This window comes from Streptomyces sp. NPDC040622, assembly GCF_055593965.1.
The window spans coordinates 333929-380805 of record NZ_JBVIXD010000002.1 but is presented as its reverse complement, the minus strand read 5'-3'; the positions used below and the strand labels follow the sequence as shown (position 1 = coordinate 380805).

At 72.0% G+C, this 46877-nt stretch carries 36 protein-coding genes and 1 riboswitch; of the genes, 12 read left to right on the top strand and 24 right to left on the bottom strand.

The window, feature by feature from the left end; translation table 11 throughout:
• Window positions 1–71: 71 nt before the first annotated feature.
• Window positions 72–1523 carry a MocR-like pyridoxine biosynthesis transcription factor PdxR gene (gene pdxR, locus ACZ592_RS06135; protein ID WP_471580296.1) on the bottom strand — a complete coding sequence of 484 codons (1452 nt, stop codon included), beginning with the start codon at window positions 1521–1523 and terminating at the stop codon, window positions 72–74.
• 47 nt (window positions 1524–1570) lie between these two features.
• On the opposite strand from pdxR, the gene ACZ592_RS06130 reads away from it, so the two are divergent.
• From ACZ592_RS06130 to ACZ592_RS06120, 3 genes are read left to right on the top strand one after another with little or no spacing between them, the layout of a single operon-like run.
• Window positions 1571–2101, top strand: coding sequence for a carboxymuconolactone decarboxylase family protein (locus ACZ592_RS06130; RefSeq protein WP_471580295.1), 531 nt, complete (start codon window positions 1571–1573; stop codon window positions 2099–2101).
• A gap of 41 nt (window positions 2102–2142) precedes the next feature.
• The gene (locus ACZ592_RS06125; protein WP_471580723.1) at window positions 2143–2544 is read left to right on the top strand and encodes a carboxymuconolactone decarboxylase family protein; all 402 of its coding nucleotides are present in this window, start codon (window positions 2143–2145) and stop codon (window positions 2542–2544) included.
• Window positions 2538–3305, top strand: coding sequence for an isocitrate lyase/PEP mutase family protein (locus ACZ592_RS06120; RefSeq protein WP_471580294.1), 768 nt, complete (start codon window positions 2538–2540; stop codon window positions 3303–3305). The genes ACZ592_RS06125 and ACZ592_RS06120 overlap by 7 nt, the downstream gene beginning before the upstream one ends.
• A gap of 109 nt (window positions 3306–3414) precedes the next feature.
• Here ACZ592_RS06120 and ACZ592_RS06115 read toward each other — a convergent pair whose 3' ends face one another.
• From ACZ592_RS06115 to ACZ592_RS06075, 9 genes are all read right to left on the bottom strand, one after another.
• Window positions 3415–4380: an ABC transporter substrate-binding protein gene (locus tag ACZ592_RS06115; RefSeq protein ID WP_471580293.1), complete on the bottom strand. Its 966-nt coding sequence runs from the start codon at window positions 4378–4380 to the stop codon at window positions 3415–3417.
• A gap of 1 nt (window position 4381) precedes the next feature.
• On the bottom strand, window positions 4382–6370 hold the full coding sequence (locus ACZ592_RS06110) for an ABC transporter permease (protein ID WP_471580292.1): 1989 nt from the start codon (window positions 6368–6370) through the stop codon (window positions 4382–4384).
• A complete protein-coding gene (locus ACZ592_RS06105; protein ID WP_471580291.1) occupies window positions 6370–7485 on the bottom strand; it encodes a quaternary amine ABC transporter ATP-binding protein in 1116 nt (371 codons plus the stop codon). Before ACZ592_RS06105 ends, ACZ592_RS06110 begins: the two co-directional genes overlap by 1 nt.
• Window positions 7482–9017, bottom strand: a complete 1536-nt coding sequence (locus tag ACZ592_RS06100) for a GMC family oxidoreductase (RefSeq protein ID WP_471580290.1) — start codon at window positions 9015–9017, stop codon at window positions 7482–7484. The genes ACZ592_RS06105 and ACZ592_RS06100 overlap by 4 nt, the downstream gene beginning before the upstream one ends.
• Window positions 9018–9141: 124 nt before the next feature.
• Window positions 9142–10671, bottom strand: coding sequence for an aldehyde dehydrogenase family protein (locus ACZ592_RS06095; RefSeq protein WP_471580289.1), 1530 nt, complete (start codon window positions 10669–10671; stop codon window positions 9142–9144).
• A gap of 233 nt (window positions 10672–10904) precedes the next feature.
• Complete coding sequence (locus ACZ592_RS06090) at window positions 10905–11492, bottom strand: hypothetical protein (protein ID WP_471580288.1); 588 nt, start codon at window positions 11490–11492, stop codon at window positions 10905–10907.
• Window positions 11492–11737, bottom strand: a complete 246-nt coding sequence (locus ACZ592_RS06085; RefSeq protein WP_423596892.1) for a helix-turn-helix transcriptional regulator — start codon at window positions 11735–11737, stop codon at window positions 11492–11494. Before ACZ592_RS06085 ends, ACZ592_RS06090 begins: the two co-directional genes overlap by 1 nt.
• A gap of 152 nt (window positions 11738–11889) precedes the next feature.
• Complete coding sequence (locus ACZ592_RS06080) at window positions 11890–12879, bottom strand: malate dehydrogenase (protein WP_471580287.1); 990 nt, start codon at window positions 12877–12879, stop codon at window positions 11890–11892.
• A gap of 1235 nt (window positions 12880–14114) precedes the next feature.
• Window positions 14115–15455, bottom strand: coding sequence for a helix-turn-helix domain-containing protein (locus ACZ592_RS06075; protein ID WP_471580286.1), 1341 nt, complete (start codon window positions 15453–15455; stop codon window positions 14115–14117).
• A gap of 600 nt (window positions 15456–16055) precedes the next feature.
• Here ACZ592_RS06075 and ACZ592_RS06070 point away from each other — a divergent pair.
• The gene (locus tag ACZ592_RS06070; protein ID WP_471580285.1) at window positions 16056–16466 is read left to right on the top strand and encodes a hypothetical protein; all 411 of its coding nucleotides are present in this window, start codon (window positions 16056–16058) and stop codon (window positions 16464–16466) included.
• A gap of 102 nt (window positions 16467–16568) precedes the next feature.
• Here the strand turns inward: ACZ592_RS06070 and ACZ592_RS06065 are convergent, their stop codons facing one another.
• The 4 genes from ACZ592_RS06065 to ACZ592_RS06050 form a co-directional block, all read right to left on the bottom strand.
• Window positions 16569–17258, bottom strand: a complete 690-nt coding sequence (locus ACZ592_RS06065) for a response regulator (RefSeq protein ID WP_471580284.1) — start codon at window positions 17256–17258, stop codon at window positions 16569–16571.
• A 4-nt stretch (window positions 17259–17262) separates the two neighbouring features.
• Window positions 17263–18432 carry a sensor histidine kinase gene (locus ACZ592_RS06060; protein WP_471580283.1) on the bottom strand — a complete coding sequence of 390 codons (1170 nt, stop codon included), beginning with the start codon at window positions 18430–18432 and terminating at the stop codon, window positions 17263–17265.
• A gap of 323 nt (window positions 18433–18755) precedes the next feature.
• Window positions 18756–19229, bottom strand: a complete 474-nt coding sequence (locus tag ACZ592_RS06055) for a DUF3017 domain-containing protein (protein ID WP_471580282.1) — start codon at window positions 19227–19229, stop codon at window positions 18756–18758.
• Window positions 19230–19260: 31 nt separating this feature from the next.
• On the bottom strand, window positions 19261–20115 hold the full coding sequence (locus ACZ592_RS06050) for a bifunctional methylenetetrahydrofolate dehydrogenase/methenyltetrahydrofolate cyclohydrolase (RefSeq protein WP_471580281.1): 855 nt from the start codon (window positions 20113–20115) through the stop codon (window positions 19261–19263).
• A 257-nt stretch (window positions 20116–20372) separates the two neighbouring features.
• Between ACZ592_RS06050 and ACZ592_RS06045 the strand changes: the two genes are divergently transcribed.
• A complete protein-coding gene (locus ACZ592_RS06045; protein ID WP_471580280.1) occupies window positions 20373–20996 on the top strand; it encodes a hypothetical protein in 624 nt (207 codons plus the stop codon).
• Between the two features lie 92 nt (window positions 20997–21088).
• Here ACZ592_RS06045 and purH read toward each other — a convergent pair whose 3' ends face one another.
• Together purH and purN are read right to left on the bottom strand one after the other, a co-directional pair.
• Window positions 21089–22666, bottom strand: coding sequence for a bifunctional phosphoribosylaminoimidazolecarboxamide formyltransferase/IMP cyclohydrolase (gene purH / locus ACZ592_RS06040; protein ID WP_471580279.1), 1578 nt, complete (start codon window positions 22664–22666; stop codon window positions 21089–21091).
• Window positions 22663–23301 (bottom strand): phosphoribosylglycinamide formyltransferase, encoded by a 639-nt coding sequence (purN, locus tag ACZ592_RS06035; RefSeq protein WP_471580278.1) that lies wholly within the window; start codon window positions 23299–23301, stop codon window positions 22663–22665. Before purN ends, purH begins: the two co-directional genes overlap by 4 nt.
• A 252-nt stretch (window positions 23302–23553) precedes the next feature.
• Between purN and ACZ592_RS06030 the strand changes: the two genes are divergently transcribed.
• The gene (locus ACZ592_RS06030) at window positions 23554–24384 is read left to right on the top strand and encodes a hypothetical protein (protein ID WP_471580277.1); all 831 of its coding nucleotides are present in this window, start codon (window positions 23554–23556) and stop codon (window positions 24382–24384) included.
• On the opposite strand, the gene ACZ592_RS06025 is transcribed toward ACZ592_RS06030, so the two are convergent.
• On the bottom strand, window positions 24381–26327 hold the full coding sequence (locus tag ACZ592_RS06025; protein ID WP_471580276.1) for a cell division protein PerM: 1947 nt from the start codon (window positions 26325–26327) through the stop codon (window positions 24381–24383). The genes ACZ592_RS06030 and ACZ592_RS06025 overlap by 4 nt on opposite strands.
• Window positions 26328–26478: 151 nt before the next feature.
• Here ACZ592_RS06025 and ACZ592_RS06020 point away from each other — a divergent pair, with 151 nt between their 5' ends.
• Window positions 26479–27843, top strand: coding sequence for a helix-turn-helix domain-containing protein (locus tag ACZ592_RS06020; protein WP_471580275.1), 1365 nt, complete (start codon window positions 26479–26481; stop codon window positions 27841–27843).
• A gap of 136 nt (window positions 27844–27979) precedes the next feature.
• On the opposite strand, the gene sucD is transcribed toward ACZ592_RS06020, so the two are convergent.
• The 5 genes from sucD to ACZ592_RS05995 all read right to left on the bottom strand — a co-directional run bounded on the left by sucD (window position 27980) and on the right by ACZ592_RS05995 (window position 35386).
• Window positions 27980–28864 (bottom strand): succinate--CoA ligase subunit alpha, encoded by an 885-nt coding sequence (gene sucD / locus ACZ592_RS06015; protein WP_471580274.1) that lies wholly within the window; start codon window positions 28862–28864, stop codon window positions 27980–27982.
• Window positions 28865–28885: 21 nt separating this feature from the next.
• A complete protein-coding gene (sucC, locus tag ACZ592_RS06010) occupies window positions 28886–30064 on the bottom strand; it encodes an ADP-forming succinate--CoA ligase subunit beta (protein ID WP_471580273.1) in 1179 nt (392 codons plus the stop codon).
• Between the two features lie 350 nt (window positions 30065–30414).
• The gene (locus tag ACZ592_RS06005; RefSeq protein ID WP_471580722.1) at window positions 30415–31560 is read right to left on the bottom strand and encodes a vWA domain-containing protein; all 1146 of its coding nucleotides are present in this window, start codon (window positions 31558–31560) and stop codon (window positions 30415–30417) included.
• Between the two features lie 101 nt (window positions 31561–31661).
• Complete coding sequence (locus ACZ592_RS06000) at window positions 31662–34187, bottom strand: DUF5682 family protein (protein ID WP_471580272.1); 2526 nt, start codon at window positions 34185–34187, stop codon at window positions 31662–31664.
• Window positions 34184–35386 carry an ATP-binding protein gene (locus ACZ592_RS05995; protein ID WP_471580271.1) on the bottom strand — a complete coding sequence of 401 codons (1203 nt, stop codon included), beginning with the start codon at window positions 35384–35386 and terminating at the stop codon, window positions 34184–34186. The genes ACZ592_RS06000 and ACZ592_RS05995 overlap by 4 nt, the downstream gene beginning before the upstream one ends.
• 153 nt (window positions 35387–35539) lie before the next feature.
• Here ACZ592_RS05995 and ACZ592_RS05990 point away from each other — a divergent pair, with 153 nt between their 5' ends.
• On the top strand, window positions 35540–36892 hold the full coding sequence (locus tag ACZ592_RS05990; protein WP_471580270.1) for an SWIM zinc finger family protein: 1353 nt from the start codon (window positions 35540–35542) through the stop codon (window positions 36890–36892).
• A 23-nt stretch (window positions 36893–36915) separates the two neighbouring features.
• Window positions 36916–38544: a DUF5691 domain-containing protein gene (locus tag ACZ592_RS05985; RefSeq protein ID WP_471580269.1), complete on the top strand. Its 1629-nt coding sequence runs from the start codon at window positions 36916–36918 to the stop codon at window positions 38542–38544.
• 381 nt (window positions 38545–38925) lie between these two features.
• Here the strand turns inward: ACZ592_RS05985 and ACZ592_RS05980 are convergent, their stop codons facing one another.
• Window positions 38926–39336: a cobalamin B12-binding domain-containing protein gene (locus tag ACZ592_RS05980; RefSeq protein WP_471580268.1), complete on the bottom strand. Its 411-nt coding sequence runs from the start codon at window positions 39334–39336 to the stop codon at window positions 38926–38928.
• A gap of 434 nt (window positions 39337–39770) precedes the next feature.
• On the opposite strand from ACZ592_RS05980, the gene ACZ592_RS05975 reads away from it, so the two are divergent.
• Both ACZ592_RS05975 and ACZ592_RS05970 read left to right on the top strand, forming a co-directional pair.
• Entirely contained in the window at window positions 39771–40697 is a 927-nt protein-coding gene (locus tag ACZ592_RS05975; RefSeq protein WP_471580267.1) for an esterase/lipase family protein, read from the top strand.
• A 250-nt stretch (window positions 40698–40947) separates the two neighbouring features.
• Window positions 40948–42462, top strand: coding sequence for a M23 family metallopeptidase (locus ACZ592_RS05970; RefSeq protein ID WP_471580266.1), 1515 nt, complete (start codon window positions 40948–40950; stop codon window positions 42460–42462).
• 50 nt (window positions 42463–42512) lie between these two features.
• Here ACZ592_RS05970 and pcrA read toward each other — a convergent pair whose 3' ends face one another.
• Complete coding sequence (gene pcrA, locus ACZ592_RS05965) at window positions 42513–45011, bottom strand: DNA helicase PcrA (protein ID WP_471580265.1); 2499 nt, start codon at window positions 45009–45011, stop codon at window positions 42513–42515.
• A gap of 299 nt (window positions 45012–45310) precedes the next feature.
• Window positions 45311–45466: riboswitch (cyclic di-AMP (ydaO/yuaA leader) on the top strand.
• An 8-nt stretch (window positions 45467–45474) separates the two neighbouring features.
• Here pcrA and ACZ592_RS05960 point away from each other — a divergent pair.
• A complete protein-coding gene (locus tag ACZ592_RS05960; RefSeq protein ID WP_471580264.1) occupies window positions 45475–46671 on the top strand; it encodes a C40 family peptidase in 1197 nt (398 codons plus the stop codon).
• Window positions 46672–46877: the final 206 nt, after the last annotated feature.

Sequence of the window (46877 nt, the reverse complement as noted above, 5' to 3'; positions counted from 1 at the left end):
CTCGGGGCTCCTCCCCGGACCCCGCCCCTCAATCGCCGGAGAGGCTGATATTTCCGTGGCCCCGCCGGCCCTCACGGCAACACCCCGCACAACGCCTCCAGCGCCCCCGCCCACGCGTGCTCCGCCGGTGTGCCGTAGCCGACCACCAACGCGTCTCCGATCGGGGCCGTGTCGGGGGGCGTTCGGGGGTGGCGGTAGGTGGAGAGGCCGTGGATCGCCAGGTGTCGCCAGTTGGCGGCCTGGGCGACGGACCGCTCGGTGCCTTCGGGGAGTTCGAGGACCGCGTGCAGGCCGGCCGCGATACCGGTGGCGCCGACCTCGGGGGCGCGGGCCGCCAGCGCCGCCACGAGCTGGTCGCGGCGGCGCCGGTAGCGCAGGCGTGCGGCGCGGACATGGCGGTCGTACGCCCCCGACGTGATGAACTCCGCGAGCGTCAGCTGGTCGAGCGCGCCGCAGGACGCGCCCGCTGCCTCCTTCTCGCCGAGCACCTCGTCGCGCAGCCCGGACGGGAGCACCATCCAGCCCAGGCGCAGGCCGGGGGCGAGGGCCTTGCTGGCCGTGCCGAGGTACACGACGTGTTCGGGGTCCAGGCCCTGGAGCGCGCCGACGGGCTGGCGGTCGTAGCGGAACTCGCCGTCGTAGTCGTCCTCCAGGATCAGCCCACCCTCCCGTCGCGCCCAGTCGACGACTGCCGCGCGCCGGTCGGGGTGCAGCGGCAGGCCCAGCGGGAACTGGTGCGCGGGGGTGAGCAGCACCGCCTTGGAGGAGGACGAGGATGGGGACGAGGACGGGGACGGGGAGGAGGGCGAGGTGAGGCTCGTGACGTCCGTGCCGAGTGCGTCGAAAGCGAGCGGCACCGTGTGCAGGCCCGCGCGGTGCAGCAGGTTCCAGTGCAGGTCGAGGCCGTGGGACTCCACGGTGATCTCCCGCTGTCCGCGCGCCCGCAGCACGCGGCCCAGGATCGACAGGGCGTGCACGAAGCCCGCCGTGACGACGATGCGGTCGGGGTCGGCGTGCACGCCGCGGGCCCGCGCGAGGTAGCCGGCCAGGGCGGTGCGCAGTTCGACGCGGCCGAGCGGGTCGGCGAACCCGAGGGCGTCGTTGGGGGCGGCGGCCAGCGCGCGCCGGGCCGCCTTGAGCCACTCCGCGCGCGGGAAGGCCGACAGGTCGGGCGTGCCGGGGGTGAGGTCGTAGGTGGGCGCTCCGCCCTTCCTGCGGGGCTGCGCGGGCCGTACCGGCGGGGTCACCACCCGTTCCGCCACCCGGGTTCCCGAGCCCTGGCGGGCGGTGAGCCAGCCCTCGGCGACCAGGTCGGCGTACGCGTCGGCGACCGTGTTCCGGGCGATGCCGAGGTCGACGGCGAGGGCGCGGGACGACGGCAGGCGGGTGCCGGGGGCGAGCCTGCCGCCGCGCACGGCCTCGCGCAGCGCGTCCGTCAGGCCCTTGCGGACGCCGTGGCGGGACGCGTCGCCGCCGGTCTCCAGGTGGAGGTCGACGCCCAGAGTGGCCCACGTTTCTTCCATGGAAATGGACCATACCCGTGGGCTACCTCGACCGTAGTGTCGATGGCATGACGACGAACGCGACCAGCACCGACACCACGGCCACCGGCGAGGGCGGCGAGGGATACGTCCACGAGCACACCCCGCGCCTGGCCTGGTCCCAGCACGCACCCGAGGTCTTCAAGGCCATGATCAAGCTCGACGCCGCCGCCCGTAAGGGCCTCGACCCGGTGATCTACGAGCTCGTCAAGATCCGCGCCTCGCAGATCAACCACTGCGCGCTCTGCCTCGACATGCACTCCAAGGACGCCCTCGCGGCGGGCGAGAGCGTCGAGCGGATCATCCAGCTCAGCGCCTGGGAGGAGTCGCGGCACTTCTACACGGCCAAGGAGATCGCCGCGATCGAGCTCACCGAGGCGGTCACCGTGCTGACCGACGGGTTCGTGCCGGACGACGTGTACGAGCGGGCCGCCAAGCACTTCGACGAGGCGGAGCTGACCCAGCTCATCGCCGCGATCACGGTCATCAACGCGTGGAACCGCTTCGGCGTCAGCACCCGCCAGGTGCCGGGCCACTACAAGGCGGAGGGCGCCAAGTGAGCCCGCGCACCACCCACTTGGATCAAGGCGTGGCGCGCGCGATGGGCGCGCTCGGCGCCGCCGCCAAGAAGGGCCTCGGCGACCCCGTGCTGGCCGAGCTGGTGATGATGCGGGCCTCGCAGATCAACGCCTGCGCCTTCTGCCTCGACATGCACGTGGACGAGGCCGTGAAGAACGGCGAGAGCACCAAGCGCATCGCCCTCCTCAACGCCTGGGAGGAGGCCGGGGAGCTCTTCACCGGGCGCGAGCGCGCCGCCCTCGCGCTGACCGAGGCCGTCACGCTGCTGACCGACGGCTTCGTGCCGGACGAGACGTACGAGCGGGCCGCCAAGCACTTCGACGAGGGTGAACTCGCCCATCTCATCGGCGTGATCACCGTCATCAACAGCTGGAACCGGCTGATGGTCAGCCGCCGCATCGACCCGGGCGGCCCGGCATGGTGAGCGCGGCGGACACCCGGCGCGCCGCGGACACCCCGCACGCCGCGGCCGCCCTGCGCGCCCTGCACCACGACCGCGCGCCGGGCGACCCGCTGGTGCTGCCGGGGCCGTGGGACGCCGCGAGCGCGCGGGTCTTCGAGGAGGCCGGGTACGCGGCGCTCGCCACGCCCAGCGCCGGCGTCGCGCTCTGCCTCGGCTACGAGGACGGAGAAGTGCCGCCGCCGGAGATGTTCGCGGCGGTCGGGCGGATCGTGCGGTCCGTCTCCGTGCCCGTGACCGCCGACGTCGAGGACGGCTACGGCCTCGCCCCGAAGGAGCTGGTGGAGCGGCTCCTGGAGACGGGTGCGGTCGGCTGCAACCTGGAGGACTCCTCCGCGGGCGCGGACGGGACCGGCAGGCTCCGGGACCCCGCCGAGCAGGCCGACTTCCTCGCGGAGGTGCGCGAGGCCGCGGGCGACCGGCTCTTCGTCAACGCCCGTGTAGACACGTTCGTCAGGGGCGAGAGGGACCCGGAGGCGGCGATCGCGCGGGCCCGCCTGTACCGGGCCGCGGGCGCCGACTGCGTATACCCGATCCTGGCACCGCCCGAGGCGATTCCCGTACTGCGGGCGGGCATCGAGGGACCGCTCAACGTGCTGGCCAAGCCGGACGGCCCCACCCTGCGGGAGCTGGGCGAGCTCGGCGCCACCCGGATCACGTTCGGCCCCGGGCTGCTGCACCGGAGCCTGGCGGCGCTGCGGACGACCGCCGGGGAGCTGGCGTAACGCCGCCAGGCCGTCACCCCGTCAGGCCGTCACGCCGCAGGCCCCGGACACGGCGGTGCCGGGCCCCCGACCAGCGGGAGCCCGGCACCGTGCACCGTGACAGCGGCGGCTACTTGGGCAGCCACCCCTTCCACTTCTTCTCGTTCTTGTCGATCCAGACCTTCGCCGCGTCCTGCGGCGACATCTTCTTGTCGGCGATCAGCAGGGAGACCTCGTTCTGGTCCTCCTCGGACCAGTTGAACTTCTTGAGGAACTGCGCGGCCTCGCCACCGTTCTTCGCGAAGTCCGCGTTGAAGTACTTCTGCAACGGCGTGTGCGGGTAGGCGCACTTGATCTTCGCCGGGTCGGCGTCGCAGCCCTCCTTGTACTCGGGCAGCTTCACCTCCGTCATCGGCACCTTCTCGAAGAGCCACTGCGGCTTGTACCAGTACGACAGGAACGGCTTCTTCTGCTTGGCGAACTGCTCGATCTGGGTGATCTGCGCCGCCTCGGAGCCCGCGAAGACGACCTTGTAGTCCAGGCCGAGGTTCTTCACGAGCGCCTTGTCGTTCGTGACGTACGACGGGGAGCCGTCCATGAGCTGGCCCTGGCCGCCGCTCTCCGCCGTACGGAACTGGTCCGCGTACTTGTTGAGGTTCTTCCAGTTCGTGACGTCCGGGTGCTTCTTGGCGAAGTACGTGGGGACGTACCAGCCGATGTGCCCGGTCACGCCGACGTCTCCGCCGGGGACGATCGTCTTCTTGTCCTTGATGTAGCGCTGTTCCTGCTCCGGGTGTCCCCAGTCCTCCATGATCGCGTCGACGCGGCCCTGGCTGAGCGCGTCCCAGGCCGGGACCTCGTCGATCTGGACCTTGTCCACCCGGTAGCCCAGCTCGTGGTCGAGCAGGTACTCGGCGACGGCGACGTCCGCCTGGGCTCCCACCCAGGACTGCACGGAGAGCGTCACGGTCTTGGCACCCGCCGCGTTCGCGTACGGGGATGCCTGCTTGGTCATGTCGGCCTTGCCGCACCCGCTCAGCGCGAGCAGGACCCCTCCGGCGGCCACGGCGCTCAGTACACGCGGACGAACTCGCATGTCACGCCCCCTTCTTCGCGCGGCGTTCGGTGGGCTGCGTCACCCGGTCCAGCATCAGACCGAGGCAGACGATGGCGGCGCCGCCGACCAGGCCGGAGGCCAGGTCGCCCTGCGCGATGCCGTACAGCACGTCGTAACCGAGCGCGCCACCGCCGACCAGACCGCCGATGACGACGACGGCGAGGACGAGGACGACCGCCTGGTTGACGGCGAGCATCAGCGCCGGGCGGGCCAGCGGGAGCTGGACCTGGCGCAGCTGCTGCCAGCCGGTCGCGCCGAGGGACTTGGAGGACTCCATCGCGGCGGGGCTGACCTGCCGCAGGCCCTGGGTGGTGATGCGGATGACGGCGGGCAGCGCGTACACGATGGCCGCCGCGACCGCGGGGGCACGGCCGATGCCGAAGAGCGCCACGACCGGGATCAGGTACACGAACTGCGGCATCGTCTGGAAGATGTCAAGGACGGGCCTGAGCAGCCGTTCGAGCCGAGTGCTGCGGGCGGTCGCGATGCCGATCGCGAAGCCGATGACCATCGTGACGGCGACGGCGGCGAGGACCTGCGAGAGCGTGTCGAGGGACTTGTCCCACACACCGAGCACGCCGATCCCGGCCATCGCGAGGACCGCGGTGAGCGCGGTCTGCCAGGTGCCGATCAGCCAGGCGAGGGCCGCGACGAGGAGCAGCAGGGACCACCAGGGCATCCACTGCAGCCCGTCGCGGACCGGGTCGAGGATCCACGTGGTGAAGTGCGCGGCCCAGTCGGCGGTGCCGCCGACGACGGGCACGCCGGTGTAGATGTGGTCGACCATCCAGTCCTTGGCGGTGTTGACCGGCTCGACGATGTTCACCGTCCAGGTCTCCGGCCAGTCCAGCCGGTCGGCGAGGCGGAAGGCGACGGCGACGACGGCGGTGACCAGGGCGGCCAGCGCCGAGCCGCGTCCGCCGGTCGCCCACCGGTAGGCGGCTCCCTGCGTCTGGCGGTCCACCGGCTGTGCGCCCATGCGCTCACCGGCCGCGCTCGTGACGCGGTCGAGGACCACGGCGAGCAGCACGATCGGGATTCCCGCGGCGAGGGCCGCGCCGACGTCGACGGAGCCGAGGGCCTGGTAGACGCGGTCACCGAGACCGGCGCCGCCGATCATCGAGGCGATCACGGCCATCGAGAGCGCCATCATGATCGTCTGGTTGAGGCCGAGCAGCAGTTCCTTGCGGGCCAGCGGGAGGCGCGCGGAGAACAGCCGCTGGCGTGCGGTGGTGCCCAGCGAGGTCACGGCCTCCATCACACCGCCGTCGGCGCCGCGCAGGCCGAGCGCCGTGAGGCGGGCCATGGGCGGGGCGGCGTAGATGACCGTCGCGAGGACGGCGGCGGGCACACCGACGCCGAAGATCAGGACGGCGGGCAGCAGGTACGAGAAGGCGGGGAGCACCTGCATGGTGTCGAGGACGGGCCGCAGCAGCCGGAAGATCCGCTCGCTCAGTCCGGCCGCGAGCCCCATGAGCGCGCCGAGCACGACGGAGGCGAGGACGGCGACGACCATCAGGGCCAGGGTCTGCATCGTCGGCACCCACATGCCGAGCAGCCCGCACAGGCCGAACGAGGCGGCCGTCAGGACCGCGATCCGCACGCCCGCGACCCGCCAGGCGATCAGGGCGGCACCGGCGACGACACCGGCCCAGCCGCCCGCGAGGAGCACCAGGTAGATGCCGCGCACCGACAGGACGATGGCGTTGCTGATGTGCCCGAAGAAGTAGGTGAACAGCCAGTGGCTGTCCCGGTTGTCGATGATCCAGTCGGTGGTCTTCCCGAGCGGTTCGGTCAGGTCGACGGTGAGCGCGTCCGGCCAGGCGCCGGAGGCCCACTTGGCGTTCGCGATCGGCACGAGGATCGCCGCGGCGAGGGCGAGCAGCAGGAGCTTGCCGACGACGCGGTGACGCAGGAGCGCACCGATTCCCGTATCTCGTACGGGGCTGGAGGCGGTGGCGGTGGCCATCAGGCGACCGCCTCGCCCCGGCCGGCGGTCGCGGGCGCCGGGGTGCCCGCGACGACGGCGAGCAGCCCGGCGTGGTCCACGACGCCCAGGCAGCGCTTGCCGTCCATCACGCGCACCGGGAAGCCGGAGCGGGCGACGGCCTCGATGGCCTCGGCGACCTTGGCGTCGGGGGAGATCGCGGTGCCGCGGGTCTCCTCGTCCTCGTCGGCGGGGCGCATGGCGCTGCGCACGCTCATCACGTCGGCGCGCACCACGTCGCGCACGAAGTCGCGGACGTAGTCGTCGGCCGGGGAGCCGACGATCTCCTCGGGCGTGCCGATCTGGACGACGCGGCCGTCGCGCATCAGGGCGATGCGGTCGCCGACGCGCAGGGCCTCGCTGAGGTCGTGGGTGATGAAGACCATCGTGCGGCCCTCTTCGTCGTGCAGGCGGCAGATCTCTTCCTGCATGTCGCGGCGGATCAGCGGGTCGAGGGCGCTGAACGGCTCGTCGAAGAGGAGGACTTCGGGGTCCACGGCGAGGGCGCGCGCCAGGCCCACGCGCTGCTGCTGGCCGCCGGAGAGCTGGCCGGGCTTGCGCTGTTCGAGGCCTTCGAGGCCGACCTTCTTGACGACGTCGAGGGCCTTGGCGCGGCGCTCGGCCTTGCCGACGCCCTGGATCTCCAGGCCGTACGCCACGTTGTCGAGGACGGAGCGGTGCGGCAGCAGGCCGAAGTGCTGGAAGACCATGGCGGCGCGGTGGCGGCGCAGTTCGCGCAGGCGGGCCTGGTCCATGGCGAGGACGTCCTCGCCGTCGATGGCCAGGGCGCCGGAGGTGGGCTCGATGAGCCGGGTCAGGCAGCGTACGAGGGTGGACTTGCCGGAGCCCGACAGGCCCATGACGACGAAGACCTCACCCTTCTTGACCTCGAAGGACACATCGCGCACGGCGGCGGTGCAGCCGGTCCGCTCGCGCAGTTCGGCGGGGCTCAGGCCGTGCAGCCCGGTGTCGCCGGGTATTCGCTCGGCCTTGGGTCCGAAGACCTTCCAGAGGTTCTTGACGGCGAAGACGGGGCGCTCGCCCGGTGCGTTCACGTCGTTCGTCGTGTCCGTGGTGTCCACGGTGGCCTCGCTCATCGGCCCTCACCACCAAGGATCTCGGCACATTTCTCCCCGACCATGAGTACTCCGATCATCGGGTTCACGGCGGGCATCGTCGGGAAGACGGATGCGTCCGCGATACGGATTCCGGCCAGACCGCGGATCTTCAGCTCCGGGTCGACCACTGCGAGTTCATCAGTGGAAGCACCCATTCGGCAGGTGCCCGCAGGGTGGTAGACGGTGTGCGCGGCCTTGCGCACGAGCTCGCTGATCTCGGCGTCCTCGGTGACCTCCGGGCCGGGGAAGACCTCGCGCTTGAGCCACTTCTTGAACGGCTCTGCCTCGGCGACCTTGCGCGCGAGCTTGATGCCGTCGACGAGCGTGCGGCCGTCGTAGTCCTCCGCGTCCTCGAAGTACTTGAAGTCGAGGGCCGGCTTGACCTCGGGGTCGGCCGACGTCAGGTAGAGGCGGCCGCGGGAGCGGGACTTGGGGATGTTCGGCGTCATCGACACGCCGTGCTCGGGGCGTTCGTAGCCGAGGCGCTCCGGGTTGTCCGTGAACGGGATCTGGTAGAAGTGGAACATCAGGTCCGGGCCCTTGTGGGCCGGGTCCCGCCGCACGAACAGACCGGCGTCCGAGTCCATCGCGGAGTTGCCGGGGATCGGCCCGTTCGTCTCCCAGACGATGACCGACTCGGGGTGGTCGATGAGGTTCTCGCCGACGCCGGGCAGGTCGTGCACGACCGGGATGCCGAGGGCTTCGAGGTCCTTCTTCGGACCGATGCCGGAGTGCATGAGCAGCCGGGGCGTGTCGACGGCACCGGCGCAGACCAGCACCTCGCGGCGGGCGGTGAACAGCTTCTCCACCCCGTCCTTGGTGCGGATGTGCACACCGCGGGCGGTCTTCCCTGCCAGCTCCAGCCTGGTGGCCCAGGTCTCCAGGAAGAGGTGGAGGTTCGGGCGGTCACCGGCCTCCATGTGGGGGTGCAGGTAGGCGACCGACGCGGAGGAGCGCTTGTTGTTCTCCGGGTGGTACGAGAGGTCGAAGAAGCCGACGCCCTCGTCGAAGGGCTTGTCGTTGAAGCCGACGACCTCGGGGACGCCGAGCGCGGTCTTCGTCGCCTCGACCCAGTCGGTGGCGATCTGGTTCTGGTCCTTCTTGGCGACGCGCACGATGTTGTTGCGCAGCTTGCCGAAGTAGGGGTCCATGGCTTTGGCGCCCCAGCCGGCCGCGCCCGCCTCTTCCCACTCGTCCCAGTCGGAGGGCAGCGGCTTGAAGGAGATCAGGGTGTTGTGCGACGAGCAGCCGCCGAGCACCTTGGCGCGGCTGTGCAGGATGTGCGAGTTGCCGCGCGGCTGCTCGGTGGTCGTGTACTCGTAGTCCAGCTCACCACCGAGCAGTCCGAGCCACTTGCGCAGCGTGAGGACGTCTTCGCGGCCGATGTCGCTGGGCCCGCCCTCGATGACGGCGACGGTGACGTCCGGGTTCTCGGTGAGACGGGACGCGATCACCGATCCTGCGGTGCCGCCACCGACGATGACGTAGTCGAACTCGGTCTGGTCAGACATGCGTACGTGCTCCTCTTCCTGCGAGGTCGTGCCAAGGTGCTTGCGCGTAATGAGCGGGGGGTGCTTGAACGTGTTGCGCGCGGGGCGGACCTCCCGCCCCGCGCGTACCTCTTCGCGCCTGCCGTCAGCCGGCGAACCAGCGGACCGGCTGCGGTGCCAGGTTCTGGTAGATGTGCTTGGACTCGCGGTACTCGGCGAGGCCCGCGGGACCGAGCTCGCGCCCGACGCCGCTCTTGCCGAAGCCGCCCCACTCCGCCTGCGGCAGGTAGGGGTGGAAGTCGTTGATCCAGATGGTGCCGTGGCGCATCCGGCGGGCCATGCGGCGCGCGCGTCCGGAGTCGCTGGTCCACACGGCGCCCGCGAGACCGTACTCGGTGTCGTTGGCGAGGGCGACGGCCTCGTCCTCGGTACGGAAGGTCTCCACCGACAGGACGGGTCCGAAGACCTCTTCCCGTACGACCTTCATCTCGCGGTGGCACTGGTCGAGCACGGTCGGCTCGTAGAAGTACCCCTCGGCGGGCCGCACCTCGCTCGGCTCGGGCCGCTTGCCGCCCGACCGCAGCACCGCGCCCTCCTCCAGGGCGGAGGCGACGTACATCTCGGTCTTCTCGCGCTGCTGCCGCGACACGAGCGGACCGCACTCGACGCCGTCCTCGGTGCCGCGTCCGAGCTTGATCTTCTGGGCCCTGCGGGCGAGTTCGGCGACGAAGCGCTCGCGCACCGACTCCTCGATGATGAGGCGGCCACCGGCGGAGCAGACCTGCCCGCTGTGGATGAAGGCCGCGTTCAGCGCCTGGTCGACGGCGGTGTCGAAGCCCTCTTCGGTGGCGCAGGCGTCGGCGAACACCACGTTGGGGTTCTTGCCGCCGAGCTCCAGGGCGACCTTCTTCACGCCGAGCGCGGCGGCCTGGGCGACCTTGGTGCCGGAGACCAGGCCGCCGGTGAAGGAGACCAGGTCGACGTCGGGGTGGTCGGACAGGCGGGCGCCGACGGTGTGGCCGGGGCCGGTCACGATGTTCGCGACGCCGGCGGGCAGGCCCGCCTCGACGAGCAGCTCGATCAGCGCGACCGTGGTCAGCGGGGTGACCTCGCTCGGCTTGATGACGAAGGTGTTGCCGGCGGCGAGCGCGGGCGCGATCTTCCAGCTGGCCTGGAGCAGCGGGTAGTTCCAGGGCGTGATCATCGTGCAGACGCCGATCGGCTCGTGCACGACGACGCTGTGGATGTCGTCGGAGCCCGCGTCGACGACGCGCCCTGCGCCCTCGCCGATCACGAGGTCGGCGAAGTAGCGGAAGGCGTCGGCGACGCAGTCCACGTCGACGCGGCCCTCTTCGAGGGTCTTGCCGGCGTCGCGGCTCTCGAGGAGACCGATCTCCTCGCGGTCGCGCACGAGGAGGTCGGCGACGCGGCGCAGCAGCGCGGCGCGCTCGGCGACCGGCGTGCCCGGCCAGGGGCCCTCGTCGAAGGCCTTGCGGGCGGCGTCGATGGCGGCGTCCGCGTCTTCCGTGGAGCCCTCGGCGATCACGGCGAACGGCTTGGCATCCGCCGGGTCGAGGATCTCGCGGGTGGCGCCGGAGGCGGCAGCACGCCACTCTCCGCCCACATGGATGGTCTGTTGTGCGGACACGTCCCGTTTGCCTTCCGTTCCTGTCATATGCCCCGCCTGTCACTCGCGGTAGCCGGGTGCACCTGCCCTCCAAGGGGGAAAGCATGCGCATCCGGTGGCCGAAAGTGCGCTGTGTCACTGCGCGTGGGGGCACTCGGAGTCAAACGTACGCTCGGTTCACAGCGTGTCACCGGAGGTGACGTCCTGAACGGAATGTTCGCGCCGGGAACGAAGTCCCCGAGGAAGGCGGGAGCCGACGACGCCGGACGTGAGCCCCAGGGCTACACGCCCCGACCGACGCGGCCGATCTCGCCAAGCTCGCCCATCTCGCCGATCTCACCCGTCTCACCGATCTCGTCGTCCGCCGGCTCGTCGACGGCCGTCAGGCCCGCCATCCACAGCGGCATCAGCCAGTGCACGACGAACACGCTGAACAGCACGGGGAAGACGAGCCCCTCGATCTCCACACCGGCGAGGCCCGCGACGCCGACGGCGACGGTCACGGAGAACAGGAGCCACATCATCACGTACTGGGCGCGGGCCCCCACCCGGTTCCTCTCGGCGCGCTGGCGCTCGTCCAGGGCGCGGACCCGCAGTTCGAGGAGGCCGCGGGTCGCGCCGTTGATGACACCGGTCGCCACGCACCACGGCAACAGGATCCCGAGGAGGCCGAACGTCGCCCAGCGCTCGTCGCCGAACACGGAGTACAGCCAGCACGCGATGCCCACCGCGGTCAGCACGACGTGCGCGAGGACCGCGGCGCGGCGGCGGGCCGCGGTGGCGTGGAACAGGGCACCCTCACGCCGGTTCATGAGCGCGTACATCCGCCGGTCGTAGCCGGTCAGGGGGCGCTGCTCGTCGGTCTTCATCACTGGTTCCTCCCGTAGACCTGATCCGTGAGCGGGCGAAAAGGCTCGAGGGAGAACAGGGCCTCGACCGGCAGCTCGAAGAACTTCGCGATCTTCAGCGCGAGGTCGAGGCTCGGGTTGTACTGCCCTCGCTCGATGTAGCCGATGGTCTGGTAGTGGGCACCCACCGCCTCGGCCAGGCTCTGACGCGACACCTTCCGCTCGGCGCGCACCATCGCCAACCTGTTGTGCACTTGCTCGCTCATGTATAAGAAGTACTACATTCACGAGCAGAAGCTCAACACCACACCCCGCTCGACTTGAACCGCCCCTGCCGACAGCTCCCCCCGAAACGCCGACCGCCCCCGGCGGCCGCGGTGAGCGGCCGCCGGGGGCGGTGGGCGATGTGCTGCCGGGACTAGATGAGGCCGAGACCGCGGACGGCCTCGCGCTCCTCGGAGAGCTCCTGCACGGACGCGTCGATGCGCGTGCGCGAGAACTCGTTGATGTCCAGGCCCTGGACGATCTTGTACGTGCCGTTCTCGGTGGTGACCGGGAAGGAGGAGATGAGCCCCTCCGGCACGCCGTACGAACCGTCCGACGGGATGCCCATGGAGGTCCAGTCGCCGGCGGCCGTGCCGTTGACCCACGTGTGGACGTGGTCGATGGCGGCGTTGGCGGCGGAGGCGGCCGACGAGGCGCCACGGGCCTCGATGATCGCGGCACCGCGCTTGGCGACGGTCGGGATGAACTCGTCGGCGAGCCAGGCCTGGTCGGAGACGACGTCCGCGGCGTTCTTGCCGGCGATCTCCGCGTGGAAGATGTCCGGGTACTGGGTCGCCGAGTGGTTGCCCCAGATGGTCAGACGCTTGATGTCGGAGACCGAACTGCCCGTCTTCTTCGCCAGCTGCGACAGCGCGCGGTTGTGGTCGAGGCGGGTCATCGCGGTGAAGCGCTCGGCCGGTACGTCCGGGGCGGCGGCCTGCGCGATGAGCGCGTTGGTGTTGGCGGGGTTGCCCACCACGAGCACCTTGATGTCGTCCGCGGCGTTGTCGTTGATGGCCTTGCCCTGCGGCTTGAAGATGCCGCCGTTGGCCTCCAGGAGGTCACCGCGCTCCATGCCCTTGGTACGGGGCCGGGCGCCGACGAGCAGCGCGACGTTGGCGCCGTCGAAGGCGACGTTCGGGTCGTCGCTGATCTCGATCGAGTTCAGCAGCGGGAACGCGCAGTCGTCGAGCTCCATGGCGGTGCCCTCGGCGGCCTTCAGGGCCGGCGTGATCTCAAGAAGGCGCAGGTTGACCGGCACGTCCGCGCCGAGCAGGTGGCCCGAGGCGATGCGGAAGAGCAGCGCGTAGCCGATCTGGCCGGCGGCGCCGGTGACGGTGACATTCACGGGAGTGCGGGTCATGGCGATCTCCGTAAGACAGCTGGTGGTGGGGTCCCCGACGTTCGTACCTGGATCCCCTTGTTCCTGGATCCCCGCCGACGCCTCGTCGAGTCCTCGATCGCCTCTCGATGATCGATCTCTTGGCATCAAGAGAGATCCGCCGTCAGGCTATCGCGCCCCGGGCACCCCTGGCCGCCGGGTCGGTGTGGCCCGCCCCACAGGGCGCGGCGCTGGGCTTGAACGGATGCCTACGCCCCTCGTAAGGGGGGCGGCCGCCACGGGGGGGGGGAGCGTGGCGGCCGCCGTGGGGGTGTGACCACTCCCGTGGGGGTAACGTCCGCCTGCCCTCCGGATCCGATGTCATGCACCCACGCCCAAACTTTTCTCCCCACAATCCCAACCCCCCTCCCTGAGCAGCGATTTCACTCCGTGGAGGGGGTGCGGTTTGCCCTGCGGGATGTACGTGGGGGTTGCCCTGCGTGGGCGGGTGCGGGTTGGTTGTGGCTGGTCGCGCAGTTCCCCGCGTGGGCTGGCCCCTGGGCCTTGGACGGTGCGGGGTGGGTGGGTTCCTCCCTGCGCGGGCGGGTGCGGGTGTGGTGTGGCTGGTCGCGCAGTTCCTCGCGCCCCTTAAAAGCCCACCCGCCGTTGCGGGGCGCGCTGCGTGGGCGGGTGCGGGTTCGTTGTGGCTTGTCGCGCAGTTCCCCGCGTGGGCTGGCCCCTAGGCCTTGGGCGGTGCGGGGTGGGTGGGTTCCTCCCTGCGTGGGCGGGTGCGGGTGTGTTGTGGCTTGTCGCGCAGTTCCCCGCGCCCCTAAAGACCACCCGCCGTTGCGGGGCGCGCTGCGTGGGCGGGTGCGGGTTCGTTGTGGCTTGTCGCGCAGTTCCCCGCGCCCCTAAAAGCAACAGCCCGCCGCCCCCGTACCCCTGAAAGCAGCAGCCCGCCGCCCCCGCGCCCCAGGAGGCAACAGCCCGCCGCGCCCCGATGCACCGACCCGCCCAAAGCCCCCCTGAGGCACCGCCCCACCCGAGGCCACACCTGAAGCCCCCGGGAGGCACCGGCCCTGCGGGGCTTGCCTGAAGAAGCCCCCGCCGGGCCGCATCCGCGTACGCGCCCGAGGGGGCGCGGGGGTATGTGCGCACGGAGCACCGAGCCAGCCATAGCGTCTTTGTTCGTGCAGCGGGGCGCAGGGATAGCGAGTACGCACATACCCCCGCGACCCCGCCCCACAAGACGGACCCAAGGCGAGACCGCCCAAGGACTACTCCGTGCACCCGGTCTGCCCGGACGTCAGCGTCGCGCACGCCTTCGCCGCCGTCCCCGACTTCGTCGCCACCATCGGCGTATACGCGTCGAAGTCCTCGTTCACCGTGCTGTTCTGCTTCGCCGAGGCGCCCCCGCCAGACCCCGTGATCGTCAGCTCGTCCCCAGGCGTCGCCTGCGTGATCCGCGCCCACGCGGCCCCGCACGCCTTGCTGTACCGCACCTCGACCAGCGTCTTGCCTATCGTCGCCCGCGACGTCGTCCTCGCCAGCTCACCGCCGCAGCCCATGTTCTCCGGGTCCTTGCCCGCACAGTCCTTGCCGCCGCACTCCACCCCCGCGGGAAGCTTCGTGTCGCTGGTGGACGGCTTCACCGGCGGCTTGGCCTCGTCGCCATCCTTGTCGTCACCGCCGAACCCCGTCATCAACACCGCGGCCGCGGTGACGACGAGAGCCCCCACCACACCCGCGAGGAACATCGTCAGCTTCCGGCGCCGCCGCTGCTTGTCGGGCGAGTCCCCCGACGGCCCACCCGGCCCACCCGGCCCACCCGGCCCGGCGGGACCGGCCGGCGCAGGTGCAGGTGCCCCCACGGGCCCCGTACCCCCACCTCCACCGAAGGCGGACGGAGAGACATCACCGTACGACCGGGACGCCCCGTACGACTCCGCAGAACCAACAACCCCAAAGCCGACATCAGCACCAGCCCCGGCACCACCCGCACCCGCACCCACACCGCCGGCACCCGCACCCGCACCCGCCCCATAAGGCGGCACAGTCGGCGACACCCCGGCAGGCCCAGCCACACCGGTCGCACGCCCCACCCCACCACCCCCGCGAGAGGCCTCGGCAGGCGCGGAGGGCTTGGTCAGCTTGGACGAAGACGAACCGGCTGAGGCAGCTGACCCAGACGGGGGAGAGGGAGAAGGAGAAGGAGAGGACGCCCCCGACCCGGTCGGGCCCGCCCCCGTCGACTTGCCGCCCGCAGAGGAATTGGGCCCCAACTCCCCCAACGCAGCCCGCGCCTGAGAGATCCGAATCGCCTGCATCGTCATGTCGTGCCGCATCTCGGAGCGGCTCCACGCCCGCTCGGCGAGCTCCCACATGGTGATGAGGTGCACGGGCGGCGTCCCCGTCACCTCCGCCAGCGCGACGATCGCCCCCTTCGGCGCGAGCAACCGCCCGTTCAGATAGCGCTCCCACGACGTCTTGCTGTATCCGGTTCTGTCGGACACCGCCGCGATGCTCAGACCACTGCGGTCGACGAGCCTGCGCAGCTGGCTCGCGAACTCCCTGACCTGCGGGTCGAGCTCATCCGGTAGCGCTTTCCAACGAGGCATTACTCCCCCTGTTCCCCCCGTACGTGCATGTCCTGCCCCCGCGCCGACCCGGCGCCATCCCGGTTCCGGACTACCCAGAGGGATGCGCGAAGCCAGGATGTCAGTTCCCGGAGTGGGGGCGCACGGGAGCATTCGGGCCACTGGCGGACGCGGTCGCGCTCGCCGCGCTCCCCGCGGTGTCCGGCCCAGTGTCCCATCGCCGCACCGCTCCACGATGCGGAACCCCGGGGAGCGACCCGGGACACCCCAAAGCTCCCCGCTCACGGCACTTGCCCCCTCCGGCGGCTCACCCTCACCACCGCCCGCCCCGCAGGTCGTTGCGGGCTCCGAACGTTGCAGGCCCCGAACACCGTTGCGGAATGGTCACCTCCGTGCCACAGGGAACGGCCATCCCTTGAACGCGGTGGGCCGGTCCATGACGCTGGATCACGAGCGGAACGCACCGCTTACATCGGGAGATTCCAGCAGGAAACACACCCCCGAACGACGGTGCCCGTCCTTCCACGGGGGTAGGGACGGGCACCGTCTCCTTTTCCCCGAAAGGGCGACTTCGGCCCTGTCTTGCGACCTCCGCCCCTGTCGGCTCGGCAGAGTCGGAACATGAACGACATGACGTACGTGAAGTACGCGAAGCGTGTGAAGCACACGAAGTACGGCAGGCGGCTCGCCGGCGGCCTCATCGCCGCCTCCGCCCTCCTCGGCACCGGCCTCGCCGCGGCCCCCGCGGTCTCGGCCGCACCGACGACCCCCACGACCCTCGCCGCGTCCACCACGGCCGCCGCGTCGCCCGCCTCCGCCGCCCAGTTGCGCGGCACCGCCCCCGCCTGCGTCAAGCGGGACGTCATCAAGCACCGCAAGTACGTGAAGGTGACCAACCAGTGCGGTCAGGCCATGCACCTGAAAGTGGTGATCGACTGGGGCAACGACTCGCCCTGTCTCACGTACCAGAACAACGAGCAGTGGGAGTGGACCTGGGGCCGCGGCTCCTACGGCAAGGTCGTCACCTGCTGAGCCCGGCCACCCGTACAAAGGTCTCGCGAAAGGTCGCGTGACAGGAAGCCGGCGGCCGGTCACCCACCGACCGGCCGCACCGCCCCCAGGTGTCACGGGACCTCACCCCCCGGGGGTGACGAGCCCCGTCTCGTACGCCACCACCACCGCCTGCGCCCTGCTGTCCAGGTCGAGCTTGCTCATGGTGCGGTTGAGGTGGGTCTTGACGGTGGCCTCGCTGATGTAGAGCCGCTCGGCGATGTCCGCGTTGGTCAGGCCGCGTCCGATCAGCTTCAGCACCTCGACCTCGCGCAGCGTCAACGCCCCGAGGTCCGCGGGGGGTTGCCCCTCGCCGTCGTCCGTCGCGGAGCCGTCGCCCTGCCGGGTGAACGCCGCGACGAGGCGCCGCGTCACGCTGGGCGCGAAGAGCGCGTCGCCGCTGCCCACGGCCGCCACCGCGGCCAGCAGCCGCTCGGGGCCCGAGTCCTTCAGCAGGAACCCGGACGCTCCCGCGCGCAGCGCCCCGTAGACGTACTCGTCGAGGTCGAAGGTGGTCAGGACCAGGACGCGCGGTGCCGGTTCGGCCGCCTCCGCGAGGATTCTGCGGGTGGCCGTGATGCCGTTCGTGCCCGGCATCCGGATGTCCATGAGGACGACGTCGGGCCGTGTCCGCGCGGCGAGCGCGACCGCCTCGTCGCCGTCGCCCGCCTCGCCGACGACCTCGATGCCGGGTGCGGCGCGCAGCAGGCCCACCAGGCCCGCGCGGATGAGGAACTGGTCGTCGACGACAAGTACCTTGATGGAGCCGGTCATCCGGTCATTCCGCCCTGTCGTCCCCCTGCGCCGCGGCACGCGCCGAGGTCGGCAGGGTCAGGCGCACGGCGAAACCCCCCTCGCTCAGCGGGCCGATGCTGATCGCCCCGCCGTAGAGCTTGGCCCTCTCGCGCATCCCAATCAAGCCGTGTCCACTGCCCGTTCGCACTCTGTCCGGAATCACCCCCTCGCCCGTGCCGTCGTCGGTGACGGAGACCTCGATGTGGCCGCGCAGATAGGCGAGTTCGACGGAGGCGGCGGCGCCGGGGGCGTGCTTCAGTACGTTGGTCAGCGCCTCCTGCACCACGCGGTAGGCACAGAGTTCGACGCCGGGCGCCAGCGGCCTGGGGGTTCCCGTGACGCGCAGGTCGACGCGGACCCCGCCGGCGCGTACCCGCTCGATCATCTCGTCCAGGCGGGCGAGGCCGGGCATCGGCGCCGCGGGCGCGCCGTCGCCGCACTCGCCGTCCTCGGAGCGCAGCACCCGCAGCATGCGGCGCAGCTCCTCCAGGGCCTCGCCGCTGGTCCCCGATATGGTGCCGAGCGCGGTGCGTGCCGTGGCCGGGTCGGAGCCGAAGACGAAGGTCGCGAGGCCCGCCTGCACGGAGATCACCGACATGTGGTGGGCGACCACGTCGTGCAGTTCGCGCGCGATGCGGACCCGCTCCTGAGCGACCTCGCGCCGGGCCCGCTCGTCCTGCTCCAGCTTCAACTGCCGTGCCAGTTCGGCCGATCGGCGCGCGACGTACCCGAAGCGCCAGAGGACCAGGGAGAAGCCGACGGCCTGGCCGACGACGGACGGCATCGAGGCGTCCGCACTGATCGCGCCGGCGTAGATCCACACGGCGGCCATCAGGACCGTGCAGGCGAGGGAGGTGCGCGGGGGCCGCAGGGAGGCGACGGTGTAGACGCAGAGCATGGGTCCGAAGGTGCCGACGACGGGCCAGTAGCCGAGGGTGACGTAGACGAACCACGCCAGATGGACGACGAGGGTCACGGCGAGCGGCGCCCTGCCGCGGACCACGACGGGCACGCTGACCAGGGCGACCAACGCGTAGCCGAGGGCGTCCAGTGGGGCCCAGCCCTGCTTGGCGGACTCTTGGCCGAGCAGCACGGCCACCGTGGTCAGGGCGACCGCGATGAGGGCGTCGACTGCGAGGGGGCGGATCCGCATCGCCGCAGCGTAACGCGCGTATGCCAAGCGGAACGTCAACCAGCCGCGGTACCGCGGAAGTTGCAGGAACCGCGCGGCTACCGCCCTGGGCGGAGCGGGAGTTACACCCAGGACGGGACGACGCGTCGGTCGGCCGCCGCCTAACGTGTGGACCAGTGCCACGGCGCCGGGCGAGCGCCGCAGCCGCACGGGACCGCGGCGGTCGGGAGACCGGACAAGGGCTGCCGAACGGGGGCCGCCGGTCCACGCGACGGTGGCCCGTCCCCTCGGGGGAGGACGGGCCACCGTTCGCGTACGCGCGGGGCTTTCCGCGCCGACCGCCGTCAGATCGTGAAGTGCAGCGTGTCGTCCAGGAACGGGATCTCCAGCACGGGATCGGGCTGCGCCATCAGTGCCAGGAGCACGATGGCGAGGCCCAGCGCGCCGTAGGTGACCATGTCCGTGAAGCGCGAGCGCACCGCCAGCATCCCCACGTCCGGCAGCGCCCAGCGCAGCGCGGCGCCGCCGATGAGGGCGATGCCGACCAGCATCGTGCCGATGCGGAACACGTCGAGCGCCGTGAGCAGCAGACCGACCCCGACCAGGGAGACGACGCTGAGCAGCGGCCACTGGCGGGCCGGTGCGGGGGCGTCGCCGGCCGCGGCGCGGCCGCCGCCCTCGGGGCGCGCGGTGTCACGCGTGAACAGCGGGAAGCGGCGCGACACCTTCCGCGGCCGCCCGTCCGGGCCCGGCGCGCTGACCGCGCCCTTGGCCCGGGGCGGCACCGCGGTGCTGCCCGCCTCAGGTTCCGTGCTCATGGCCTCGCCTCTTTCCCGTTCGCTTTCCCGTTCAGCGCGCGGAGCGTTCCGCGGCCTCGACGACATTCACCAGGAGCTGGGCGCGGGTCATCGGGCCGACGCCGCCCGGGTTCGGGGAGATCCATCCCGCGACCTCGGCGACGCCCGGGTGGACGTCTCCGACGATCTTGCCGTGCTCGTCGCGCGAGACGCCCACGTCCAGGACGGCGGCGCCGGGCTTCACGTCCTCGGGCTTGATCAGGTGCGGGACGCCCGCGGCGGCCACGATGATGTCGGCCCGCTTCAGGTGCGCGGCGAGGTCACGGGTGCCGGTGTGGCACTGCGTGACGGTGGCGTTCTCGGACTTGCGGGTGAGCAGCAGCGGCATCGGGCGGCCGATGGTCACGCCGCGGCCGACGACGACGACCTCGGCGCCCTTGATCTCCACGTCGTGCTGCCGCAGCAGCCGGATGATGCCGTACGGGGTGCAGGGCAGCGGCGCCGGCTCGTTCAGGACGAGGCGGCCGAGGTTCATCGGGTGCAGGCCGTCGGCGTCCTTGTCCGGGTCCATGAGCTCCAGGACGCGGTTCTCGTCGATGCCCTTGGGCAGCGGGAGCTGCACGATGTAACCGGTGCAGTCGGGGTCCTCGTTGAGCTCGCGGACGACCGCCTCGATCTCCTCCTGGGAGGCGGTGGCGGGCAGTTCGCGCTGGATGGAGGCGATGCCGACCTGCGCGCAGTCGCGGTGCTTTCCCGCGACGTACTTCTGGCTGCCCGGGTCGTCGCCGACCAGGACGGTACCGAGTCCGGGCGTGACGCCCTTCTCCTTCAGGGCCGCCACGCGGGCGGTCAGTTCGGACTTGATCGCGGCTGCGGTGGCCTTGCCATCGAGAATCTGGGCGGTCATGCCCCCCATCTTCCCGGATGAGACCCGCCCGGTACCAATCAGGGCACTCCCCCGGCCCTGCCCGGACGGACCCGCTGATCAGCGAGGTTGCACTTGCACAACACATAGGGAATGCGGCTGGACAAATAAGCCGTACCTAAAGAACGATATGCGGCACAGTGCCGCGGGCAGTGTCGGGGGGACGGACCGCATCTGTAGAACCTTTCCTCCGTGGTGTGCCGCGTCGTCCCCGCACCACCCGACGGAGGAAGACCGCCATGAGTTACGGCGACCCGAACAACCCCTACGGGCAGCCGCCCCAGCAGCCCCCGGCCGCTCCCGGGTACGGCTACCCCCAGCAGGGCCCTCCCGGCGTCCCGCCGCAGCAGCCCTACGGCTACCCGCAGCAGCCGGCCTACCCCGGCTACCCGGGCGGCAACATGATGCAGCAGTCGATGCCGGGGCTCCTGGTCACCGCACGCGTCTTCCTGTTCCTGATCTCGGCCGTGCAGATACTCATGGCGATCGGCTTCCTCTACGTCGCCGCCGTCGCCAACGACGTCTCGGACAGCGCGGAGGACCTCGGCTTCAGCGACGGCGACTTCGGCGACGCGGCCACCGGAGTCTTCGTCGTTCTCGCGCTGATCGCCGCGGCCCTGGCCACCCTGTCCATCACGCTCGGCGTCAAGTTCAGCCGCGGCGGCCAGGGCGTCCGGATCACCACGGTGGTGTACGGCGCGCTCGGTGGCGTGATCGGTCTGATCTACCTCTTCGTCGGCATGGACACGGGCTTCGCCAGCGCGATCATCTTCCCGCTCATCTGGGTCGTCTTCGCCGTCATCATCACGGTGGCCCCCGTCGTCCCCAGCGGCACCGCCTGGTTCAACCGCCCGCGCTACTGAGCGGGTTCGACGCGCGAAAGGGCCGCACCGCTCCTGGGACAGGAGGGTGCGGCCCTTTCGCGTACGTCTCGGCGCCCGCAGGGGCGCGCGGCTCAGTGGAAGAAGTGCCGCGTCCCGGTGAAGTACATCGTCACGCCCGCCTTCTTCGCGGCCTCGACGACGAGCTCGTCACGGACCGAACCACCGGGCTGCACCACGGCCTTGACGCCCGCGGCGGTCAGGATCTCCAGGCCGTCGGGGAAGGGGAAGAACGCGTCGGAGGCGGCGTAGGAGCCGCGCGCCCGCTCCTCGCCCGCCCGCTCGACCGCGAGCTTCGCGGAGTCGACGCGGTTGACCTGGCCCATGCCGACGCCGACCGAGGCGCCGTCCTTGGCGAGCAGGATCGCGTTGGACTTCACCGCGCGGGACGCCTTCCAGGCGAACGCGAGCTCGGCGAGCTCGCCCGCGTTGAGCGCGTCGCCCGTGGCGAGCGTCCAGTTGGCGGGGTTGTCGCCGTCGGCCTGCAGCCGGTCGGTGACCTGGAGCAGCGCGCCGCCGTCGATCTGCTTGACCTCGACCGTGCTGGACGGGGCCTCGTGGGCGCGCAGCACGCGGATGTTCTTCTTCTTGGTGAGGACATCGAGGGCGCCGTCCTCGTACTCGGGCGCGACGATGACCTCGGTGAAGATGTCGGCGACCTGCTCCGCCATCTCCTTGGAGACCGGGCGGTTCACGGCGATGACGCCGCCGAACGCGGAGAGCGGGTCGCAGGCGTGCGCCTTGCGGTGCGCCTCGGCGACGTTCCCGCCGATGGCGATGCCGCACGGGTTGGCGTGCTTGATGATCGCGACGCAGGGCTCGTCGTGGTCGTACGCGGCACGGCGCGCGGCGTCCGTGTCCGTGAAGTTGTTGTACGACATCTCCTTGCCGTGCAGCTGCTCGGCCTCGGCGAGACCGCCCGTGCCGTCGACGTAGAGGGCCGCGCCCTGGTGCGGGTTCTCGCCGTAGCGGAGCACGTTCGCGCGCTCGTACGTCGACCCGATGAACTCGGGGAAGCCCGACTCGTCGGCAGCGGCGTACCCGTCGGCGAACCAGCTCGCCACCGCCACGTCGTACGCGGCCGTGTGCCGGAACGCTTCTCCCGCGAGCCGCTTGCGCGCGGTCAGGTCGAAGCCGCCCTCCTTGACGGCCGCGAGCACGTCCGCGTACCGCTTCGGGTCGGTGACGACGGCGACCGAGGGGTGGTTCTTGGCGGCGGCGCGGACCATGGAGGGACCGCCGATGTCGATCTGCTCGACGCACTCGTCGGGGGTGGCGCCCGAGGCGACGGTCTCCTTGAAGGGGTACAGGTTCACCACGACGAGCTGGAAGGGCTCCACGCCCAGCTCGTCGAGCTGGCGCCGGTGGTCCTCCAGGCGCAGGTCGGCGAGGATGCCCGCGTGGACCTTCGGGTGGAGGGTCTTGACCCGGCCGTCCAGGCACTCGGGGAAGCCGGTGAGCTCCTCGACCTTGGTGACGGGCACCCCGGCGGCGGCGATCTTCGCCGCGGTCGAGCCGGTCGAGACGAGCTCGACGCCCGCCTCGTGCAGCCCGCGCGCGAGCTCTTCCAGGCCGGTCTTGTCGTAGACGCTGACGAGCGCGCGCTTGACGGGGCGCTGCGCGGCGTTCGCGTTCGTAGCTTCGGCGGTCACGGGATAAGAACCTTTCGTCCCTCAATGCGGTAGCCGTGCCGGGCCAGACGCCCCACGACATCGACGAGCAGCGTGCGCTCGACGTCCTTGATGCGCTCGTGCAGAGCGCTCTCGTCGTCCTCGTCCCGGACCTCGACCACGCCCTGGGCGATGATCGGGCCGGTGTCGACGCCGTCGTCGACGAAGTGGACGGTGCAGCCGGAGACCTTCACGCCGTACGCGAGCGCGTCGCGCGCACCGTGGGCCCCCGGAAAACTGGGCAGCAGCGCGGGGTGCGTGTTCACGAACCGCCCGCCGAAGTGCGCGAGGAACTCCTTCCCCACGATCTTCATGAACCCGGCCGAGACGACCAGGTCGGGTCCGTGCGCGGCGGTCGCCGCGGCCAGGGCCGCGTCCCACTCGTCGCGGGTCGCGTGGTCCTTCACGCGGCAGACGAAGGTCGGCAGCCCGGCGCGCCCGGCGCGCTCAAGTCCCGCGATGCCGTCGCGGTCGGCGCCGACCGCGACGATCTCCGCCCCGTAGCCCGCCGGCCCCTCACGATCGATGGTGTCGATCAGGGCCTGGAGGTTCGTGCCCGACCCGGAGACCAGCACGACGACTCGCTTGGGGCGCGCGACCACAGCGCTCTCGGCCACAGCGGGGCCCTTTCTCGGAAGGTGCGTCTTTGTACGGTCGTACGAAGGCTTCGAGCCCCGCGATACGGGGAACCCTACGAAGCGGCCGACCGCGAGCAACGATACCGGCACACGGAACCGCCCCTCACGGGACGGGGGCGCGACCGGAAGGTAGCGTCTGTGAGGAAAGCGCCCTGATTTCCGAAGCACGCCGCGTTGGCGAGCCGCACCACGGCTCCTCCACGGCCCTACCAAGGGGAAGACGCACACCTGATGCCGGACCGTAGCCGCCCTTCGTCTCCGCCGCAGGACCCGGAATCCCAGGGACCGGAGTCCCGGGGCTCGGGCGCCCAGGGAACGGGCAAGGACGACGACAACCCCTTCGCGCCGCCGCCGGAGGGGACACCGGACCGGCCGTGGCAGCCGCGCCGCCCCTCGGGCGACTCCGCCCCCGACGGCGAGAACTCCGGCGGGAGCCACTCGCCCTGGGGCAGTCAGTGGAGCGACCAGCAGCCGGGACGCTCCCAGGGCGGCTTCGGCGAGCGCCCCGGCCAGCAGAACGGTCCCGACAAGGAAGGCCCCTCCTCGGGCCCGGGCGGCGGGGGCGGCATGCGCTGGGACCCCACGGATCCGGCCCAGCGCCGCGCGCGCTACGCCCTGCTCTCCGGCATGTGGGCCTTCTTCTTCGCCCTGTTCGGCTGGCGCTACGTGGCGCTGCTGCTCGGCGCGCTCGCGGTGATGTGGGCGATCCAGTCGCTGCGCGCCAAGCAGCGCACGCCGGACCCGACGGCGCCGGCGGGCGCCGCGTCCGCCCCGGCCACCGCGGTCACCACGGGGACCCCGGCGGCTCCGGGCGCCCCCGGCTCCCCGGGCCGGCAGCCTCAGGCCGAGCCGACGTCCACGAAGCCGCAGACGACGGCCGCGATCAGCGGTCTGGTCACGGGCGGGCTCGCGCTGGTCATGGTCGCGGCGACGTTCACGGCCCAGCTGGTCTACCGCGACTACTACACGTGCGTGGACGACGCGCTCACCCACACCTCGAAGCAGTCCTGTGAAGACCTGCTGCCCAAGCAGCTGAGGCCGCTCCTCGGCGAGCAGGACTAGGCTCCGCCCGCCTCTCCGTCCTCGGACCCGTCCACTCCGCGCCGCGGGGCGGACGGGTCCTTTCGGTGGGGCGGTGCCTGCGGTGCGGGCCACTCCTGGGAGGGCCGCTCCCCCGCCTTCCTCAACGCTTCCCAGCGGGCCTCGCGGGCGGCTTCGTCGTGCCAGGGGGTCGGGGACGGGGGCGGGGTGGGCCGCCGCCCCGCCGGCAGGAAGTCGTACGGCTCGAAGGGGGGCGGTTCTGGGGCGTCTGGGGCGTCTGGGGCGTCTGGGGCGTCTGTTGATTCCGGGACTTCCGGCACTGCCGGAGCATCTCGTGGTCCGGAGGGCCCGGGGGATCGGGAGGGCCCGGGGGATCCTGGGGATCCTGGGGATCCTGGGGATCCGGAGAACCTGGGAGCCCTAGAGGACCCTGAGGCTCCCGGGGACCCAGATGCCTCCGCTCCGTCCGTCCGCCCCTCGTCCCGGCGTGCGCCGTCCGTGGGCACGCCCTCCTCGGCCCCCTGCCGCCCCGGCCACGGCAGCGCCCGCCGCAGCCGCCCGGCCTGTGGCATCCGGGGCCGCGGCACCCGCAGTGAGGGGAGCGCGAGCCGCGGCAGCCAGGGTCGCCGCCCGCCGCCGGACGGCACCCGCAGCCGCCACGCCCGCAGGCCGAGCGCCGCGGGCACCCCGACCACCGCCGTCCAGGCCGACGCCGCCGCCCCGGCCTGCCACCACACCGGCCCGAACTCGGTGAGCACCGCCACCCCCATGGGCCCGCCCGCCAGCGCCGCGAGTCCCGCGAGGATCACCCCGCACACCGCGGCCGCCCCGAGTACCCCCGCGGCCGTCCGGCCCGGCGACCACGCCTCGTCCCGTTCCCCGAAGGCGGGCGCGGCAGCCCGCACCGCGCACCACGCCACCGTGAGCCCCGCCGCCACGGGCACCGCGGCGACCGACCAGGTCAGAGGCGTCCCGGGCCCTTCGGACGGCACCGCGGAGAGCAGCGGGAAGGGCGGCAGCAGCGGCGCCGACCCCGCGAAGAGCGGACCGGCGACAGTTCCCGTGCCGAGTGCGAAGCCGGGGCCGAGACCGTAGGCCGCGCCCCACACCGCCGCGTTCGGCACCAGTGCCAGCGACAGCAGCAGCACCGCGAGGCGCCCCGACCACACGTCCGTGACCTGCGTGAACGACGTCTGCACCGGTCCCGCGTGCAGGACGAGCGACACCGCGACCAGCAGCGCACCGGCGCCGACGAGCACCACCGAGCCGGCCGCCCCGGCCCGCACGACGGCCGCCGTACGGTGCCGTGCGAGGAAGCCCCGTACGAGAATGGCGCGCGCACCGGCGGGGAGCGTCGCCAGCGAACGGCGCAGGAACAGCGGGAGCAGGTGCAGGGGAAGCGGTCCGCGCGGGCGGCCGTGCGCCGTCCACACGCCGAACCCGGCCGCGCCCACCGCGAGCAGGGGCACGTGCACGACCGCGCCGAGCCAGTCGGGCCGCAGCTCACCGCCCGCCGCGTACGCCGTGGCGGCGGTACCGACCAGCAGATAGCCGGCCACGACCCCGGACCAGGCCGTGCGCACCGCGTGCCCACGCCCCTCGGGGGCCGCCGCGTCCCGCGCCGCCCGGTGCAGCAGCCAGGCCGGCAGGGCCGCGAGCAGCAGCGGTGTCATGCCGACCGGTGAGGGCGCTCCCGAGAGCGTGTCCGTCCTGATCAGCTCGGTGCCGTGCGCCAGCAGCCACAGCCCCGCCGCGACGTGCAGCGCGCCGTCGGGCCCGCTGTCCGGGTACGGCGAACTGATCCACAGCACCATGACCAGTACGGCGAACGAGCCGAGGCCCAGGCCGGCGGCGACGGCCCCGCCCAGCACACAGGTGGCCAGTCCGGGCGAGCGGCCGCGGGCCCGTTCGCGCGACGGCTCCACGGGCGGCGACGAGGCGTAGTGATCGGTCGTCTGGGTCACGCGGCCATGCTCCCAACGACACGCGCTTTCTTCCCGTAACAGGCGAATATCGGATGTGTCGCCCAAGATACGTTTATGTACTTTTTCGTACGGCGGATCGGCTGCGCCCGGCCTCCCGCCGCACGTCGGCCCACGGTGCGGAGAGTCCGACATGCCCCAGAGCCCTGCCCCGCCTCTGCCGTCCCCGAAGGAACGCCGCAGGCTGCGCGAGGCGAAGTCGCTGAGCCAGGCCGACATCGCGGCGAAGGTCGGTGTCACCCGCGAAACGGTCCGCTCCTGGGAGCTCGGCCGCACCAGCCCGCGCGGGCGCAAACGTGAGGCGTACGCCAAGCTCCTGAACGCCGTCGCGGCCGAGCGGTCGGCGACGCCCCAGAAGGCCGCACCGCAGAAGGGAGCACCGTCGAAGGTGGCCTCGGCGAACGGTGCCCCGGCGAAGAGAGCGCACGTGAAGGAATCCGCCGTGCGGGAAACCGCAGCGAGAGAAAGCCTCGTGGAGGTCGCCGTCGCGAACAGGCGCTCCCCGCACGCCGCGCCGCATGCGCCGCAGCGGGGCACGGACGGCCACGGCCGGTCCCGCACACGTCCCCAGCCCGCCGCCAAACGCGCGGCGAAGCCGAACGCCCCCCTGCCGATGACGGCGACCACGGCCGCGCTGGGCGGCCACACCCGCCCGCACCCGGTCCGCGCGGCGGCGGCGCCCGGGTCCGCCGGATCCCGCGCCCTCACCCCCGACCAGGCCTTCGACGCCCTCTGCGGCTACTGCGCGCCCGGCCTCGTACGCCAGACGTATCTGCTCACGGGCCGTCGGGACCTGGCCCAGGAGTCGGTGGAGCGCGCCTTCCAGCTGGCGTGGCAGCGCTGGCCCGAGGTGGCCGTCGACCGCGACCCCGCGGGCTGGGTGCGCGCGGCGGCGTACGAGTACGCGATGTCGCCCTGGCACCGCTTCCGCCCCAGCCAGCGCCACCCGGACGCCCCGCCCGCGCAGGCGGCGGACCGCGCGTTCCTCGACGTGCTCCTGAGCCTGCCGCCCGCCCAGCGCCGCACCCTGATGCTCTACGACGGGGTCGGCCTCGACCTGCCCGAGACCGCCGCGGAGACGGAGGCGAGCACGCCCGCCGCCGCGAACCGCCTGCTGCACGCGCGCGAGGCGATCGCCGAGCGGCTGCCCGACCTGGCCGACCCCGAGGCCCTGCACCGGCGCCTCGGCGAGGTCGGCAAGGCCGAGAAGCTGCAACTGCCCAGGCCGGAACGGGTCCGCACGGGCAGCGAGCACCGCGCCCGCTTCTGGACCCGGGCGGCGATCGCGTTCACGGCACTGATCATCGGCGCGACGGCCCTGACCCTGAAGACGGCCCCCACCCACTACGAGCCCCCGCAGGCCCCCGGCAAGGCCATCAGCGGCGTACCCGCCCGCATGGGCCCGGGCCCCCTCTCGTACGAGGACACAGAACTCCGCGAAAAGCTCCGCAAGGAACTGACAACCGGCCCGGACCGCCTGAAGCCCGACCTGAAATAGCATCAGAAGCGCGGGGAACTCCGCCAGGGGCACGGGGAGCTGCGCGACAAGCCCCCAAGCACCCACGGCGCCGCGGCCGAAACCAACAGTGGGCCCGCACCTCCCAAGGAGGTGCGGGCCCACTGTCAAGGCTCGGTCAGCCCGCGAGGATCGCCCGCGCGAGCTTCGCCGTCTCGGTCGGCGTCTTGCCGACCTTGACGCCGGCGGCCTCAAGGGCCTCCTTCTTGGCCTGCGCCGTGCCGGAGGAGCCGGAGACGATGGCGCCGGCGTGGCCCATGGTCTTGCCCTCGGGCGCGGTGAAGCCCGCGACGTAGCCGACGACCGGCTTGGTCACGTTGGCCTTGATGTAGTCCGCCGCGCGCTCTTCCGCGTCGCCGCCGATCTCGCCGATCATGACGATCAGGTCGGTCTCGGGGTCGGCCTCGAACGCCTCGAGGGCGTCGATGTGCGTCGTGCCGATGACCGGGTCGCCACCGATGCCGACGGCCGAGGAGAAGCCGATGTCACGGAGCTCGTACATCATCTGGTACGTCAGCGTGCCGGACTTCGAGACCAGGCCGATGCGGCCCGGCTTCGTGATGTCGCCCGGGATGATGCCGGCGTTCGACTGACCCGGGGTGATGAGACCGGGGCAGTTCGGGCCGATGATGCGGGTCTTGTTGCCCTTCGACTTCGCGTACGCCCAGAAGGCGGCGGAGTCGTGGACGGCGATGCCCTCGGTGATGACGACGGCGAGGGGGATCTCGGCGTCGATCGCCTCGACGACGGCGGCCTTGGAGAAGGCCGGCGGCACGAAGAGCACGGAGACGTCGGCGCCCGTCTTCTCCATCGCCTCGGCGACGGTGCCGAAGACCGGTACCTCGGTGCCGTCGAAGTCGACGGACGTGCCGGCCTTGCGCGGGTTCACGCCGCCGACGATGTTGGTGCCGTCACCCAGCATGAGCTTGGTGTGCTTCATGCCCGTGGCACCGGTCATGCCCTGGACGATGACCTTGCTGTCCTTGTTGAGGAAGATAGCCATGGCTGTTCTGTCCCTCGTCCCTTACTTCGCGGCCGCGAGCTCGGCGGCCTTGTCGGCCGCGCCGTCCATGGTGTCCACGCGCTGCACGAGCGGGTGGTTGGCGTCGCTCAGGATCTTGCGACCCAGCTCCGCGTTGTTGCCGTCGAGGCGCACGACCAGCGGCTTCTCGACCTTCTCACCCTTCGAGGCGAGCAGCTCCAGGGCCTGCACGATGCCGTTGGCGACCTCGTCGCACGCGGTGATGCCACCGAAGACGTTGACGAAGACGGACTTGACGTCCGAGTCGCCGAGGATGATCTCCAGGCCGTTCGCCATGACCTCGGCGGAGGCGCCGCCACCGATGTCGAGGAAGTTGGCGGGCTTCACGCCGCCGTGGTTCTCACCGGCGTACGCGACGACGTCCAGGGTCGACATGACCAGGCCGGCGCCGTTGCCGATGATGCCGACCTCGCCGTCCAGCTTGACGTAGTTGAGGTTCTTGGCCTTGGCAGCAGCCTCGAGCGGGTTGGCTGCGTCCTTGTCCTCGAGCGCCTCGTGGTCGGCCTGGCGGAAGTCGGCGTTCTCGTCGAGCGAGACCTTGCCGTCCAGGGCCAGGATCCGGCCGTCCTTGGTCTTCACCAGCGGGTTGACCTCGACGAGGAGCGCGTCCTCGGCGACGAAGGTGTCCCACAGGGTCACCATGGCCTCGGCGACACCCTCGGCCACGTCGGCCGGGAACTTCGCCTGGGCCACGATCTCGCGGGCCTTCTCGATGTTCACGCCGTCGACGGCGTTGACCGGGACCTTCGCGAGGGCCTCGGGGGTCTTCTCCGCGACCTCCTCGATGTCCATGCCGCCCTGCACCGACGCCATGGCCAGGAAGGTGCGGTTGGTGCGGTCGAGGAGGTACGAGACGTAGTACTCCGCCTCGATCTCCGGGGACAGCTCGGCGATCATCACCTTGTGGACCGTGTGGCCCTTGATGTCCATGCCGAGGATGTCCGTCGCGCGAGCGACGGCCTCGTCCGGGGTCGCCGCCAGCTTCACGCCGCCGGCCTTGCCGCGGCCACCGACCTTCACCTGCGCCTTGACGACCGACTTGCCACCCAGTCGCTCGGTGGCCTCGCGCGCCGCCTCAGGCGTGTCGATGACTTCACCGGCCAGCACCGGTACACCGTGCTTGGCGAAGAGGTCCCTCGCCTGGTACTCGAACAGGTCCACGCGCGTCCGTCCCTTATCCGTGATCTCGCTGCGATCTCGCTGCTTTGGTGTCAGCTGTCTGCGTGGGCGTGCCGCGGAGGGCAACGTGACTGCGCTGTCACTAGGGAGGCGTAGGACGGAGTCCGGTACGCGGCATGTCCGTCTCGCAGGTTATCGCCGTGGGACGTAGGTCCCTAAATCGCAGATCACATTTGGGCGGTGATGACCGTCACAGATCGCAACCTCCGGCATCGCGATCCGTACCGGAGGCGGCCTCTGAGGCGCCGGGGCCGCCGGTTTGCCGCCGTTGCTCCCGCAATCGGGTGCCGGACGAGAGGTGCGTCACGTCCATGGGTGCGGATCTGCCCGGCTCAGGACCGGTGCCCCGCGGCCGTGTCCGGTATGGGGAGCGGGCGCCGCTCGATCGCCGCGGCCATCACTTCCGGGAAGAGGTCCGGCGTGCAGGCGAAGGCCGGCGCGTCCAGCGCGGTGAGCGCCGCCGCGTGGTCGCGGTCGTACGCGGGCGTCCCTTCGTCGGAGAGCGCGAGCAGCGTCACGAACCGCACCCCGGACGCCTTCATCGCCGCGACCCGTTTCAGCATCTCGTTGCGGATGCCTCCTTCGTAGAGGTCGCTGATGAGCACCACGACCGTGTCGGCGGGCCGGGTGATCTGCGACTGGCAGTACGCGAGCGCCCGGTTGATGTCCGTGCCGCCGCCCAGCTGCGTGCCGAAGAGGACGTCGACCGGGTCGTCGAGCTGGTCGGTCAGGTCGACGACGTTCGTGTCGAAGACGACGAGCCGCGTGTTCAGCGACCGCATGGAACCGAGCACCGCCCCGAACACCGAGGCGTAGACGACGGACGCGGCCATCGACCCCGACTGGTCGATGCAGAGGATGACGTCCTTCTTCACCGACCGGGACGCCCGCCCGTACCCGATGAGCCGGTCCGGGACGATCGTCCGGAACTCGGGCAGGTAGTTCTTGAGGTTGGCCGCGATCGTGCGGTTCCAGTCGATGTCGTGGTGGCGGGGCCTGCTGATCCGCGCGCTGCGGTCGAGCGCTCCGGTGAGCGTGGAGCGGGTCCGGGTCGCGAGCCGCTTCTCCAGGTCGTCGACGACCTTGCGCACGACGGCCCGCGCGGTCTCCTTGGTCGTCTCCGGCATGGCCTTGTTGAGCGAGAGCAACGTGCCCACCAGGTGTACGTCCGCGTCGACGGCCTCCAGCATCTCCGGCTCCAGGAGCAGTGTGGAGAGGCCGAGCCGGTCGATGGCGTCGCGCTGCATGACCTGCACGACGGACGAGGGGAAGTACGTCCGGATGTCGCCGAGCCAGCGGGCCACGGACGGCGCCGACGCACCCAGCCCCGCCGAACGGTCCCGCTCCCTGCCGTCCTTCGCTCCCCCGCCTCCGTACAACGCGGTGAGCGCGCCGTCCATCGCCGCGTCCCGGCCGGTGAGCGCGCACCCGGTCCCGTCGGCGCCGTCGCCCCCCAGCACGAGCCGCCACCGCCGCATCCGCTCATCGACGGCTCCGGTCACCTTGCCCGCGCCGGCCACCCCGGCCGCCCCGGCCGCCCCGGACGCCCCGGACGCCTCGTGAACACCCCTCGCCCCACTCATCCCGCCGCCCCCACAAGGTCGTTGCCGCTCGTCATTCCTGTCCCTGTGCTGGTTCCCGTCTCCCAGCTCCCCCGTTCCGCTTGCGTTTCCGCTGTCGCGTGCGCCTCCGTCCCGCTCGTCGCACCGAGCAACAGCAGCACGATCGGCACGACGGCGTCCGCGCGCGCGGCGTCGAGCTCCCCGGCGAAACCGGGCACTCCGCCCCCGTCGCCGCCCGCCGCGGGCCCGCCTGTCCGCGCCGGCCCGCGCCGCACCAGCTCGCCCAACGTGCGCCGCACCCCGGGCTCGTACGCCGAGAACGTGCGCCGCAGCAACGGCAGTACGTCGGTGAAGGCGTCGTCCGACACCCCGCTCAGCCAGTCGTCGACCAGGCCGAGCAACCGCGCGTCGTGCACGAGCAGCATGCCGCCGCCGGAGCCGCCCCCGACGAACCCCTCGATCCAGGCGGCCCCTTCGGCGGGGTCGCTCCCCCGGGAGAGCGCGAGCCCCATGAGCCGGGCCACGTCCTCGTCCCCCAACGCCCCGCCGTCCAGCAGCAGCCGCACGCACCGCCCCCGGACCACGCCCGCCACGCTGTCCCGCTGCCCCAGCACCCGCAGGACGGCGTACCACCGCGCCCGCACGTCCGCGCCGCGCCCCGCCGTTCCAGCCACGCCGGAACCGGCCCCCGAACCGGGCCCGGGGTCAGGCGCGGGGTCAGGCACGGGGTCAGGCCCGGGGTCAGGCCCGGGGTCCGCGGCAAGCTCCCCCAACAGCCCCACCGCTGCGTGCACGGCGTCCACATGCCCCCGCATGGCCACCGCCGCGTCCGCGTCGAGGCCGGCGCACGCGGGCGGCAGCCCGACGAAGACCCGCTCGGCGAGGCCTTGGGCGACCTCTCCGAGAGCGGCCGTGTCCGTGCCCCGCACGTCCCCGTACCGCAGGGAGCGCACCAGCGCGGGCAGTGCCTGCGCGAGGTGCCCGACGTCCGTGTCCAGCGCCGCACGGTCCGCCAGCACCCGCATCACCACGGGCAGCGCGCCCGAAAGATCCGCCAGCAGACACCGCTCGGCGAGCGCGGTGACGTCGGCGAGGACCACCGCCCCGACCGCGTCCGACGACGCCTTGCCCGTGGCCGCGCCCAGCACCGTCGTGCCCCAGACCCCCGCCTCCGCGACCCGTACGGAGAGCTCCGGCTCCCACCGCAGCCGCCAGGTCTCCCGGAACGTGCCCGTGCTCCCCCGGGACGCCGTCTGCTCGCCCCAGCCGATGCCGAGCAGTCGCAGCCGGTGCAGCAGCCGGCTGCGCGCGGCGTCCGTGTCCTTGCGGAGGTCGAGCTCCAACTGCCGCTCGGCGGCCTCCGGTTTGAGCCGCAGGGTGCGCTGCAGCCGCGAGAGGTCCCGCTGCAGGGGCACCGCGGGCGCCGCCGCCGGCACCTCTCCCAGCACGTCCCCGACGACGAGCCGGTCGTGCACGAGGGCGAGCGGCACGTCGGAGCCCTCGCACATCACCGCCCGCACGGCGTCGGTCGTCTCGGTGAGCCCGGCCAGCGGCCGCCCGCGCATCGCGGCCAGCGTGCCGGCGAGCCGCACCGCTTCGATGACGTGTGCGGACGAGACGAGCCTGTCCTCGTCGCGCAGCAGCCCCGCGACCTTCGTCATCCAGCGCTCGACGGGCCGGTCGGGGGCGTGGAACAGGTGGCCGTACCAGCCGGGGGAGGCGATTCCCGCGCCGTACCCGCCGGCCCGGGAGAGCCTGCGGTGCGTCCACGGGACCCACGTCATCTCGGCCTTCACCTTGGGCAGCCCCTTGAGCAACGCCCGGTCGGCGGCCACGGCGGCCTTCCGACGCAGCGCGGGGACGTGCCAGGCACCGCACACGACGGCGATCCCACCGTGCCCGAACTCCCGTTGCGCGGCCCGGATCTGGAGCCGCATGTACGCCTCGCGCACCAGGTCGCGGCGGTGCCCGCCGTCCCCGTAGGCCTCGCGCAACGCTTCCATCGCGTCGCCCAGCACCTCGAACGGCGCGAACGCGTCGCCGTCCGGCCCCCGGTGCTCGACGACGTCCTCCCACCAGCGCTCGGGGTCGTCGTACCCCGCGGTCTCGGCGAGGACCCCGATGGGATCGACGCGCACGGCCTCCCCGCTCCCGGCCTGCCCCTGCTCCTTCCCGCCGTCCTGCTCCTCCCCCTCGCCCTCGTCCTCGGTGCGCGCGGCGAGCGAGTGTGCGGCCGGCAGGTCGATGAAGCGCACCGGCACCCCCTGCCCGAGGGCCCACCGGAGGGCGACCCACTCCGGGGAGAACTCCGCGAGCGGCCAGAACGCCGAACGGCCCGGCTCGTCCACCACGTGCGCGAGCAGCGCGACCGGCGGTCGCATCCCTTCGTCGGCGGCGAGCGGCACCAGGGCGTCGGCCTCCGGAGGACCCTCGACGAGGACGACGTCGGGCCGGGCCGCGTCGAGCGCGGCCCGCACCGCGCGCGCGGAACCGGGACCGTGGTGCCGCACCCCGAGCAGCAGCGGTTCCTGTCCGCTCGTCATGCGCTCACCTCGCGGCACGCGCGGTAGAAGTCCTTCCAGCCGTCGCGCTCGCGTACGACGGTCTCCAGGTACTCCTGCCAGATGACGCGGTCCGCCGCCGGATCGCGCACGACGGCGCCGAGGATGCCGGCCGCGACGTCGCCGGGGCGCAGGACGCCGTCCCCGAAGTGGGCCGCCAGGGCGAGACCGTTGGTGACCACGGAGATCGCCTCGGCCGTGGACAGAGTGCCGCTGGGCGACTTCACCTTCGTACGACCGTCCGCGGTGACGCCGTCGCGCAGCTCCCGGAAGACGGTGACGACACGGCGTATCTCGTCGATGCCCTCGGGGCCGGTGGGCAGGTCGAGCGAGCGGCCCATCTGGTCGACGCGGCGCGAGACGATGTCGACCTCGGCGTCGGCGCTCTCCGGCAGCGGCAGGACGACGGTGTTGAAGCGGCGGCGCAGGGCGCTCGACAGGTCGTTGACGCCGCGGTCGCGGTCGTTGGCCGTGGCGATGAGGTTGAATCCGCGCACGGCCTGCACCTCCTGCCCGAGCTCCGGGATCGGCAGGGTCTTCTCCGACAGGATCGTGATCAGCGTGTCCTGCACGTCGGCGGGGATGCGGGTCAGTTCCTCGACGCGTGCCGTCATGCCGTCGGACATCGCCCGCATGACGGGGCTGGGCACGAGCGCGTCGCGGCTGGGGCCGTGTGCGAGCAGCTGCGCGTAGTTCCAGCCGTACCGGATGGCTTCCTCCGGGGTGCCCGCCGTGCCCTGCACCAGCAGCGTCGAGTCGCCGCTGACCGCGGCGGCGAGGTGCTCGGACACCCAGGTCTTCGCGGTGCCGGGGACGCCGAGCAGCAGTAGGGCGCGGTCGGTGGCGAGTGTGGTGACGGCGACCTCGACGATGCGGCGCGGTCCCACGTACTTCGGCGTGATCACCGTGCCGTCGGGCAGCGTGCCGCCGAGCAGGTACGTCGCGACGGCCCACGGAGAGAGGTTCCACCGCCGGGGCCTCGGCCGGTCGTCCTGTGCGGCGAGCGCGGCGAGTTCGGCGGCGAAGGCGTGCTCGGCGTGCGGCCGCAGCGCCTCCTCGCCCCCGGTGGAAGCGGGCACGGAACCTGTTGCGGCAGCGGGCGCGGAAGCCGTTCCCGAACCGGCTGCGGGCGTGGGCCCATGCGCGGTCGCGGACGTCGTCGAGTCGACGGAAACGGTCATGGAGCGATCCCCCTCCAGCTCGTCCGGGCGCATCTGGCCCGGATGTGTCTCCACCGTGCACCACGCCACTGACAATCGACCGTCGCACACCCCTGACCTGCGCGAACACCCGGCGCCGAGCCGATTGTCAGTGGCGGCACCTACCTTCGGGACATGACTCAGCAGGGGGTGCGCTGGACGGCGGATCAGGTGCTCGCACTGGCTCCTGACGCCCCGTCACGCAAGGCGGGAAGCAAACTCGGCGTGGCAGGACCATGGTCGGAGGCGGGCAGTTCTGGCGAGGGGACGGTGTGGGGGCTGTGCAAAGGCAGTGGAAGCAGGCCGTACCAGACGGTCGTCGACATCGCGGGCCCGGCGGGCCCGGCGTACAAGTGCAGTTGCCCGAGCCGCAAGTTCCCGTGCAAGCACGCGCTGGGGCTGCTGCTGATCTGGGCGGGCGCGGACGGCACCGTGCCGGAGGGCGGCGAGCCGCCGGACTGGGCCGGGGAGTGGCTGGAGTCGCGCCGCAAAAAGGCGGAGGAGAAGCGGAGTTCGGCGGCGGCGCCCGCGGCCTCGGCCGATCCGGAGGCCGCACGTAAGCGGGCGGAGAGGCGCGCCGAGCGGATCACCGCGGGGGTCACGGAGCTGGAGCAGCGCCTGTCCGACCTGCTCCGCGGCGGCACGGCGGCGGCCGAGCAGGCGGGGTACGCCCTGTGGGAGGAGACGGCGGCCCGCATGGTCGACGCCCAGGCCCCCGGCCTCGCCGCGCGCGTGCGGGAGTTGGGATCCATACCCTCCTCCGGCCCGGGCTGGCCGGTCCGCCTCCTGGAGGAGTGCGCGCTGCTCCACCTCCTCGACCAGGGCTGGCTGCACCGCGACCGGCTGCCGCCCGAGCTGGCCGCCACGGTCCGCTCCCGTGTCGGCCTGCCCGCACAGCCGGCCGGCAGACCGGTGCGGGACCGCTGGCTGGTCCTCGCGCAGTACGACACGGCGGACAGCAGACTGACCACCCGCCGCATCTGGCTGTACGGCACGGACTCCGGCCGCACCGCGCTCCTCCTCTCCTACGGGGCGGCGGGCCGCGCACCCGCGCTGGCGCTGCCGGTGGGCCTCGCGCTCGACGCCGAGGTGACCGGATACCCGGGAGCGGGACAGCTGCGCGCGGAGGTGGGCGAGCAGTTCACGGCACCGGCACCGACGACCGACCGCCCGCCGGGCGTACGGACGGACGAGGCCTCGGCCACGTACGGCGAGGCGTTGCGCGACGACCCCTGGCTGGACTCCTGGCCGGTGACGCTCGCCGACGTGATACCCACCCAGGACGAAGGATCCTGGCAACTGGCCGACGCGAGAGGCGACTCGGCCCTTCCCCTGACTCCGTCCGCCCTGGGACGGCCGGGCCTGTGGCGCATGGTCGCCCTCTCCGGAGGCGCACCCCTGACGGTGTTCGGGGAGTGCGGCCACCAGGGCTTCACCCCGCTCGCGGCCTGGCCGAAGGACTCGGGAGAGACGGTATCGCTGTGCTGACAGACGCACGCCGGGAGGCAAACGTGCCCACCACACACCCCTACTGCTCGGCCGCCCCCCATCCCGCGTGGGACGACCTGGTCACCGCGGCCCTGCTGGGCACCGACCGCCGTGCGCTGCCGGACGAGCTCCAGAAGCCCGGCACGGAGGCGCCGGCCGCCCTCCTGGACGCGGCGGCGATACAGACGGTGCGCCGCAGGGCAGGCCTGCGCCCGGCCCCGGCCGCCGCCCCTCCCCCGCCGGCGGCGGACGATCCTCGACCGCAGGTGCCGCCCGCCGCCAGGCGCAGGCTCACGGCCCTGCTCACCGACCAGCCAGGGCCCGGCGGCGGCCGGCGGGGCGCGGCACCGGACCTGATGGAGTTGCTGCCCCAGTGGCTGGCCCTGGCCAACGCACGGGGGTACGCCGCACCGCCGGAACTGCTCCCCGCGCTCCTGACCGCGGCACGCGGCCGCACGGACCTGCGCCCTCAGGCCCTCACCTTCGCGGGCCCGAGGGCCCTGTGGCTCGCCCGCCTGAACCCCGACTGGAAGTTCGCGCTGCGCGCGACACCGGGCGGCGGAGTGGCCCTCCCCTCCACCGACGACACCGCCACGATCCGGCAGCTCTGGGAGGAAGGGCTCTTCGCCGAACGCGTCGCGCTCCTCACCGCGCTCCGCACCCACCACCCCGGAACCGCCCGGGACCTGCTCGTCTCCACCTGGCCGACGGAACGGGCGGAGGACCGCCTGATGTTCCTCGACTCGCTGCGCACGGGCCTGTCCGCCGAGGACGAGCCGTTCCTGGAGCAGGCCCTGACCGACCGCAGCCGCAACGTACGCGCCACGGCGGCGGAGCTGCTCTCCGCGCTCCCCGCATCGGCCCTGGCGGGCCGCATGTCGGCACGCGCGGCCTCCTGCGTGGCCGTCGACCACACCTCGGACACCCCGACCCTCACCGTCGAGGCCCCGCACGAGTGCGACGCGGGCATGGAACGGGACGGCGTCACCCCGAAGCCCCCCGCAGGCCGCGGCGAACGCTCCTGGTGGCTCGGCCAGTTGGTGGAGGCGGCCCCGCTCTCGACCTGGCGCCCCCGGCTCGGCAACCGCACCCCGGACGAGATCGTGGCACTTCCGGTGGCCGACGACTGGCGCGGCGAACTGCACGCGGCCTGGTGCCGCGCGGCCGTACGCCAGCGGGACGCGGCCTGGTCCAGAGCACTGCTCGGCACCCCGGCCTCGCCCGACGCGGCGGGCCCGGGCGCGGTGTCACTGGCCGAGCGCGCCAAACTCCTCGCCTCCCTCCCGGCCCCCGAACGGGCGGACTGGGTGGCGGGTTTCATCGCGGCGCACGGCCTGTCGGAGGCGTTCCAACTGCTCGGCGTGTGCGCGGTCCCCTGGGCCGAGCCCCTGGGCCGCGCGGTGGTCGACTCCCTGAACATCGCACGGGACGCGGGCAGTTACCCGTGGAGCTTCAGCGGAGTGATGGGCCTGGCGGAACGCTGCCTGGACCCGGCGGAGGCAGTCCGCCTCGAAGCGCTGACGGCCCTGCAGGACGAGCCGGAGGACGCGTCCCCCGGAGCGGGCAGCTACTGGTCGGAAGCGTTCCAACGCCTCGTCACCACACTCCGCCTACGCAAAGCGATCCACACAGAACTCACCCCACCCACCTGACCCCACAGCACACGCGGGATCGCCACGTACGCACCCAAGGGACCGCGCGTAAACGCCCCACCAGCCGACACCCACGTACGCACCCAAGGGGCCGCGCGTAAACGCCCCACCGGGCCGCACCCACCTAACCGGCCGGAGGGGGCGCGGGGGTATGTGCGCACGGAGCACCGAGCGGACTGTGGCGTCTTTGTTCGTGCAGCGCGGCGCAGGGATAGCGAGTACGTACATACCCCCGCGACCCCGCCCCACAGACGAACCCCAGGGGCGCGGGGAACTGCGCGACCAGCCACACCACACCCGCACCCGAAAGACGAACACACCCCACCCACCCCACTCCACCCCACCCACCCCAAACCGCTCAGGGCCCAGGGGCCAGAACCCTCAGGCCACCTCCCGCACATTCCCCCGAACCCACTCCACGATGGACGCAGTCGTCGCCCCCGGCGTGAAGATCTCCGCGACACCCTTCTCCTTGAGCGGCGCGATGTCCGCCTCAGGAATGATGCCGCCGCCGAAGACCTTGATGTCCTCCGCGTCCCGCTCCTTCAGCAGCTCCAACACCCGCGCGAACAACGTGTTGTGCGCCCCGGACAGGATGGAGAGCCCGATCGCGTCGGCGTCCTCCTGGATCGCCGTGTCCACCACCTGCTCGGGCGTCTGGTGCAGCCCGGTGTAGATGACCTCCATACCCGCGTCCCGCAACGCCCGCGCGATCACCTTCGCCCCGCGATCGTGCCCGTCGAGCCCCGGCTTGGCGACCACCACGCGGATCGGCCCGGCTGCCACACCCATCACTGCCTCCATGTACCGATATCCGTACCGACGACTACCCACAACAGTGTGTCCCCGGTACCGATACCCCGCACCGCACCGGCCGGGGAAGTGAACGAACGTTATCTTCAGCATCGCGCAAGCGGCAGTTTCGCGGTGGAGAGCGAGGGGGAAATCACACGGTGGGACACGTTCGCTGCGCGCCCATCCGTTGCCCAGGGGCTCACGCTCCGCATCCGGACCGGCGCGAGGGGAGCCGCAACGAGATCGCCGGACCACCGCGCCGGACCACCGTGCGGCGTGGTGACAACCGCGCATCGGCGATGCAACGGGGGCACGGAGTCACCTTCGGGGTGGCCCGGACCGCCATCGCACAGTCGACTCCTCGGCCACGACTCCCCCTAGGGCACACGGGGGACAGAGCCGTCCTCCGTGCGCCACACGGGAGGTCGACGATGCCGGTCACAGGGGGCCACCCCTTTCGCCCGCTCAGCTCGCTGCTGCCGAAAATCCTCGGCCTCGCCCCACTCTCCGCGCTGCCCCCACTCCCCTCACTACCGGCCCTGCCCGCAGTGCCCGCCAAGGTCGCCGGCCTCTCCGTGGCCCTCCTGAAGGCGACCGCCCTGGAGCTGACGATCCTCGCGGGCCACCTCCTCCTCTACCCCTCGGGCATCACCCAGGAACGCAGGCAGGCCCCGGTCCAGCCGCCCCCCGGCGCCCCGCGCCTCCCCCCGGACGGCAGGCCCCCGGTCCTGCTCCTGCACGGCTTCATCGACAACCGGTCCGTCTTCGTACTGCTGCGCCGCGCACTGACCCAGCACGGCGGCCGCCGCGTGGAGACCCTCAACTACTCCCCGCTCACCTGCGACATCCGCACCGCCGCCGAACTGCTCGGCCGCCACATCGAGGAGATCTGCGAGCGCACGGGACACGCCCGGGTGGACGTCGTCGGCCACAGTCTCGGCGGCCTGATCGCCCGCTACTACACGCAGCGGCTCGGCGGCGATGCCCGCGTACGCACCCTCGTCACCCTCGGAACCCCGCACTCCGGCACCCGCGTCGCCCGCCTCGCGGACGCGCACCCGATCGTCCGGCAGATGCGTCCCGGCTCCGACGTGATCGAGGAGTTGAAGGAACCGGCCCCCGGCTGCCGCACGCAGTTCGTGTCTTTCTGGAGCGACCTGGACCAGATCATGGACCCGCTGGAGACAGCCTGCGTGGACCACCCCGACCTGCTCGCGCAGAACATCCGCGTGACCGGCATCGGCCATCTCGCGCTGCCCGTGCACCCAGCGGTCGCGAGCGGCATACGTCAGGCACTCGACCTGGCGAATCCGGGAGCCGACGCGAAGAGCGCACCGGGTGGACTCACGGTCGCCTGACACCGACCCACGGTCACCGACGGAGCGGACCCACCCGGCCCTCGTCCGCCCCACACATCCACCCGACGCACCCACATCTATCGAACGAGCGTCGAACGCAAGGCCAAAGCTCTGCCCGCAGTCCGCCGAAAGACGGCCGAATGCCCGTTTCCTGAGACCACGAAACCTGCCGAAGATTGTCGCGCCCGTATACCGCCGGGTACAGTCGCCGCACTGCTCTGCCCCTGCTGCCGAGGCGAAAGAGAAGTTGGTGAACGACCGTCACCCGTCGGGGAGCTCGACACCCCCGCTCTCGGCACCCGGCGCCGACTACCCGCACTACGCGACGTACGACCACCCCAGTGCCCAGCACAACGGCTACGGCTATGACGCGTATGCGACCGGCAGCTTCGAGACCCCGGGTCTCGACACCACCGGGCTCGACACCACCGGTTTCGACACCGGGAGCTTCTCCACCGGCGGTTACGACACGGGGACCTTCGCGGCCGACCCCCTCTTCGGCGACATGCCGGGCGCTCAGCACGACACCGGCCAGTGGGCGACCACCACGGCCCCCCAGCAGACCCTCGCCCACGACGCCTACGCCGCGCAGTACTACGCCGCCACGTACGACAGCGGCAGCTACGACGTGTGGTCGACCGGCGGCTACCAGCAGCTCGCCGACATCCCGTCGCAGCCGGGTCCCGACTCCACGGGCCAGTGGGACACCGCCGCCTGGGACCAGGCACCGCAGACCGGCCAGTGGGACACCCAGGCCTTCCACGCGGGCGACACCGGCGACTTGGGTGACACGGGCGCGTACGACGCCACGGCGTGGAACTCCGCCGACGACGCGCCAGGAGCGCACGCGGCCCCCGAGGCGCACCAACTCTCCGACCAGTACGAGACCGACGCCGAATCCGGCGTCCCGTACGGCGACGAAGCCCCGCACGAGCACACGGACCCCGAGCCGGCCACGGACTCCCCGAGCGTCGCTCCCCGGGCGTCCCGCGGCAGGAGCGGCGGATCCGCGGGCGGCGGCCGCTCCAGGACCCGCCGCCGCACCCCCGCCAAGCGCTCCGCCCTCTTCACCATCGCGGTGCCCTCGGCCTGCGTGATGGGTGTCGCCGGGGTGGCCGCGGCCTCCGTCGGCGACTTCGGCGGCGGGGACGACGAGAAGACCACGACGGCATCGGCTCCGGACGCCACGTCCGTGCAGCCCTCGGCCGCCAACAACAAGCTGGACACCCAGCTCGCCAATCTCTCCGCGGACGCGGGCGACTTCGCGGACCGCGCGAGCCGCACGCAGGAGCGCATCGACCTCAAGGCCCAGAAGGAGGCCGCGGAGAAGAAGGCGGCCGCCGAGGCCGCCCGCAAGGAGCGACTGCGCCCCAAGTTCTCCCTGCCGGTGAAGCAGCACGGCCTGAGCGCGTACTACGGCCAGGCCGGCGTCAACTGGATGTCCGCGCACTCCGGCATCGACTTCCCGGTGTCGTACGGCACGGAGGTCCTCGCCGCCACCGACGGCACGGTGTCGACGAAGTGGAACAGCGCCTACGGCAACATGGCGATCGTGACCGCCAAGGACGGCACGGAGACGTGGTACTGCCACCTCTCCACGCACAAGGTCTCCAGCGGTCCCGTCAAGGCCGGCGACCCCATCGCCTTCTCCGGAAACTCCGGCAACTCCACCGGCCCGCACCTGCACTTCGAGGTGCGGCCCGGCGGCGGCTCGGCGATCGACCCGCTGCCGTGGCTGCGCAGCCACGACCTCGACCCGACGTAACTCCGGCCGCCGCCCGGGGCGTCAGCGCCCCCGGCGCCGACGCCCCCGCGTCACAGCTTCTCGACCGGCGCGTACCGCAGCAGCAGGCGCTTCGGCTTGGGCTCGCCGAAGTCCACCGTCGCCTCCGCGTTCGCACCCGTTCCCTTCACCCCGACCACGGTCCCGAGGCCGAACTGGTCGTGCGTGACCCGGTCGCCGACGGCGAGCGCGACCACCGGCTTCTCCGTGGCCCGGCGCGTGGCGAAGCCCTGCGCGCCGCCGGAACGCGAGCGCGAGGACGACAGCGACGAGGCGATCCCCGCGGCAGGACCCGACGAGGCGAGCGCGCCGACCGAGCCGGTCCGCTTCCAGTCCAGATGCGTGTCCGGGATCTCCTCCAGGAAGCGCGAGGGCGGGTTGTACGACGGCTGGCCCCAGGCGCTGCGCATCGAGGAGCGCGTCAGGTAGAGCCGTTCACGCGCGCGGGTGATCCCCACGTACGCGAGGCGACGCTCCTCCTCCAGCTCCTTGACCTGCCCGAGGGAGCGCATGTGCGGGAAGACGCCGTCCTCCATGCCGGTCAGGAACACCACGGGGAATTCGAGGCCCTTGGCGGTGTGCAGGGTCATGAGCGTGATGACTCCGGAGCCGTCGTCCTCCTCGTCGGGGATCTGGTCGGAGTCGGCGACCAGGGCGACGCGCTCCAGGAAGTCGGAGAGCGTACCGGCGGGGGCGGCGCCCTCCCCGCCCTCTGTCTGCCCCTCCGACTCGCCCTCCGCCTGGGCGTTCTCCTGCTCGAACTCCAGGGCCACGGCGGCGAGTTCCTGGAGGTTCTCGATGCGCGTCTCGTCCTGCGGGTCGGTCGAGGCCTGCAGCTCGGCGAGGTAGCCGGTGCGCTCGAGCACCGCCTCCAGGACGACGGCGGGGCCCGCGCCGGACTCGACGACGGTGCGCAGCTCTTCCATGAGCGTGTTGAAACGCCGGACGGCGTTGGTCGAGCGGGCCGCCATCCCGTAGGCCTCGTCGACGCGGCGCAGGGCCTGCGGGAAGGAGATCTTCTCGCGCTGCGAGAGCGCGTCGATCATGGCTTCGGCCCGGTCGCCGATGCCCCGCTTGGGCACGTTCAGGATCCGGCGCAGCGGGACGGCGTCCTCGGGGTTGGCGAGGACGCGCAGGTACGCGAGGACGTCGCGGACTTCCTTGCGCTCGTAGAAGCGGACGCCGCCGACGACCTTGTAGGGCAGGCCGACGCGGATGAAGATCTCTTCGAAGACACGGGACTGGGCGTTCGTGCGGTAGAAGATCGCCACGTCGCCGGACTTCGCGTCGCCCGCGTCGGTGAGGCGGTCGATCTCTTCGGCGACGAACTGAGCCTCGTCGTGCTCGGTGTCGGCGACGTACCCGGTGATGCGGGCGCCCTCGCCCTGGTTGGTCCACAGGTTCTTGGGGCGGCGGCTCTCGTTGCGCTCGATGACCGCGTTCGCGGCGGTCAGGATCGTCTGCGTGGAGCGGTAGTTCTGCTCAAGGAGGATCGTCGTCGCGTCGGTGTAGTCCTCCTCGAACTGGAGGATGTTGCGGATGGTGGCGCCGCGGAAGGCGTAGATGGACTGGTCCGCGTCGCCCACCACGCACAGCTCGGCGGGGTCGTCGCCCTCCCCTCCGGAGGGGCCGACCAGCTCGCGCACCAGCGCGTACTGCGCGTGGTTGGTGTCCTGGTACTCGTCGACCATGACGTGCCGGAAGCGGCGGCGGTAGTGCTCGGCGACGTCCGGGAAGGCGCGCAGCAGGTGGACCGTCGTCATGATCAGGTCGTCGAAGTCCAGCGCGTTCGCCTCGCGGAGGCGGGACTGGTACATCGCGTAGGCCTGGGCGAGGGTCTTCTCGAAGCCGTCGGCGGCCTGGCCCGCGAAGTCCTCCTCGTCGATCAGCTCGTTCTTCAGGTTCGAGATCTTGGCGCTGAAGGACTTCGGCGGGAACTTCTTCGGGTCGAGGTCCAGGTCACGGCAGACCAGGGCCATCAGGCGCTTGGAGTCCGCGGCGTCGTAGATCGAGAAGGAGGACGTGAAGCCCAGCTTCTTGTACTCACGGCGGAGGATGCGGACGCAGGCGCTGTGGAAGGTCGACACCCACATCGCGTTCGCCCGCGGGCCCACGAGCTGCTCGACGCGCTCCTTCATCTCGCCCGCGGCCTTGTTGGTGAAGGTGATCGCGAGGATCTGGCCGGGATGCGCACCGCGCTCGGCGAGGAGGTAGGCGATGCGGTGGGTGAGCACGCGGGTCTTGCCGGAGCCGGCGCCGGCCACGATGAGCAGCGGGGAGCCGGCGTGCACGACGGCGGCGCGCTGGTTCTCGTTCAGCCCGTCCAGGAGTGCCGCCGGGTCGATGACCGGGCGCGGGGCGCCGTCGCGGTAGTGCGAGTCCCGGGTCATGGGCGCGTCGAACTTCCCGTCGAACAAGTCGTCCGGAATGGGTTCCGGAGTGTTGTCCTCGGGCGGCGGCGGGGGCGCTTCGTCCGTGGCCCGGGAAGGCTGCAGGTCCGCCAGGAAGCTGTCGTCAAAGAGGCTGCTCATCGCCTCCCGAGTCTAGGCGGCCCCACTGACAACCCGCTGCGGGTTCCGGCCACACCGTGCTCCCCGCGCGGATCCGGGCCGTCTCGCGTGCGCGATTCCGTGCGCCGGAAGGCCCGCCCCCTACGCCGAGCCCGCGGACGATCACACTCCGCTACGCGATTCCGTGTCCGCGTCAAGAGCCTCGGAACATCACGAAAATGTATCGGGCATATCGCGCATCAACCTTCACACGGGCCACACGAGTTGGCTAGCGTGCTGCGCGGGCTGCTCGTACCCCTCCGGCGAACCCCGCCGGGACCGGGCCGCCCCCGCCGAGTCCGACCCGCTCGGAGCCGGGGACCCACCAAGACCTTGGGGTGAATCGGTCCCGTACGCGGTACGGGACCGTAGGGCAACCTTCCGGATCATCCGCCCGAACCCGACAGCTAACCCGGTAGGCGGTCTACGGAAGGAGTCGCCTCCCTTGGCGTCGCACCGCAAGCCGCGGAGCCGGTCGGCCGGCCTTCGCACCGCCCCCGCCCTCGGCATCACGACGGCCGCCCTCACCTCCGTCGCCCTCCTGTCGCAGAGCGCGCAGGCAGCGCCCTCCGCACCGGCCAGGCCCAGCCTCGAAGAGGTCCAGAAGAAGGTCGACGAGCTCTACCGGCAGGCGGGCGTGGCCACCCAGAAGTACAACTCGGCCAAGGAGCGCACCGACAGGCAGCGCAAGAAGGTCGACCACCTGCTCGACGACGTGGCCGAGCGCACCGACAAGCTCAACGACGCCCGCAAGGAGCTCGGCTCCTTCGCCGCCGCGCAGTACCGCACCGGTGCCGTCTCCGAGACGGCCACGATGATGCTCGCCAACGACCCGCAGGGCTACTTCGACCAGAACCACCTGGCCGACCGGCTGACCACGCGCCAGAAGAAGGCGGTCGACGACTACCAGACGCAGCAGGCGTCGGCGACCAAGCAGCGCACGAAGGCCGCGAAGAGCCTCGAGACCCTGACGGACTCCCGGGACGACCTCAGGACGAGCAAGCGGACCGTCCAGCGGAAGCTGGGCGACGCGCGGGAGCTCCTGTCGAAGCTGACGGCGCAGGAGAAGGCGCGGCTCGCGGAGATCGAGCGCAAGAAGAAGCAGGAGGCCAGGCGCAAGGCCGAGAAGCTGGCCCGCGAGCAGGCCGCGGAGGCCGAGCGCAAGCGCGAGGCGGAGGAGGCGGCCCGGCGCGACAAGGAGAAGGACGGCGGCCAGGACTCCGGTTCGGGTTCCGGTTCCGACGCGGGCCCGGGCTCGGGCGCCGGCTCCGGGAGCACGGACGGCGACTACGCCACCAAGGCCGCGAAGGTCATCGACTTCGCGGAGGCCCAGATCGGCAAGCCGTACGTCTGGGGCGCGTCCGGCCCCGACTCCTACGACTGCTCCGGGCTCACCCAGGACGCGTGGAAGGCCGCGGGCATCTCCCTACCGCGCACCACGTGGGACCAGGTGAAGGTCGGCACGACCGTGAAGACCTCCGACGCCAAGCCGGGTGACCTGGTGTTCTTCTACGACGACATCAGCCACGTGGGGATCTACACCGGCAACGGCAAGATGATCCACGCCCCGAAGCCGGGCGCCAACGTCCGCGTCGAGTCGATCTACTACATGCCGATCCACAGCGTGGTGCGGCCCGCGTGACGGCGGGTCCCGCCTGAGCGCCAGTCCCGCCTCACGGAGAAAAAGACCCTCTACGCGCGCGGGGGGGGGGGGGGGGGGGGGGGGGGGGGGGGAGAGGGGGGGGGGGGGGGGGGGGGAAGGGGGGGGGGGGGGGGGGGGGGGGGGGGGGGAGGGATCTTAAGAGGAGGGGGGGGGGGGGGAGGCGGGGGGTGGGAGTGTTTTCCTCT

What these genes read in the sequence shown, in the direction of transcription:
- pdxR (WP_471580296.1), bottom strand. Translation starts at nt 1,523, where the DNA reads ATGGAAGAAACGTGGGCCACTCTGGGCGTCGACCTCCACCTGGAGACC.
- ACZ592_RS06130 (WP_471580295.1), top strand. Translation starts at nt 1,571, where the DNA reads ATGACGACGAACGCGACCAGCACCGACACCACGGCCACCGGCGAGGGC.
- ACZ592_RS06125 (WP_471580723.1), top strand. Translation starts at nt 2,143, where the DNA reads ATGGGCGCGCTCGGCGCCGCCGCCAAGAAGGGCCTCGGCGACCCCGTG.
- ACZ592_RS06120 (WP_471580294.1), top strand. Translation starts at nt 2,538, where the DNA reads ATGGTGAGCGCGGCGGACACCCGGCGCGCCGCGGACACCCCGCACGCC.
- ACZ592_RS06115 (WP_471580293.1), bottom strand. Translation starts at nt 4,380, where the DNA reads ATGCGAGTTCGTCCGCGTGTACTGAGCGCCGTGGCCGCCGGAGGGGTC.
- ACZ592_RS06110 (WP_471580292.1), bottom strand. Translation starts at nt 6,370, where the DNA reads ATGGCCACCGCCACCGCCTCCAGCCCCGTACGAGATACGGGAATCGGT.
- ACZ592_RS06105 (WP_471580291.1), bottom strand. Translation starts at nt 7,485, where the DNA reads ATGAGCGAGGCCACCGTGGACACCACGGACACGACGAACGACGTGAAC.
- ACZ592_RS06100 (WP_471580290.1), bottom strand. Translation starts at nt 9,017, where the DNA reads ATGTCTGACCAGACCGAGTTCGACTACGTCATCGTCGGTGGCGGCACC.
- ACZ592_RS06095 (WP_471580289.1), bottom strand. Translation starts at nt 10,671, where the DNA reads ATGACAGGAACGGAAGGCAAACGGGACGTGTCCGCACAACAGACCATC.
- ACZ592_RS06090 (WP_471580288.1), bottom strand. Translation starts at nt 11,492, where the DNA reads ATGAAGACCGACGAGCAGCGCCCCCTGACCGGCTACGACCGGCGGATG.
- ACZ592_RS06085 (WP_423596892.1), bottom strand. Translation starts at nt 11,737, where the DNA reads ATGAGCGAGCAAGTGCACAACAGGTTGGCGATGGTGCGCGCCGAGCGG.
- ACZ592_RS06080 (WP_471580287.1), bottom strand. Translation starts at nt 12,879, where the DNA reads ATGACCCGCACTCCCGTGAATGTCACCGTCACCGGCGCCGCCGGCCAG.
- ACZ592_RS06075 (WP_471580286.1), bottom strand. Translation starts at nt 15,455, where the DNA reads ATGCCTCGTTGGAAAGCGCTACCGGATGAGCTCGACCCGCAGGTCAGG.
- ACZ592_RS06070 (WP_471580285.1), top strand. Translation starts at nt 16,056, where the DNA reads ATGAACGACATGACGTACGTGAAGTACGCGAAGCGTGTGAAGCACACG.
- ACZ592_RS06065 (WP_471580284.1), bottom strand. Translation starts at nt 17,258, where the DNA reads ATGACCGGCTCCATCAAGGTACTTGTCGTCGACGACCAGTTCCTCATC.
- ACZ592_RS06060 (WP_471580283.1), bottom strand. Translation starts at nt 18,432, where the DNA reads ATGCGGATCCGCCCCCTCGCAGTCGACGCCCTCATCGCGGTCGCCCTG.
- ACZ592_RS06055 (WP_471580282.1), bottom strand. Translation starts at nt 19,229, where the DNA reads ATGAGCACGGAACCTGAGGCGGGCAGCACCGCGGTGCCGCCCCGGGCC.
- ACZ592_RS06050 (WP_471580281.1), bottom strand. Translation starts at nt 20,115, where the DNA reads ATGACCGCCCAGATTCTCGATGGCAAGGCCACCGCAGCCGCGATCAAG.
- ACZ592_RS06045 (WP_471580280.1), top strand. Translation starts at nt 20,373, where the DNA reads ATGAGTTACGGCGACCCGAACAACCCCTACGGGCAGCCGCCCCAGCAG.
- ACZ592_RS06030 (WP_471580277.1), top strand. Translation starts at nt 23,554, where the DNA reads ATGCCGGACCGTAGCCGCCCTTCGTCTCCGCCGCAGGACCCGGAATCC.
- ACZ592_RS06020 (WP_471580275.1), top strand. Translation starts at nt 26,479, where the DNA reads ATGCCCCAGAGCCCTGCCCCGCCTCTGCCGTCCCCGAAGGAACGCCGC.
- sucD (WP_471580274.1), bottom strand. Translation starts at nt 28,864, where the DNA reads ATGGCTATCTTCCTCAACAAGGACAGCAAGGTCATCGTCCAGGGCATG.
- ACZ592_RS06005 (WP_471580722.1), bottom strand. Translation starts at nt 31,560, where the DNA reads ATGCGGCGGTGGCGGCTCGTGCTGGGGGGCGACGGCGCCGACGGGACC.
- ACZ592_RS06000 (WP_471580272.1), bottom strand. Translation starts at nt 34,187, where the DNA reads ATGACGAGCGGACAGGAACCGCTGCTGCTCGGGGTGCGGCACCACGGT.
- ACZ592_RS05995 (WP_471580271.1), bottom strand. Translation starts at nt 35,386, where the DNA reads ATGACCGTTTCCGTCGACTCGACGACGTCCGCGACCGCGCATGGGCCC.
- ACZ592_RS05990 (WP_471580270.1), top strand. Translation starts at nt 35,540, where the DNA reads ATGACTCAGCAGGGGGTGCGCTGGACGGCGGATCAGGTGCTCGCACTG.
- ACZ592_RS05980 (WP_471580268.1), bottom strand. Translation starts at nt 39,336, where the DNA reads ATGGGTGTGGCAGCCGGGCCGATCCGCGTGGTGGTCGCCAAGCCGGGG.
- ACZ592_RS05975 (WP_471580267.1), top strand. Translation starts at nt 39,771, where the DNA reads ATGCCGGTCACAGGGGGCCACCCCTTTCGCCCGCTCAGCTCGCTGCTG.
- pcrA (WP_471580265.1), bottom strand. Translation starts at nt 45,011, where the DNA reads ATGAGCAGCCTCTTTGACGACAGCTTCCTGGCGGACCTGCAGCCTTCC.